Source organism: Photobacterium sp. GB-210, from assembly GCF_003026075.1.
In the GTDB taxonomy this organism is placed as follows: Bacteria; Pseudomonadota; Gammaproteobacteria; order Enterobacterales; family Vibrionaceae; genus Photobacterium.
This window is the reverse complement of sequence record NZ_PYNU01000002.1, coordinates 173,015-230,685: the sequence shown is the minus strand read 5'-3', so window position 1 is coordinate 230,685 and position 57,671 is coordinate 173,015. Positions and strand designations below refer to the sequence as shown.

Sequence of the window (57,671 nt, the reverse complement as noted above, 5' to 3'; positions counted from 1 at the left end):
TTACGTTTTAGCGTTTATCAGCACTAAAACCATTTCTTATCAGTATGGATTTTTATGAACAAACATTTAATTATGGCTGCACTGTGTTGCTATTCATCATTCAGTTTTGCTGGGTTTGATGTTATTACACTTGGCGCTAAAGGTGGGATCCAAGACGGCAACCTGACCGCATTTATGCTGAAATCAAACACTGACAACAATTACATAACCTTAGATGCTGGTAGCATTGTCAATGGGCTTATCGCTGCGACCAATAAAGATGCATTCAATGACATGATGGCACCGATATCCAGCCCTTACACCCAAGAAGGTTATATCCTAACCCAGAAAATTCAGGGCTACTTTATTAGTCATGCCCACCTTGATCATATTGCAGGACTTATTATTGCTTCGCCAGATGACAGCAATAAACCTATTTATGCCCTTCCGTCTGTTCATCAAACTATCAGCCAAGATTATTTTAATTGGAAGGCATGGCCTAATTTTACGAGCCAAGGTGAAGGCTTTAAACTCGGCAAATATGAGTTAGCACCACTGACTATCAACCAGTGGTTACCCGTTGCCAATACCGAATTAAAAGTAAAAGCCTTTCCATTAAGTCATTCAGGCGCAGAATCTACCGCATTCTTATTTAAAAATGTCGCCAACGAAGTGGTCATTTATTTAGGGGATACTGGTCCTGACGCGGTCGAAAAAAGCACGGCGTTAGATACTATTTGGCAACAGATTGCACCGTATATTCAGCAAAAGAAACTAAAAGGGATCTTCATTGAGACTTCTTTTAGCAATAGCACACCAGATAAATTACTATTTGGTCACTTAACACCAAAATGGTTACTCGCAGAATTAGATTCATTGGCAAGCTATGTTGGTGGTGAACAACCATTAAAAGATCTTAATGTGATCATCACACACATTAAACACAGCTTAAAGAAAGGCACGAATCCACAAACCGTTATCGAACAAGAACTCAATGCAGATAATAAACTAGGCGTTAATTTTATTTTCACTGAGCAAGGCGATAGAACACTGCTTTAAATGATTATAAAAATAAACAAAAAAGGCTCGTTATCTAACGAGCCTTTAATATATATCTTTAAAATCAACGACGTAAGGGGTGGTTTGTGATGTGATCTTCCCAATCAATCACATCAATTTCGTACACAATCTTGTCGCGTACCGATTCGTTGGCTTTATGCATCGCTTCTTTTGAACCAGTGAGCAGTGGATGCCACTCAGGTAATGGTTTTCCTTCTGCTAATAAACGGTATGCACACGTTTCAGGAAGCCAAACAAACTCATCAATACGATCACGAGTCAACTTTAGGCATTCTTCTCCGGATTCAAAACGATTAGGATAATCTTTACAAGAACATGTTTTATTATCTAATAAACTGCATGCCACATTGGTGTAATAGATATCATCTGTATCATCATCAATAAGCTTATGCAGACAGCACTTACCACAACCGTCACAAAGTGATTCCCACTCCTGATCGGTCATTGTTGCTAAGTCTTTTTCTTGCCAAAAATGCGTCATGATACCTACACCGAATTCACGTTACGCGCTTTATAACAGCGCTAAATTACCATTTACTATTTTATTATAGCGCGGTGTTTATAGCGATCCTGACGGTAAACTGCAAATTTAAATTACCTATTAATCAACAACAGCATCGAAATGAGAGCTATTATTATTTATAGAAATAAAGTAAATATATCGCTGAAATAGTTCTTTAATTTTGATCTTATGAATAAGGAGTGGTAATTTGCGCAGCCAATTTAAACAATGAAGAGAGTGATTGATGGAATGTCGTCTTGGCTGTGGTGCCTGCTGTATAGCTCCAAGTATCTCATCAAGCATACCAGGAATGCCCAACGGCAAGCCTGCAGGTGTCCCTTGCGTTCAACTCAATGAGCAAAATTTATGTAAACTTTTTGGCAAAGCTGAACGCCCTGCTGTATGCCACCACTTTAAAGCTTGCCCTGATATTTGTGGAAAAACCAATGAGCAAGCTTTAACGATAATTACAGAATTAGAGCAAATGACTTGATCAATGCTCACTATCTTGCGACGGCGTTATTCTGTCGTTTTCCCCGTCAGAATACGTAACGCAATTTTTGCGCTTTCCGCCACCTGATGACCAGTATGTGTTAAATAACCACCATCCAGTTGAGTAACCAATCCTTTCGCATATAAACGTTGAGCAGCTGAAACCAATGCTGGATTTGCATCACTATGAACTTTTACCCCTTCCATGTTGCTATGAATAGGGAATTTCACTAATAGATTCATTTCTTCAACAATATCTTGAGTGTATGGCATAACGACCTCTTATTAGTCTCTATTTAGATCTCAATGTCTAACGACTGACCTATTTAATATCATGAGTTAATACTAGCGGTTACTGGTGATAAAACTAGGTGCCAAGATCAACATCTTACGATCTTTATATCAGTGAAATGCGATCGCGCTCATAATTTTAGAACTCTTTTTTCGGATGTTTACAATTGTACAAAAAACGCCCTAACCTGTTGAGAGATATAAAAAAGCCGCTAATAAAAGCGGCTTTTAAATTAAGCTTGAATACCGACAATTAACCATGGTGCATTTGGCGTTTTTAAATCTCGCTCTAAATGCCATACATCATTAATATCTTCTTCAATCCCTTCTTGGGTATCTTTATAACGACCAGAGAACTTAATACTTAGCTGTGCTGAATTTGCGTCATAGTCTGCACGTACAAGTTCAGCATCAACGTACATCACTTCGGTGTGTTGCTCACCTGAAAGTTTAGCACGTTCAGCTTGTAAATCAGCAAATAACGCAGGTGATACGTACTCTTTGATTTTCGCTAATTCGTTATGATTCCATGCACCTTGAATAATGCGATAGTGATCGCGAGAACCACTTAAAAATGCATTCATATTAAAGTTAGGCGGCAAATTAAATGGCACATCACTATCGGTTGACTCAAAACCACCATTTTGTGGTTGAGATTGCGAACCTGTCGCTTGACGATATTGCTGTTGTGCTTGTTGTGGCTGCTGTCGAGGAGAGTTTCCTGCATAAGATTCACGATGCCCCATCGGAGTGCCTTTATTTGCACGCATTGCTTTAAATAATTTAAACAATACAAATGCAATCACACCGATAATGAGAATATCCATAAACTGGATACCATCAAATGAACCACCAAAGAAAGCAGCGAGTAAGCCACCTGCAAGTAAGCCACCTAATAGACCGCCCATTAAGCCTTTCTTGCTCGATGACGCAGGTGAGTTTTGTTTACGAATAGTATCTGTTTGTTGTGGCTGTTGTTTTTTCATTGGCGCAGTTTTAAAACTTTTACCAAACGACTTGCCACCACCGAATTTCTTTGCTTCAGCATGCGGTGCCGACAATGCGACCACAAACACTAAAGCAAATACGGTAAAAAAGCGTTTCATCATTGTTGAAGTACCTTATCCATGTCCTGTATGCATCGTAGCCATATAACGGAGAATGTCAATTCAAAGCCGTCGCGAAATTGTTACTATTTCTTAACATTTATCGGTGATAATCTCATCATTCTTAAATACAGCGCCTAAATATTTTTGTATACTGTTTTTTATTTAAACGACTTATAAAAATGTTCTTCTTTTTATGGCACTTTCCCCATCAAAAGTGGTCTTTTATAAGTAATCACACGTTAAGTCTTTGTTGTTTTTTATCTTACGATATTTTCAACACTAACATGGATATTTTTATGCAAGAGAATAACACTCACAGCAAAATCATTGGTTATCTACTCTGGATATTCGGCTTTACGGGCGCTCACCGCTTTTATTATGGCAAACCTGTAACAGGGACTATTTGGTTTTTAACCTTAGGTCTATGCGGTATTGGCTGGTTAATTGACTTGTTCTTAATTCCATCAATGAACAGAGAGTCTGACTTGCGTTTTGCTAGTGGTGAGATTGATTATAATATCGCTTGGCTACTGCTCACTTTTCTTGGCGTGTTTGGCGTCCACCGCATGTACATGGGTAAATGGATCACAGGGATACTTTATCTTTGTACCTTTGGGTTCTTCCTAATAGGTATTCTTATCGATTTTTGGACGTTAAACGATCAAGTATCTTTAGAAAATACCAAGAATAAAACTGTATAGCGTTTAGTATTGGTGATTTTTGTTGTGACAAGATATCATTTCCAATCTTTAGAAATAAATTGTCACAACTTGTTCTGGCATCGAATTCCTAACAACTATGGTTTCGATTAAATAACAATATTGAACACCGTTCTATAATTAATAACGTTAGTTTTTAAAATACGATAAGCAAACACATCAAAGAGTAATACCCATGGCAAGAAGAAATGACCATACTCGTGAAGAGTTGGTAAGCATGACACTGGAGCAGGTAAAAAACTTTCTCAATGAGCACCCTCACCATGAGCTAAGTTTACGTAAAGTCGCCGCTATGATTGGCTATGTTCCAAGTACATTAGTGAATGTATTCGGTAACTATAATTTACTGTTACTACACGCAGTTGCCCAAACACTTGATGAATTATCTCAAGAAGCACAGACGTGTTTAACAGGTGCAACCAATCCAGAGCAGGCACTTCGTAGTCTCGCATATTGTTATCTCGACTTTGCAATTGCTCATCCATACCGCTGGCAGTTAATCTTCCAACACACCATGAATGGTGAAGATTTACCAGAATGGCAATCAGATCGAATCAATAACATGACGGGCATGTTGGAATCATTGATTGGTCAAGTTAGCAGTAACATGTCTAAAGAAGAAGTACTGGAAACAAGCCGTGTTATTTGGGCTGGTGTTCACGGTATTACACTACTGACTGTTGATGATAAGCTATTTACCTCGACGCCTGTTGACGGCAAAGCACTTATTGATAACCTTTTAAATACTTATCTAAATAAGTGGAATTAGTAATAGAGATAGCGTAAATGACCACAAAGCCCCAATCGAGTCTTCTAACCAAACGGCGTTTCTTACCGTATTTTTTAACGCAGGCACTTGGGGCATTTAATGATAATGTTTACAAAAATATATTATTAATCCTGATCGCTTACGCTTCTGTTGATACCCTTCCACTGAGTGCTAATTTACTGATTAACATTGCCGCTGGGTTATTTATTTTACCTTTCTTTTTATTTTCAGCCTCTGCTGGTGTTATTGCCGATCAATACGATAAAGCAATGATCATGCGCCGAGTTAAACTCGCTGAAATTGTGATAATGAGCCTTGCTGCAATAGCCTTTTTCTATCACAGTTATTCCGCTCTTCTGGTGTTGCTCTTTTTGATGGGAACCCAATCGGCTTTCTTCGGGCCTGCAAAATATGCCTTACTTCCCCAGCACTTAAAATCAGAAGAGTTAATATCAGGTAACGCTTTGGTTGAAACAGGGACCTTTTTAGCTATTTTACTTGGCACATTGCTCGCAGGTTTTATTGCCGACAGCCATAACGCTCACTATATTGCTGCAGGAGCCGTGATCATTTTTGCGATATTAGGCTATCTCACATCTCTTGCTATTCCGAGCGCGCCACCTACGGTAAAGAAAACAACCTTTAAGTGGCAACCGATTAAACAAACTCGTTCAACCATGGCTATTGCACGACAAGATAAAACGATTTTCCAATGTATTATGGGGATTAGTTGGTTTTGGTTTTTAGGGGCTTGCTATCTCACCCAATTCCCTAATTATGCAAAAATCAGCCTCGGTGGTAATGCCGCTTCGGTCTCTTTCTTACTGATGCTATTTTCTATTGGTATTGCTATTGGCTCAATGTGTTGTGATCGCTTATCTCAACACCGTATAGACCCAGGAATAGTGCCTATTGGTAGTTTAGGGATCACGTTATTTGGTTCAGGTTTATATTTCCTCGCCCCAGCAACTACAGTGCAAACTCAGAGCCTAATGGCGTTTATGACGGCACCAAGCCTATGGCCAATCTTTGCGTCATTGCTTTTACTCGGTATTGCTGGCGGTATTTTTATTGTTCCGCTTTATGCCTTAATGCAGCAGCGCTCTAAAGAAGATGAACGTGCACAAATTATTGCAGCAAATAATATATGGAATGCTGTGTTTATGGTTGTCAGTGCTATTTCAGCCATTGTCTTCTTATCTGTTTTAAAGCTTTCCATTCCAGAGTTCTTCTTAATCTTAGCGGCGGTGAATTCATTAGTTGTTGTCTATATCTACTTCCAAGCCCCTGATTTTTTTTGGCGCTTTGTGGTTTGGATGATCACTCATACGATGTATCGTGTAAAAAAACAGAATTTGAATAATATTCCTGAACAAGGTGGTGTGTTACTTGTCTGTAATCATGTCAGCTACATGGATGCTTTATTGTTAGCAGGCAGCTGCCCACGCCCTATCCGCTTTTTGATGGACCGTGATATTTATAACCTGCCATTGGTCAAATCCTTCTGTAAAGCATGTAAGGCAATTCCTGTCGATGCGAATGACCGTACATCTATTCGTAATGCTTTTTCAAAAGTGTCAGAACATTTGGATAATGGCGATATTGTTTGTGTTTTTCCAGAAGGACAGCTCACCTTTGATGGCGAAATAGCCCCGTTTATGCGTGGCATTGATTTAATCATTAAACGTTCGAATGTCACGGTGATCCCTGTGGCACTGCAGGGGCTATGGGGAAGTTATTTTAGTCGAGAGGGTGGCGTTGCTTTATTAAAATGGCCAAAACGTTTCTGGTCACAAGTCACTATCGTCGCTGGGGAGTGTCTATCTTCCCAAGAGGCAAATAGCCAATTGTTATATCAACAAGTAACGCAATTACGGGGCGATAGAAAATAGTGCTCTTCTTTGTTAGGTTCTAACTAACAAATAGATTAAAAAGGCGAAGCTATATTAGCTTCGCCTTTTTATTATTGCTTAGATAACCAGTCGGCTAATTTCGTCCGAGAGAGTTTAATCCCTTGATAAATATCGCCATCAGGTAAAGCAAGATAACGAACTGGGCGCTTAAACGCAGCCACTTTATCTGTCATATAAGTCATCACATGATCAATAAATACCGCATCCATCGGGCAAGTTGTTTTCACAATAGCAACCGGTCGTTGACCAAAGTCATAATCATCAATGGGTAAAACAACAGCTTGCTCTATCTCTGAATACTGTAACAGTACCGCTTCAATATCTTCTGGTTGAACATTCTCTCCACCAGAAATAAACATGTTATCTGCGCGACCATGAATAAATAGCTCATCATCATGCCACTCACCCATGTCTTTAGTTGCAAACCATTCCCCGTCGTAACCATGGTTATCTAAAATAGAAAAAATAGTATGGTTGCGGTAATACCCCAAGCACAAGGTTTTGCCTCGAACTAAGATCTCACCATCACGTAAAAGTAATTCTCTATTCGGTAATACGTTACCGACACCACTACTCTCATTCGCTTGTTTAGCCGATATTGTTGATGCCATTTCCGTCATACCGTAACCACACCAACAGCTAATACCAGCACTGTGCGCTTTATTAGTGAGAGTAACTGGGATATGTGCACCACCTAATAACACCTGTTTTAGCATCATTGATGATGGTGCTGCCGTATTCTCAATACTCTCGAGCAGACGTTGTAATTGCGTTGGTACTAATGATGCGTGAGTCACCCAATGCAATGCTTGTTGCTGCTGTGCCTTATCGACAATAACTAAACATGCTCCGCGATATAACCAGCGCCATACAATCGCTAAACCCGAAATGTGGAATAACGGTAATGACAATAACCAACTATCCTCTGCTGTGAATGTCATTTGACTCAGCAAGCCAGAAGCACTGGCTAAATGTGACTCGGCATTATGAACCACTGCCTTGGGTACACCCGATGAACCTGATGTTAAAGTCAGTGTCATTGGACGATGCTCTTGCCATGTCACAGGTACCATCCGTGCAACAGTGGGGAATTGCAGAACAATATTTTGCCCAGTTAGCGCTGTTATATCGTGTTCACTATCCGACCAAATATAGTCATTATCGAGTACCACTAACTGTTGCTGCAATTCAGTAGAAGACAACTTCGGGTTAAGCCCTACATAGCGTGCCCCCACTCGAAAAATTGCAAGCATCAGCCATAATACTTGGATCGAATTATCAGCGATGACGGCCACAAGTTGATCACGCTTAACGCCCTGCTCGACTAACCCTTGTGCGTAATCATCAACGTTTGAAGAGACATCTGCCCAGGTGTACGTTTGTGCATCACGCGTTTTATCACCTAAAGAGATGGCTATATCTGATGGGCGTTCTGCAGCCCATCGCTGCCAAGGCCATGTTAGAAAATCGTGTTTTATTTCTGCCATACTAGGTCTAATTCTGCTAAAGAAATCATTGGAAGTTCACTATCCGGCCAAGGTGTCACCAATTGTGCTTTAAACAACTGCATGGTATCTAGACCAGGGATAACATTGGGTGTCTGCCACTGGGCGAAACGTGCTAACTGATTTAATCCTAGGCTTGATTCCAAACTTGAACTAATCACTGCCGTTAACCCTGCCGCTTGAGCTTGTTCCACCAGCTCGATACAACGGGCTAAGCTACCAGTTAGTGTGGGCTTGATAATAATTGCCGCAACACCTGGTTGTGCTTTTACTTCAAAATGAGGCTCGCGGACAGTTTCATCCCAGGCAATATTAATACCTGTTTGCTCTGCAAAAATCAGGCTATCTTGAGGATCAATACAAGGCTCTTCTAAAAACGCGATCCCTTGCCGATTTTCAGGCTTCACATATTTAGCAAACTGCTGTGCTTTAAGCGGTGTCCATCTACGGTTAGCATCTAAACGTAACTGAACCTCAGGGATCGCTTCAATAAACATATTAGCAACAATACCATCACGCACCGCTTCATACATACCGACTTTAATTTTAGCGACTTTATCACCATTTTCGGTATTTAAACGTTCAATCAACTCGTCAGGATCACCGGAGCATAATGGCGCTACCGCATAGTTTGCAGTAAGAGGTAATTCGCCCGCTAACTCTGCCATTGCACAACTAAAACCAAAGGCAACAGAGGGATAAGCATCGTTGATATGGATATCTTTCCCTTCAAGCCAATGTTCAACTAGTTGTTTTGTTTGATCTAACGCTTGCTCTAGCGTTTCATTGCTAAACTCAGGCAGTGGCGCAATTTCACCTACACCAACTTTGTCACCTTGAGTAAGTTCGACAACCAAACCTTCACGTGTTACTAAACGTTGATCACGTAAAATAACACCAGAATCCATCGGTAACTGATATCGATATAACTTAACGCTGCGCATTCTTGATAACCTTTAATTAATACCAGAGCATAAAACACGCTAAACCTTAGTCTAACGGCATATTAAATCACTTTAATTACAATGGCTCGTTACAACTTTTGAATAAAAGCAGATAAGGCAGATGTAAATGCATGTGGTTGTTCTACATGAATATTATGCCCAGCATCAGGGATCACTTCTACGCTTAGCTCTGATTGCATAGCGATCTGACGAAATTTCGCATCATATTCACCACAAACATAACGAACGGGTAATTTTAAGTTTTGTAGCGGTGTGAGTAATAATGGTTGTTTAGATAATGACGTTGCTAGCAACATATTCGCGACACCTTGGCCAAGGTTATCACTACGTTTAGCGACTAAGCTTTGTCTTTGGTCATGGTTCAGTGATGAAAAAACAGTTTGTTGATACCAATCATTCAGCACTGAAATTAGAGATTGTTGAGAAAAACGTGCAGCCCATGTTTTATCATTATCAAGACGCGCCGCACGGTCTAAAAGCGGTAATCCAAAGTGCCCACCCTCTAAAAAGATACCTTGCAACCTTGGCCCACGCTTCGTGGTATCCTCATTTGATAATTGCGTTGCCAGATACATAGCAAGTCGCGCACCTAACGAATACCCCACCAAAACGAAACGTTGAATACCACGGTGTTCCAACGTTTTGAGTATCGCCTGATAACTCTGTTTAAAGCCAATATCAGAATCATCTAGTGGCATAGATACTGACGCACTAAAGCCATGCCCAGGCAGATCGATAGTTACACAACAATAGGGATGCATTAGTGCTGAAGTAATTAATCGCCAGTCCCGCCCTGAGCCTAATAGCCCATGAAGAAAAACAATCACGGGTTGGCCTGCTTGCGGGCGTTTTCCAAATACTTCAGAGTAAAGACGCACGTTTTACCTCAGAAAAGATCTCTTTTAACATCTGCCCAGCTTCTCCAGCAGGCGTTTTAATTTCGATGATCGTTGTCTGGTTAACTTGTTGTGCATTCACTACCGCAGTTTGGGCTTCAGCAACTGTTGTTGGGCTTTGATAGTTAAATCCAAACATGGCAGCTGCATGGCTAAATTCAAAACCATGAGGCATACGATAAAAATCATCTTTTTGCTGCTCTGGTACTGGTAACATATCAAAAATACCGCCACCATCATTATTCGTAACCACCACGACCATAGGTAATGCAGTTTGTTTTAATAATGCGAGAGAATTAAGATCGTATAAAAATGACGTATCGCCTAATAGCATCACTAATGGTGCTTTTCTAGCGCGTTGCACACCAGCCGCTGTTGCTATTAATCCATCAATACCTGATGCACCACGGTTGGTAAATGTCGCTGTAGTTGGTAAATCACCAAACATATCTAGCAGTCGAACAATCATGCTATTACCGAGAAACAACTCAGAATCAGGTGCGAGCCAATCTCTCAATAATGTCGCTAATGACATTTCAGATAAATTGTCACAATGCTGCTTCGCTATTTCACGATAACGCTTAGACGCGCCCACTAACGGTAATGCCCATCCACTATGTGGTGATGTTTTTTCATCAAGAAGCGCTGCACAAGTCCACGCGCTCACATTCGCTTGAATACGAGAACCAGAATGATGATGAGGGTCTAAACGTCCTTGTTGTGGATCGATTAACCAATAATCATCCCACGGCTGATCGCCAATAAACTGTAATAAACGTTTAGAAACAATCCGTGCACTAAATTGCAGTAATACTTGTGCTTGAGACAAAACTTCGGCACAGGCTGGATTTTGTAACCAACCATCAAACCCCGCATATTCGCTCGAGCCTCCAGCTTGAGGATCGACCAATAATGGCCAGCCTAATCGGGCTGCTAACGCTTTCACATCAGCAAGTTCATTGGTCGCTAACTTACCCGCAACAATTATGCCTTTTTTGTCGCACAACCGCTGCCATTGCACTGAATCAATGACGATATCAGCGCTAGTCGCTTGTTGATGTTGGCAATACGGTAATACCGTTGCCTGCCACTTTTTAACTGGCGCTAGATAGGCCGAAAAATCTATCGCCTCACCATATAGCGGCTCAGGGTAATGACAATTTAAATGGATGGCTCCGCCACGTAACTGCTGTTGATGCATCAACTCATCAACCACGCCTAATAACCAATTAGGAGAGATATCAAGTGTAGGGGCGGGTAGATCAACAAACTCTGTTACATGTTGCGAAAAAATACCATGCTGGCGTATGGCTTGATTTGCGCCACATTGCAGTAATTCAACAGGACGATCTGAGGTTAACAGCACTAATTTTTCTTTTGTTAGCCCAGATTCAGCAACGGCAGGTAATAAATTAGCGACTGCTGTACCTGATGTCACAATCACCGCAATGGGGGTTTGTGATGCTTTGGCTAAACCTAATGCGAGAAAGCCTAAACCACGTTCATCAAAATGAGTGTGAATAGTCAGTTTTGACTGCTTTGCTGCCGCTAACGTCAATGGTGTGGAACGAGAACCTGGCGCAATACAAACATGTTGAACACCTTGTCGGACTAACTCTTCAAGTATCAGCTCAGCCCAACAACTATTTAATGCAGCCCTATAAGAAAGACTATTCGATAAGGTTAATTGCATGATGCGCTTTATACTCCATTTCAGCAGCTAACGAGCTATCCGTCTCTTGCTCAAATAAACTACAGAGTGTTGATGTTTTTCGATCAAGTTCTTTCCATTCACTTTCTGCTACTGAGCCCGGTACAATGCCTGCTCCTGCAAATAAATGAACTTCACCTTCAATGATTAATGCACTACGAATAGCCACACAAAACTCACTATGCTGCTGGCTAATATAACCCACCGCACCACTATACCAACCGCGAGAAAAAGGTTCGTTTTCAGCAATAAAATGAAGCGCAGGATCACGAGGTAATCCAGCAATCGCAGCGGTTGGTTGTAAATTTTCTAATAGATCTGCACTAAAGACGCCACTATTTAATTCAGCATCAATACTTCGCTTTAAATGCTGGACTTTACGTAGTTGAACCAACTCAGGAGTTTGAGACACATTCATCGATTGGCTACAGGGCACTAATCGATTAACAATATCATCAACCACTAAACGATTTTCGTAGCGATTTTTATTATCAGATAATAACCATTGTGCTAATTGCTGATCTTCTACATCATCTTTACCACGCCCAATCGTACCTGCCAACGCTTCAGTTTGTATCGCATGTTCATGGCGTTGAAATAAACGTTCTGGCGTTGAGCCCATAAAGCCATGCTTTTCATCCAGCGCCAGTAAAAAGTGAAAACTATTGCTGTTATTAGCGCAACTCGCTTTCAGTAATTGAGCGGGTGATACAGGTTTATCAAGCTGTAACTTTGTTCGTCGAGCAAGCACCACTTTTTCAAATTCTTTATGTTCAATCGCATCTAATGCTCGTGTCAGCATGTTTGACCAACCAGAAAAATCTGGCGTATAACTGCGATTTAAAATTTTACTGTGAATACCACTGATCAACGATGTATCAAACATCAACTGTTGTAATGCCGTCAAAATACGTGCGCGATCTTCACCGACATTAACAGCAATATGCCATTCATTATCCAGACGGCTTAATTCAAGCAGCGGTAAAAAGAAAAAGGAGGAGAGACAACGTTTATTTCGCTCTGTTCTTCCATCAAAAGATCGCCCGCCCCACACTCGCTGCTCATTAGAAATCACTTTCTCAGCGGCTTTAGGATCAGTAAATGTTTTTATTTGTCCTAGCGCGACAACCTCTTCTCGGCAATTACGCGATTGCCAATAGAATTTGGGATACAAAGCTTGTGTATCCATCCAATCAATCAGGTCGATATGTTTTGATAGATCTAATTTAACCAATATACGCTGGGTTGTTGCAGATGCTTGCTCTAATTTAGCAATTAATCGTTCAACGGCTTGTTGTAACGCAGTCAAGATAACCTCGCTCAGCTCTATTACACCAATACGGCTCATCCCTGGCTGAAAGATACATATGTCACTCTCTTAGACATATTTTCCTTACTAAGAATAGACACTTATTTCCTAAAGAGAGAGAATAACTGCTAATTCTCTTAGTAAAGAAGAATGATGTATTATTCTACCTCACAAGAAAGCATCTGACTAATGAAGTAACACATTTGTATTACTTATCTGACTAGCAGAAACCTCTGTTCAACTTTGCTGATTCTAGTTAAACACGCCATTTTCATTCTGCCAAAAGAAAACAAAACACTATTTTACATAATTATCTTCTAAAAGGTGTTCCTATATCCCTCTTTTATAGTGTAATTTGTGGTTATACCTAATAATCATCAGGAAAGCCTCATATGCAAAAATTCGGGATGTCATCCAAGCTTAATAATGTTTGCTATGACATACGTGGTCCCGTTCTGAAACACGCTAAGCGTATGGAAGAAGAAGGGCAAAAAATACTCAAACTAAACATCGGTAATCCAGCACCGTTTGGTTTTGATGCCCCTGATGAAATTCTCGTGGATGTGATCCGTAATCTACCAACATCCCAAGGTTACTGTGATTCAAAAGGCATTTATTCTGCGCGTAAAGCCGTTGTTCAACACTACCAAAAGCGCGGCTTACTTGATCTTGATGTCGAAGATGTTTATATCGGTAACGGTGTCTCTGAATTAATCGTTATGGCAATGCAAGCACTGCTAAACCATAAAGATGAAATATTGGTTCCATCACCTGATTACCCATTATGGACAGCAGCAGTCTCATTATCTGGTGGCACACCGGTTCACTACACATGTGATGAACAATCAGATTGGTATCCAGATCTTGATGATATAAAGAAAAAAATCACGCCAAATACTCGCGGTATTGTTTTAATCAATCCGAATAACCCGACGGGTGCGGTATATAGCCGAGATTTTCTGATCGAAGTGGTTGAAATTGCACGTCAGCACGATTTGATTATTTTCGCCGATGAGATTTACGACAAAATTCTATACGATGGTGCACAACATACCTCTATTGCCCCATTAGCAGAAGATGTAGTTTGTGTAACCTTCAATGGCCTTTCAAAGTCATACCGAGTGTGTGGTTTCCGTGCAGGTTGGATGGTTATTTCAGGGCCAAGACACCGCGCTAAAGGTTACATCGAAGGGTTAGAAATGCTGTCATCAATGCGTTTGTGTGCCAACGTACCTATGCAGCATGCCATTCAAACTGCATTAGGTGGTTACCAAAGCATTAATGAATTAATCTTGCCGGGTGGACGCCTGCTCGAACAGCGCAATAAAGCTTATGATTTATTAACTCAAATCCCTGGAATCTCTTGTGTTAAGCCAAAAGGCGCGTTGTATCTATTCCCGAAATTAGATCAGAAGAAATTTAATATTCAAGACGACCAAAAAATGGCAATGGACTTTTTACTACAAGAGAAAGTGCTTGTTGTACATGGAACCGGATTTAACTGGAAACAACCGGATCACTTCCGCATTGTAACCTTACCCCATGTCGATGATCTTGAACTGGCAATGGGACGCTTAGAGCGCTTCTTACATAGCTATCGTCAATAACCTTTACAAACAATTCTTAAGCCTCGGTAAACCGGGGCTTTTTATTAACTAAAAACTGTCAATATTTCCCTAACTTCTGTTACCTTTAGTGCATAACGTCTATAGATGCTGCTCATCAGCACATTTAGTTTAAGAGAATTGATCATCATGGAAAAAAGTCATTTCTTCGCTCACCTTGCTCGTATGCGTTTAATTCAACGCTGGCCATTAATGCGAAGTGTCGAAACTGAAAATATCTCCGAGCACAGCCTTCAAGTTGCTTTTGTCGCTCATGCACTTGCGTTAATTAAAAACCGTAAATTTGGTGGGAATCTAAACCCTGAACGTATCGCGCTGCAAGGTATGTTTCACGATGTTAGTGAAGTACTCACAGGTGATATGCCAACCCCAATAAAATACTATAACCCTGCAATTGCTGAAGAATATAAGAAAATCGAATTAGCAGCAGAACAACGACTTATTTCTATGCTTCCTGAAGAATTTCAGGATGATTATGCCTCTCTGCTTGATAGCCATAAAATTGATACTGAAAATGCAGCTATTGTTAAACAAGCCGATACATTATGCGCTTATATAAAATGCCTTGAAGAGCTCAGTGCAGGGAACCATGAATTTACTCGAGCGAAGAAAAGATTGGAACAAACCCTTGAGCAACGTAAAACACCTGAGATGACCTATTTTCTTGAGACATTTGCTGATAGCTTTAATCTTACTTTGGACGACATTAGTTAATGACTGAATTTACTATCTCACCTATATGGGAAGAACGCTTTTATAACGAACAAAAAATGCGCCGTGATGATCATCGCTCAGCTTTTCAGCGCGATCGAGCCCGTATTCTTCATTCTGCCGCCTTTCGTCGTTTACAAGCAAAAACTCAAGTCCATGGCGCTGGTAATCACGACTTCTATCGGACTCGACTCACCCACTCGCTAGAAGCATCCCAAATCGGTACAGGGATTGTTGCACAACTCAAATTAAAACAACCTGAGTTTAAATCATTACTCCCTTCAACCAGTTTAATGGAAAGTTTGTGCTTAGCACATGATATCGGTCACCCACCATTTGGTCATGGCGGTGAAGTCGCTTTAAATTACATGATGCGAAATCATGGCGGCTTTGAAGGAAACGCACAAACCTTTCGTATTGTAACCTTACTCGAACCTTATACCGAAGGATACGGTATGAACCTCGCCAGACGTACCTTGCTTGGTTTACTAAAATATCCAGCTCTACTCAGTGAAACTACCGCTCCAGAGCGCGCACCTGATGTCGTGAACTTTCGTCACCTTAAAGCAAAAGACTGGTATCCAGCGAAAGGCTTATATGTGGACGATAAAGAGGTCTTTGACTGGGTATTAAGCCCGTTATCAGACAAAGATAAAGCCCTCTTTGCACAAATGCGTTGTGAGCGTTTATCGCCAAAAGAGCCCTGTAAGACACGTTTTAAATCATTAGATTGTTCAATCATGGAATTAGCTGATGACATTGCATACGGTGTCCATGACTTAGAAGATGCCATCGTAATGGGGATTGTGACACGTGATGATTGGCAAGAAGCGGTTGCCTCAAAAATAGCAGAATGTGGTGACCCATGGCTAGAAGAACGGATAAGTGATATCAGCGAGCTGATGTTTGCTAGCCACCATCAGCGCAAAGATGCCATTGGCGCGCTGGTCAATGGTTTACTTACCTCTATAACCATTAGTCCTACGATTCAAAACGGTACTGATTTTTTTGATGAGCCATTATTACAATGGAATGCCTTTTTATCCGAACCGATGGAGCGAGCTTTAGAAGTACTTAAACAGTTCGTTAGTATCTATGTGGTAAAAAAACCGGAGATACAACTGTCGGAATATAAAGGGCAACAATTGATCATGGAACTCTTTGAAGCTTTTGCTTCTGATCCCGAAAGATTGTTACCAGATAATACTCGCTTGCGGTGGTTAGAAGCTAAAAAGCTGGGTGATAACGAGCTTAGGATCATTGCCGATTACATTTCAGGCATGACAGATGGATTCTCTCAACGTCTTTATAGCACGTTATTCTTACCTACCTCTGAAACAGGTATCAGCAATAATGGTTATGGTTTTTAATCATTAACCAGTGAATATAAAGGGAGCCCATGCTCCCTTTTGTGTGCCAACTAACCCTTATAGTTTTTATCAAATACGCCGGGCGGCATTTGTTGAATTTGAAAATTAATCATATTTTCGAATGTATCGAGCAATGGCTGAAGATTTAAAGATGTTGGCTCTAACACTGATAATGCTAAATACCCCGCCTCAACCGTTGATACTCCCTGCTCTTTTGGCGATTTTCTAATACGATAGTTTCCAGTCTCTACATTATCTAAATGGACTAAGGGTAAATGATGTAAATTGGTCGATAATTGCCACATTTTGTAGGCTTTCTTCCAAGTCCCATCAAGTAAGATAATCACGTTGTTTCGAGATGGCTGAGCCTGCTCTGCTATATCAGACAGTGCTGTCGCACGCTCTCCAGGATATACCACATAAATATCACGATCAGACTCAGCTAAAGCTGCATTTAATTCCTCATGCTGCGAAAAATCTTCACCTACCCAAAGTCGGCTATTGGGTAAAGAAAGTGATAGTATTCTTGCTGTACCAATTGCTCGTTTAACTTCTGATGGATGTTGTAAAATCCATAACTCTGTTTGAGTTACAATAGGTTTTATCCAGTGGCAAATGCAGGCTTTGTTTGCTTTACCACAGTTATCACAGTACCGACTCATTGAGGTTGCCTTGTCTATTCGAAATTATATTATTATTGCGATAATCATGATGGTTATAGCTCAATTACCACAATGTCAGCCATTATTAGTTTGGGATCGCCAAGACATTATCAATGGTGAATTATGGCGGATCCTATCAGGAAATTTCACGCATACCAATTGGGTGCATCTTGCAATGAATGCTAGCGCCTTTGCAATCATTAGCTATATTTTCCGTGCCCATTTTCATGCTAAGTCTTATAGCTTATTGATCTTAATTTTATCGTTCACTATAGGTATTGGGCTCTTTGCTACCAGTATTACTTGGTATGCTGGATTTTCAGGTGTACTACATGGCATCTTCGCTTGGGGTTGTATTCGTGATATCCAATCAAAAACTCGGGGGGGATGGCTCTTACTCCTCGGGCTAATCATTAAGATAGGTTGGGAACAATACTTTGGAGGATCTGTGAGTTCTGAAGAATTGATTGGCGTTCGTGTAGCAACTGAAGCCCATTTGATTGGCGCAATCACAGGCATACTGTATGCCTTGCTTATCAAGCAAAAAATCAACGCTCAAGTTGAATATAATCGCTTTAAATGACGATCAATATACGGGAGCACGCTCGCTCCCGTTAACGTTAATAATTACAATTCAATACGCTTTCTATTTTTATCGACAGTCGCCTCACCGATCCCTTTCACTTTAGTTAGATCATCAACGCTCGCAAATTTACCATGCACTTTTCGATAATTAATTATCGCTTGTGCTTTCTCAGCACCAATGCCGATTAGTAATGTATCCAATTGCTCAACATTAGCAGTGTTAATATTAATTTTGATATCAATACCTTCATGCGTATTGTCAGCAGCGTAACTTAAAGAGGCGAGTGCTAATCCACCAGCCAACGAAATAGCTTTAAACAAGCGAGATGGCAACATATTTTTATCCTTTATTGGTATGAGTGTTTAAAAAGGATAAAAAGAAAAGCGGGACGATGAGGGGATTATTTAAAAATAAAAGATAAAAAAACGACGGGCCGCACAATAGCGGCCCGTTAATAGAAATGTAAATTTCAATTAATTTGCTGGTTTGTCCAACATTGGGTAAGTGACTTTCGCCGACTCACGTAAAGTCTGAAGTGTTGTTGATAGATCTTGTTGAGCAAACATATTCTCAACTTGGGTTGCAAACTGAGTATCAACATCATCTTTCGATGGTGTAACATTCACAACTTTATCTAATGCAATAATTTCAACATTACCTTTGTTGTCACGTGTTACACCATAAGACACTTTACCGTCTTTTGGTTTAGGTAATGTAAACGCAACACGTGCAACATTAGCATCAGGACCTGAACGTGTTATGGTTTGATCGCCAGAGAAACTTAAGCCATCTTTTGCTACAACATCTGACTTACCGTCACGTAATGCTGCAATGATAGAATCCGCCTTCTCAGTTGCTTGCTTCTCACCTTTTTGTTGAGCCAATAGTGTTTTCACTTTTGCTTCAACATCAGTAAATGGCAGCACTGATTCAGGGCGTGCATCATCAACACGAACCACAACAACATGCTCTGGTGCAATCTCAATTACATCAGAGTTCATACCGTCATCATGAACCTCAGGGCTTTGTAATGCTTCTTGCACTTTCTTATCACTTAACACACCGGTCTCATCTTGTAATGAGATAAAGCCTGTTTTAATGATCTTAGCCTTTACAGCTTCTGCTGCTTCATCTAGTGAATCTGGTGATTCAAATGCTGTCTCAGCTAGCTTGCTTTGTAGCTTATAGAATTGCTCTGCTACTTGCTGCTCTTGAAGTTCAGCGACAATGCTCGCTTTAACATCAGCAAAAGGTTTAACTTTAGGCTCTTCGATACCATCCAGTAAAATAATGTGGTAACCATAAGGTGACTTCACAAGGCCAGACATATCACCTGGTTTTGCTAATGAAAATGCTGCTTTTTCAAACGCAGGATCCATCACACCTTTACCGAACCAATCAAGCTTACCGCCATCTTTTGCACTGAAAGTATCATCGGATGATTTTTTCGCAACATCAGCAAAGTTAGCACCAGCTTTCAACTCAGCCAGTAATGCTTCCGCTTTTGCTTTAGAAGCATCACTATCACCTTTTACTAAGATATGGCTAACTTGAATCTTCTCAGCAGTACTGTATTTGCTCTTATGTTCGTTGTAATACACTTCAGCTTCTTTATCAGTGATCTTAATATTGTTCACTAGATTTTTATCTGACAGTTCAATGTAAGACACTTTCACTTGAGCTGGGCGTGTAAACTGCGTTTTATTCTCATCATAATAAGCTTTAGCTTCTGCATCCGTTACCGTTACTTTATCGGTAAAGTCTGCAAGGTTTAGCTTCAAAGTACGAACAACGCGCTCTTGTGATTCAAGTTTACGAAGTTCATTCAATTCATTTTTAAGTGCGAAGTCACTGCCTTCTAATGCGCTTAAGAATTGTTGACGTAGCATGTCTTTACGGATTGACTCTGCAAACTGCTCAGGAGAAATTCCAGCACGACGTAACGTTAAATTATATTGTTCATTATTGAACACACCATTAACTTGGAAAGCAGGCATTGCTACAATCGCTTGCTTAACTTGAGCATCGCTCACACTCAGGCCTAGCTCTGTTGCGCGTTGCTCAATCAACTCATCATTAACCATACGCTCAAGCACGCTATTACGGAGTTGCTGTACGTAAGCAGGATCACCCATTAGTGTTGAGAAGTAATCACCTAAACGTTGCTGCATTTGGTTACGTTGATTTTGATAAGCCTGCTCGAATGCACGCTGACTAATTTCTTTACCATTAACTTTTGCTGCAACTTGCTCATTACCGCCCGCCAGATAACTGCCGACACCAGCAAATACAAAAGAAAAAATAATTAAGCTAAGAATAATCTTAACCCAGATGCTGTTAGCGCCTTCGCGCAATCGCTCCATCATAATTTGCCGTCTCTCCTACTTGTTCGATCTGGCACGGTTTCGAACTACAAATGTGTGCACAAAATATCGGTATCAACGCGATAGCCGAACCTTCAATATTATTAAGCCGTTACTGACTAAAACGTAAATAACCTGTTGTATTAGTTTTTAAACTAAAGATAGCACCAACACAATAAGCCACAAAGCGCATAGTATGATAACTTGATACCGATTTGACTAATGAAATGTTCTTTATCTTTATATTGGTTAAGAAACAAAACAATAAATCCCTAGTCAAATAGGCATCATTATAAAGTAAAAAAAGCGCATCAACCGATGCGCCTTTGTTGTACTGGATCAGTATACCCTTTCCAGTAGCAATATTTAAGCCATGATAACATGACAAAACAGTCAGAAAAAACCAACTATTTCTTAGTTAACAGAGTCTTTTAGCGCTTTACCCGGCTTAAAACCAGGTACTTTTGCAGCTGCAATTTGAATTTCTGCACCTGTCTGTGGGTTACGGCCTGTACGAGCTGCACGTTCACGTACAGAGAAAGTACCAAAACCAACCAATGCAACTTGCTCACCGTCTTTCAATGTATCTGATACCGCTTCGATGAATGCGTCTAAAGCACGACCCGCTGATGCTTTTGAAATATCTGCGCTTTCTGCGATTTTATCTACCAGTTGAGTTTTGTTCACGATTAAATCCCCTTAATGAACTTGCCTACCCGTAACTCGTCACTGAGACGCTGTGAATAGTAGACAATAAATTGTTTCTAGACCTGATTGTATTGATAGAAACTTAACAGGCCTTAATAATACATCGCTTAGCGCGGATTAGAGTTAACTTATAGCCAGACAAAAAAACGCTGACAAGGACTTTTGTCTTTGAAAGCGTTTTTTATTTAGTTAATTTTGCTACAGGTCACTATTTTGAGCATTTACCAGCTCAATACCTGTCGGATTATTCTGAAGTGCAACAGTTAACACTTCATCAATCCAACGTACTGGACGTACTTCCAAATCGGCGATCACGTTCTCTGGGATCTCTTCCAAATCACGCTCGTTCTCTTTGGGAATAAGCACTGTTTTAATGCCACCGCGGTGTGCCGCTAATAGTTTTTCTTTCAAACCACCGATAGGTAAAACTTCACCACGAAGTGTAATTTCACCCGTCATAGCCACATCAGCACGAACAGGATTCCCCGTTAGGCTAGATACAAGTGCTGTACACATTGCAATACCCGCACTTGGGCCATCTTTCGGTGTCGCACCTTCAGGTACGTGAACGTGAATATCACGTTTTTCGTAGAAATCAGCTGCAATACCTAAACGCTCAGCACGAGAACGTACCACCGTCATTGCCGCTTGAATCGACTCTTGCATCACATCGCCGAGTGAACCGGTATAAGTTAACTTACCTTTACCTGGCATAGACTCTGTTTCAATGGTTAATAAGTCACCACCTACTTCCGTCCACGCAAGTCCTGTTACTTGACCAATGCGATTACTTTCGTCAGCTTTACCGTAGTCGCAACGCTGAACACCTAAGTAATCTTTTAAATTATCTTGGCTGATTTCAACGTGTTTAATGTCTTTATTAAGTAAAATTTCTTTCACTGCTTTACGGCAAAGTTTCGATATTTCACGCTCAAGGCTACGAACACCCGCTTCACGTGTGTAGTAACGAATGATGCCAATAATCGCAGAATCATCAACAGTCAACTCACCCGCTTTTAAACCATTACGTTTAATTTGCTTATCAAGTAAATGGTTCTTAGCAATGTTTAGCTTTTCATCTTCGGTATAGCCCGATAGACGAATAACTTCCATACGGTCAAGCAATGGACCTGGGATATTCATCGAATTAGATGTAGCGACGAACATTACATCAGATAAATCGTAATCCACTTCTAAGTAGTGGTCATTAAATGCGCTGTTTTGCTCTGGATCTAACACCTCCAGCAATGCTGAAGCCGGATCACCACGCATATCAGATGACATTTTATCAATTTCATCTAATAGGAAAAGTGGGTTTTTCACCTCTACTTTTGCCATTTTCTGAATCAATTTACCCGGCATAGAACCAATATAAGTACGGCGGTGACCACGAATTTCCGCTTCATCACGTACACCACCTAATGCCATACGAACATACTTACGGCCCGTTGCCGCAGCGATCGATTGACCTAGAGAGGTTTTACCAACACCAGGAGGACCAACTAAACATAGAATTGGGCCTTTTAGCTTGTTTACACGGCTTTGTACTGCGAGATACTCAAGAATGCGTTCTTTCACACGCTCAAGACCATAATGATCGGCATTAAGCACTTCTTCGGCTTTTGCAAGGCTCTTCTTCACTTTAGAGCGCTTGTACCAAGGCACGCTTAGCATCCAATCAATGTAGCCACGAACAACGGTTGCTTCCGCTGACATTGGTGACATCATTTTTAACTTTTGCAGCTCTTGCTCGGTTTTTTCACGAGCTTCAGCTGGCATTTTAGATTCTTCAATCTTTTTCTTTAGCGCTTCAAACTCATCTGGCGCATCATCAAGCTCACCCAATTCTTTTTGGATAGCTTTCATTTGCTCATTTAAGTAATACTCACGCTGAGATTTTTCCATTTGCTTCTTAACGCGTCCGCGGATACGTTTTTCAACTTGAAGCAAATCAATTTCTGATTCCATCATTGCCATTAAGAACTCTAAACGTTCTGTAATATCAACGATTTCTAATACTTTTTGCTTATCAGCCAGTTTCAGCGGCATATGCGCAGCAATGGTATCTGCTAGGCGGGCCGCTTCATCGATACCGTTAAGTGAAGTTAATACTTCAGGTGGGATCTTTTTATTTAGCTTGATAAAGCCTTCAAACTGGCTGATAGCGGTGCGAACAAGTACTTCTTGTTCGCGTTCATCCATTTCAGGCGTAACCAGATATTCAGCATGAGCAGTAAAGAACTCATCATCAGCTAAATCTTCAACTTTGGCACGTTGTTGGCCTTCAACCAAGACTTTTACGGTACCGTCAGGTAGCTTCAATAGCTGTAAAATAGTTGCAACAGTACCGACATCATAAAGATCAGTGATTGACGGTTCATCTGTCGCTGCTTCTTTTTGGGCAACCAACAGAATCTGTTTATTGTTCTCCATTGCCGATTCTAGGCAACGAATAGATTTTTCCCGTCCCACAAACAATGGAATAACCATATGAGGGTACACCACCACGTCACGTAGTGGCAGAACCGGGATCTCAAGGCGCTCAGAACGCTCCAGGTTCATATTCATCTCTCTTCCTGTCAATACTAATCGTATTAAGTAACTGGTTGAGTCACTTACTTAATACGACTAGAAAGTTAGCTTATATTGAGTATATGGGGGTGAAACATGATTATTCAACGAAAGAAGTAACAGAAAATAAAAAAGGAGGCTTATGCCTCCTTTTTTTAGCCTTTATGTGCACTTATTAGACACTTACTCAGCTGCAGCTGCTGGTGCTTCCGTGTTTTCATAAATCAGTAGAGGCTCAGACTCACCTTTAATTACTGACTCATCGATAACAACTTTACTTACACCTTGCTGAGACGGGAGCTCATACATAGTATCAAGCAGTACCGCTTCCACAATAGAACGTAGGCCACGAGCACCTGTTTTACGCTCCATTGCTTTACGTGCAATAGCAACCAGTGCATCATCACGAAACTCAAGTTCAACATTCTCTAGCTCTAATAACGCAGCATACTGTTTAGTTAGTGCGTTCTTAGGCTCACGAAGGATCTGAACTAGTGCTTCTTCGTCAAGCTCACCTAATGTTGCTGTGACTGGTAGACGACCGATAAATTCCGGAATTAAGCCGTATTTAACAAGATCTTCAGGCTCAACTTTTTCAAACAGATCACTTAATGTGTCGGCTTGGTCTTTTGAACGCACTTCTGCGCCAAAGCCAATACCAGTACCTGTTGCTACACGCTGCTCAACAACTTTATCTAGGCCTGCAAATGCACCACCACAGATAAATAGGATCTTAGAAGTATCAACTTGTAAGAATTCTTGTTGAGGATGCTTACGACCACCTTGTGGTGGCACTGATGCAACAGTACCTTCGATCAACTTCAGTAATGCTTGCTGTACGCCTTCACCAGATACATCACGAGTAATCGATGGATTATCTGATTTGCGAGAAATCTTATCGATTTCATCAATGTAAACAATACCACGTTCAGCTTTCGCCACGTCGTAATCACATTTCTGTAGCAATTTCTGGATAATATTTTCTACGTCTTCACCCACATAACCCGCTTCAGTCAGCGTGGTTGCGTCAGCCATCGTAAATGGAACATCTAACATTCGTGCTAGTGTTTCAGCTAATAGTGTTTTACCACTACCAGTAGGGCCGATAAGTAAGATGTTACTCTTACCTAGTTCAACACCTTCACTAGTTGTATCGCCATTACGTAGACGTTTATAGTGATTATATACCGCAACAGCTAGCACTTTTTTCGCATGTGCTTGCCCAATTACGTAATCATCTAGGTTGTTACGAATTTCTTGCGGAGTCGGCAGTTCATCGCCATCGCGTTTAGGCATCACTTCTTTAATTTCTTCGCGAATAATATCGTTGCATAAATCAACGCATTCATCACAAATATAAACAGAAGGGCCTGCAATCAGCTTGCGAACTTCATGCTGACTTTTACCGCAGAAAGAGCAATACAATAGCTTACTGCTACCACTCTCTTTTCGCTTATCTGTCATTCGCTAACCTCTTATTGGGGTATTCCCATCATTGCCTTGTCTTGAGTGTATAACAAGTCGGCTTATTTTGCTGCGTTAACTATCTAGAGTTAATCAGCGAAATAAGTACTTAGTCACGTTGACTCAACACGGCATCCACTAAACCATATTCTACAGCTTGTTCTGCAGACATAAAGTTATCACGGTCAGTATCACGCTCAACAACCTCTAGTGGTTGGCCTGTATGTTCAGCCAATAAACCGTTTAGACGTTGTTTGATTGTTAGAATTTCTTGTGCATGGATTTGAATATCCGATGCTTGTCCTTGGAAACCACCTAATGGCTGGTGAATCATTACACGTGAGTTCGGTAGACAGTAACGCTTACCTTTCGCACCACCAGCAAGTAAGAATGCTCCCATTGAACATGCTTGACCCATACATACAGTACTCACATTTGGCTTAATGAACTGCATAGTGTCATAAATTGACATACCCGCAGTAACAGAACCACCTGGAGAGTTGATGTATAGGAAGATGTCTTTATCTGGGTTTTCTGACTCTAAAAATAGTAGCTGTGCTACTACTAAATTAGCCATGTGATCTTCAACCTGACCCGTTAAGAAAATCACACGCTCTTTTAAGAGACGAGAATAGATATCATAAGAACGCTCACCACGAGAAGTCTGCTCGACCACCATAGGTACCAGCGCATCCAAAATTGGTGACATGGCGTTTTTTTCTTGGTAGCTCATAACGTTATTTCCCTAAAATAAATGGCCCGAATGAAATGACTCACACGGACCATTGTTAGCAGAAGACTTGAGATAATGTCAAATCTCTACATCAATTTCAGCAAATTAAGCAGCAGGATTCATTAGCTCGTTGAAGCTAACGTCTTTATCAGAAACCTGTGCTTTAGCTAGAAGTGCGTCAATCGCTTGCTCTTCTAGAGCAACATTACGCATGTTGTTCATTAGCTGTTCGTTAGTTTCGTAGTATTTAACTACTTCTGATGGATCTTCGTATGCAGAAGCCATTTCAGCGATGATTGCTTTAACGCGCTCTTCGTCTGCTTTTAGCTCTTCTGACTTGATCACTTCACCAACTAGAAGACCTACAACTACACGACGTTTAGCTTGCTCTTCGAACAACTCACGTGGTAGTTCAGGCATGTTCTTAGCATCACCGCCAAAACGTTGTGCAGCTTGCTGACGTAGTGCTTCGATTTCTTGATCGATAAGTGCAGCAGGAACTGTGATGTCGTTTTGCTCAACAAGACCGTTAAGAACTTGATCTTTGATGCGACCTTTAACAGCTTGCTTAAGCTCACGCTCCATGTTCTTACGAACTTCAGCTTTAAGACCGTCAACAGAACCGTCTTCAACGCCGAACTTAGCAACGAACTCTTCAGTTAGTTCAGGAAGCTCTTGTGCTTCAACTTTGTGAAGTTTAATAGCGAATGCTGCAGCTTTACCTTTTAGGTTTTCAGCGTGGTATTCTTCAGGGAACGTTACTTCAACAGTAAACTCTTCACCCGCTTTTTTACCTACAACGCCTTCTTCGAAACCAGGGATCATACGACCTTGGCCCATAGCAAGTGCGAAACCTTCAGCTTTACCGCCCTCGAACTCTTCACCGTCGATAGTACCAACGAAGTCGATAGTTACACGGCTGTTTGCATCAGCGGCTGCGTCTACTTCAGTCCACGTAGCTTGTTGCTTACGTAGAGTATCAAGCATTGTATCAACGTCAGCTTCAGTTACTTCAACAACTGGCTTCTCAACAACAACTTTATCTAGACCTTGAAGTGCGATCTCAGGGAATACTTCGAAAGTCGCTTTGAATACTAGGTCTTTACCTTCAGCAACTTCTACTGGAGTAAATGTTGGCGCGCCTGCTGGATTGATTTTCTCTTTAACGATAGCTTCGATAAAGTGACGGTGCATTACTTCACCTAGGATGTCTTGACGTACTGATGCGCCAAACATTTTAGCAACCATCTTAATTGGTGCTTTACCAGGGCGGAAACCGTCGAAACGACGAGTTTTAGCAATTTTCTTTAGTTCAGCTGTTACTGCATCTTCGATGTTTGCAGCAGGAACAGTGATTGTTAGTTGGCGTTCTAGGCCTTCAGTGGTTTCAACGGTAACTTGCATTATATTTAACCTCAAAACTTACTCAGCTTTCTGAGTGATGTTGCCGAACAGCCATTTACTGACGGTGGCATCCTTTTCGTGTTACGGCTCGAAAACCATAACGCCTCAATTCTTTTACTTTATTTCTAAACTGTCAGATATGCTCATCCAACTTAGAAATTAAAGCGCGTTATTATAACGACACACTTAGGTGGCGTCGAGGTGAGATAGACTAAACTGCTATCTAGCTCTACAACTGAAACACAAGATAGGGTCTATAACGAACATTTCAAGGGGTAAGGAGAAAATAATCATAGATCTCTGCGTTTTTTGGGTTCAAATGTTGGAAAAACAGTCGAATTAACGCAAATATTACGTAACAGAGAAAGCATTTTTTAGCCGTTACAAGACTAACTACAGAGTGATTTTTGTATTAAAAAATCTTAGAAATGAATTAGATTTTGGATCTTATATATAAAGAAGAGAGAATGGCACGCCCTGCAGGATTCGAACCTGCGACCACATCCTTAGAAGGGACGTGCTCTATCCAGCTGAGCTAAGGGCGCATCATTGTGTAACATGGCGTTACGAGGCAGGATTATACGTTGCTAATCATTTAGGTCAATACGTTTACTTTAAATTTCATGATTTAAACCGCCAAGCGATTAAAGTTAAAGCAATCTGTTTTATTTTCAGTTTTTTCAGTGCAATTGTAGATACCTATTCCCTTCAACGATAAACACTTAAGATTGTTCGCCATTATTAAACAAACAAAAAGCAAACGTTTGCGTTATAGCTAAAGTAATCATTTTCTGACACAATAATAGCGTCCACATGCTTAGCCTATATAAAAAGGATTACCATGACCGCCCAAATTATTGATGGGAAATTAATATCCCAAACAGTTCGACAGGAAGTTGCCGCTAGAGTGAAAGCTCGTAAAGATGCTGGTCTTCGTGCACCCGGCTTAGCTGTTGTGCTCGTAGGTCAAGATCCTGCTTCTCAAATTTATGTTGGTAGTAAGCGAAAAGCCTGTGAAGAAGTCGGCTTTGTCTCTAAATCATTCGATCTACCACCAACAGCCTCAGAAGAAGAATTATTACTTCTTATTGACGAATTAAATCTCGATCCAACGATTGATGGCATTTTAGTCCAACTTCCATTACCAGCTGGTATGGATAGCACACGAATTTTAGAGCGTATTGATCCTGAAAAAGATGTTGATGGCTTCCATCCATACAATGTCGGACGCTTAAGTCAACGTATCCCAAAACTACGCTCTTGTACCCCTAAAGGTATTATGACCCTCTTAGAACGTTACAATATTCCGGTACGAGGGAAAGAAGCGATTATTGTTGGCGCTTCTAATATTGTAGGTCGCCCGATGACACTCGAATTATTATTAGCAGGGGCTACAACAACAACTTGTCACCGTTTTACTCAAGATCTTGAGAGCCATGTTCGTCGTGCAGATATCCTTGTCGTCGCTGTAGGTAAACCTAACTTTATTCCTGGCGCTTGGATTAAAGAAGGGGCTACCGTCATTGATGTGGGTATTAACCGATTAGATAATGGTAAATTATGTGGTGATGTTGAATTTGATATTGCCAACCAAAAAGCAAAACATATCACTCCAGTCCCTGGTGGTGTCGGCCCAATGACAGTCGCAACATTAATAGAAAATACTATGTTAGCTTGCGAGCAGTTTCACGGCGAATAATTGGTAATAAAAAGAGTGATACCTATTGCTCTTTTATTCTCCAAAACAATGCTATTTTAAATTAGCAGTCCTCTTCTTATTAACAAATAGAATAAATAAAAAAAGCGATGGAACACCATCGCTTTTTCTTTTGATTATACAATTTATGGCGTCGACTATAAGCTTTTAGCTAGTTGTTTGACATACGCTGTAAATTCTTCACCAAATTGATTATGGCGCAAACCGTACTCAACAAACGCTTTCATGTAACCAATTTTACTACCACAATCATGGCTTACGCCTGACATATGAAATGCATTCACTTGTTGAGATTGCATTAGCATATCGATAGCATCGGTCAATTGAATTTCATCACCCGCGCCAACAGGCGTACGGGCTAATAATGCCCAAATTTCAGCTGGAAGTATGTAACGACCGACAATAGCTAAATTAGAAGGCGCGTCTTCAACTGAAGGCTTCTCAACAACCTTTGTCATCGGTGCTGATTCGCCAGCATGTAATTCCACACCATTAATATCCGCAACACCATAGTTTGACACTTCAGACATAGGAACAGGTTCAACCATCACCTGACTCACTTTAGTCTCGTTAAACATTTTCACCATGGCAGCCATATTATCGCAACGTAAATCGCTCGCAACATCATCCAAAATTACGTCAGGTAAAACAACTGCAAAAGGCGCATCACCAACAAGGGGATGTGCACACAATACTGCATGACCCAAACCTTTAGCTTGACCTTGACGTACATGCATAATGGTCACATCAGGTGGACAAATCGCTTGTACTTCTTCAAGTAGCTGACGTTTTACTCGCGCTTCTAATGTCGCTTCTAATTCAAAAGAGGTATCAAAGTGGTTCTCAATCGAATTTTTTGAAGAATGCGTCACTAAAATAATTTCTTTAATTCCTGCTGCAACACACTCATTCACTACATGCTGAATAAGCGGCTTATCTACAATTGGAAGCATCTCTTTTGGAATAGCTTTGGTTGCAGGTAACATTCGAGTACCCAAACCAGCAACAGGAATAACAGCTTTACGCACTAATGAAGTATTCAATTTTTTTTCCAGTATATTATGTTTACAAACATCGTATTAGATAGCTTTCAAATATGCAAAAGAGAGTTCTGACCCACTGATAAAAATGATCACTTTTTAAGCAGATCAGTGTTATCTACGCTTACTTTTACAGGCTTACCTAACAAGTTAATCAGCATAAATGAGCGTTTCTCACCATCAGGTTCTTGGTAAATAGCTTCAAGACCTTGAAACTTACCTTGCTCTAACTTTAATTTTTCACCGGGCTGAGGAAGCATTGACAACAAACGTTGATGCTCTTCACTATCTTCATTCATCATTAAGTTATAAATAAGTTCTTCACGTACTTTTTGTGGCATTGCACCACAGCGAATAAAGTCAGCCACACCACGTGTTGATCGCACCGACGTATAACTTACCATTTCAGGATCAAATTGAACAAAAACATAACTTGGAAATAATGGTTCGATTGACTCTATTCGTTTGCCTCGGCTCACTTTTTTTACTGTTACCTGGGGGTAGTAGCAATCCACACCTTGACGATCCAGATTGATCACTGCACGCTCTTGTTCACTGCGCTTACAATAAAGCAAATACCAATCTTTCATCATCAATCCTAAACATTAAAATTCATCGCTATTATATACATAAATAGCTACTTTTTATATTGCGGCTAATTCGGGATATAAAGTATTTATTGAGTGCTTATTGTTGCTCAACTCATTTATGGAAACCAAGACAGTCACCACTTTTACAGTAATTCCACAGTCAAACTTTGTAACATTCATGAACAATCTAAATAGATAGACAAAAAAACCACAAAAAGATTAAAAAACAAAATATAAAACCAAATAATTAATAATTATAAAAACAACAACATAATTACCATACTAAAAATTAACTTTTCAATTTTGACTAAGAAATCTACAACCATTTGTTTTTCAATAGGTTGAAATGTTTATCATTTGTTCTTTAAATGTAAAAACTTGCAGTCGTATATATTGTGCTTTATAAAACCACCGGTATTAGCAAACACACCATCACAATAATATAGAGAATCCTATGAGTCATAATAGTAGTGGTACCTTATTGGGCCACCCAAAAGGCTTGTTCCTGTTATTTGGAACTGAGCTATGGGAGCGTTTCTCCTACTACGCCATGCGCGCTATTTTAGTTTTGTACTTAACAGATAAAACTATCGATGGCGGCTTAGGCTGGAGTACTCAAGAAGCATTAAGCCTATATGGTATTTACACCGGTCTTGTCTACTTTACTCCTTTAATTGGTGGATGGATTGCAGATAACTACTTAGGTCAACGTCGATCAATTATTATTGGCGGCGTATTAATGGCTATTGGTCAATTTACTCTCGCACTCCCGCACAGTGTCGTTGATCCTCATGCTGTAAACGCTTTCTATTTAGGCCTTACTTTCCTGATCATTGGTAATGGTTTATTTAAGCCAAACATCTCAACCATGGTGGGTGATCTCTACAAAGAAGGCGATAACCGTCGTGATGGTGCGTTTACTATTTTCTATATGGGTATCAACATAGGTTCATTACTTGCCGGTGTTATTGCAGGTACAGCTTCTGCCATTTATGGCTGGAAAGCAGGTTTCTTATGTGCCGGTATCGGTATGCTACTCAGCCTATTGATCCAACTGTTTTTCGCACAACGTTACCTAGGTGATATTGGTACTGTTCCAGCTGCAATTCGTGATGCAGCAAACAACGCAAGCGGTAAAAAAGAGCCACTAACCAAAATTGAACGTGATCGCCTGAAAGTAATTATGGTGATGTGTACTTTTGTTATCGTATTCTGGGCAGGCTTTGAACAAGCTGGCGGCTTAATGAATATCTATTCTCAAGAATACACAAACCGTATGATTGGTAGTTTCGAAGTGCCGGCAGCTTGGTTCCAATCACTTAATCCATTTTTCATTATTATTTGTGCTCCGATTCTTGCTGCTCTTTGGGTAAAATTGGGTAAGAAAGAGCCAAACTCACCTGTGAAATTTGCACTAGCAATGTTCTCGTTAGCAGTAGGCTTTGCTTGTATGATTGGTGCTGCGCTTGAGCAAGGTGGCGATATGACAGTGAAAACCTCTATGCTATGGCTGATTGGTGCATACTTCTTCCATACGATAGGTGAGTTATGTTTATCACCGATTGGTTTATCAATGGTGACAAAACTTGCACCTCTTCGCTTAGCATCATTAATGATGGGTGCATGGTTTGGTGCTAACGCCATTGCTAACTATATTGCAGGTGAGATTGGTTCACGTATTGGTGAAGCCGGTCCTCTAGCAATCTTCTCTGGTATTGCAATTACTGCAGTGATTGCCGGTGTATTACTGCTGTTACTATCCAATACCTTAATTAATTGGATGCATGGTGCAGAATCTTCATCTAATGACGAAACAACAGAGGTTAAAACAGTAGAAGCGTAATGCCGTACTGATAATAATCCATTTAAGGGTAGTGTTGCTAACACTGCCCTTTTTTACATCTTAATGTTTTTAAAGTTCACACTAAAACTAGCATGCCCCAATTGGCTTAGCGATAAACGCCCACCTGATGGAGACAATGCTAGCTTCGATAACATATTGTGCCTTGCTTCTCGTCCAAGCCATTCACCTGATGCGACTTCAAAAGAGGCATCACTTGTTCGAAGTTGTGCTTCAATACCTGCAGGAAGAATATGCAAACATCTATCAGACAAATCAAATACGCCAAACAAAGCCTTGATAGGTGACGCATAACCTGAGTGCTTCATCCCTTTTTCAATCAATGTGACTAAGTGGCTTAAGCTTTCTAAACAATTACCTTGATTACGTAAATAATCATTAAAAAAAGCACGAATTAATAACGCAGTTGCCGTCGCATTATGATCACCACTACTGGTATCAAGAAGGTAAAAGGCTAATTGACCATCTAATAGCCAAGTATAATCAAGAATAACTGGAAGGGAATCAATGGATTGTAAAACACAATAATTTAACTGCCATCGTCCATAAGTCGATTGTGTTTCAGGCATTAGTCCCACTAATAGCTCACGTGCCGCTTTAGGGTTATTTTGCAAATCTTTAATATGCCATTCCAATTCTTCTTCAACAGGCTCTGTATCTTCTGTAGTATCAAACCATCGATTAGAAAAATCTTGTCGATGATGTGTCGCACTGTCTTGCCCCTTCAATACCGATATCATAGAAGATTTCAGCATTAAAATATTTTCTAATGGCTTTATTAAGAAATCCTTAACACCAAGTCGCAACGCTAAAGCGACATCTGTCATTGCTCCCGTTCCTGAAATAACAATAATTGGTATCATTGGATATTGAATAGACACTTCTTCAACAAACTCCATACCTGTCATAACAGGCATAGCGAGATCGCAGAGTAACAGATCAGGAATATGCTCCTTTAATGCACGTAGCCCTTCTAAACCATTATCAGCCTCTTGCACCAAGCATCCTTGGCTCTCAAGAAAGCCAACAATCATATTTCTAAATACTGGGTCGTCTTCTACAACGAGAACATCTTTCCCTTCTAGCAAAACCACCTCCACCAATACCTACTTAGTTTAAGGCACATTACAAACTGAAATTAAAGGCCTTAAAGACTGTCTAATTTTTGCGACTCTATTAAGCATAGAAAAAACACCACAAAAAATATGTATTCATGAACATTTAATAAAAATAAATTCATTTATGTAATACACTTCAAATTATCGTACCCCTTTATTTTGGTAAATTGACCATAATAAATATGATAAAAATACTATTTCAGTAGGAAAAACAAAGAAAAAGAGATGCATTTGACTCATTTTGTTATACAATTGCTCATCATAAGCGTTCAATAATGACTTTTTTATGAAACTTGACGATCTAAACTTATTCCGCATGGTTGTGGAAAATGGCAGTTATACCGCTGCATCTAGAAAAACCCAGGTACCAGTTGCGACACTGACACGTCGAATTCAAGCACTTGAAGAAGGCCTTAATATTCGCCTGCTTAATCGTCATGCCCGTAAACTGTCACTTACTGAAGCCGGTCAAAAGTTCTATCATGACTGTGCGCCTTTACTACAACAGTTACTTGATACGACTGAACATATTAGTGAAGAGTGTAAAGGTGCAGCGGGCAAGCTACGTATTGCCGCACCAACCAATATTACCAAGGTAATGCTTCAACCTTTATTGAATGCCTTTATGTTGGAACATCCAGCAATTAGCATTCAGCTATATATGAGCAATGAGCCAGATCAACTTGATCCGACGGACTGGGATGTTATGTTCCGTATTGGTCCTCAACGAGATTCAACACTGATCGCTCGTCGTATCAATGAAGTAAAAGATATTCTTGTTGCTAGCCCTGAATATTTAAAGAAAAACCCAGAGCCTAAACATGCTCAAGATCTTCACGACCATGTTTTACTGAAGGGTAATCCTTTACTACGCTGGCGTCTAAACAACCACAACGGCGAAACGGTTACGATTAATGAACGAGGTCGCTTTGAAGCAAGCGAACTTAACGTCGTACGTAAAGCGTGTTGTGCAGGCTTAGGGATCACGTTAATGCCTGATGTTATGCTGGAAAAATACATTACAGCTGGTGAGGTGACTCAAGTACTTAAAAACTGGTCAGCAAACCCACGTGATGTATATTTGATTTATAATCACCGTGATTACCAACCAGAAAAATTACGTCTATTTATTGATTTTGCAAGTCACTACTTTGACTTAGAAAAACACTAAAAACATTTATTAATAACGTAATATTTTAGAAAAATGCCATATTAGCCATTAATATGGCATTTTGTTTTTATCCTGTTAAGAACAATCACCCACATAAAAAAAACATACAGTTACAAACCTTGCCCTCCCCCAAAAACCAAGAATGGCGTACTCTTTCCGCATCTCAGTTTTCTCATGATCTCAAGTCTTGTAGAACTGACTTATTCTGTATATTTACTTAATACTGCCGTCCCCATTAATGCGCATCCATAAAGAGCGTGGATTTATTTATGCATGCTCAATTGTTACTGCAGGACAGGCGATTATCACATCGCCAGTGATCTTATAGAGTCATGGTTTGGGGCCTGAGTTTATCCATAAAAAAGCCGGAGTTTTACACTCCGGCTTATAACTCTATTTGCTCACATATAAGACTTAAATGCCTTCGTTATGTAACTCTAAATTAGCTAAATCTTGCTGAATCTCACGCTGCTTTTTCGAGTCATCACTGCGTAGTGAATCTAAATACTCTAAGTACTTTTGGTTCACATCACCGGTTACGTAATTACCATTAAACACAGACGTTTCAAATAATTTAATTTCAGGGTTTCCTTCAGCGACGGCATCAACAAGATCTTGTAAATCTTGGAAAATAAGACCATCGGCACCGATAATATTTGAAATTTCATCCACTTCGCGACCATGAGCAATTAACTCATTAGCGCTTGGCATATCAATACCATAGACATTAGGGAAACGAATTTCAGGTGCTGCTGATGCTAAGTAAACTTTCTTCGCACCTGCCTCTCTTGCCATTTCGATTATCTGCTCTGATGTGGTACCACGAACAATAGAGTCATCGACTAACAGTACATTTTTATCTTTAAATTCAGAGCGAATGGCATTGAGTTTACGACGCACAGACTTACGACGCATTTGTTGCCCTGGCATGATAAACGTACGGCCCACATAACGGTTTTTAACAAAGCCTTGGCGATAAGGTTTATCTAACGTACGTGCAATTTCTAGCGCACTGTCGCAAGAAGTTTCTGGAATAGGAATAACAACATCGATATCAATATCTGCCCATTCTCGTTTAATCTTTTCACCCAGCTTGGTGCCCATCGCTAAACGCGCGCCATAAACAGAGACTTTATCAATAAATGAATCAGGACGAGCAAAATAAACAAACTCAAATACACATGGATTTAACTGTGGATTATCGGCACATTGCTGAGTAAATAATTGCCCATCAAAAGTGATGTAAACGGCTTCACCAGGCGCAATATCACGGACAAAATCAAAACCAACCGCATCAAGTGCCACTGATTCTGAAGCTACCATGTATTCGGCTTTACCTTGTTCTTCACGCTTACCAATACATAAAGGGCGAATACCATTTGGATCACGAAATGCAATTAAGCCATGACCGATAACCATAGCAACAACCGCATACGCACCTTTTACAATTCGGTGAACTTCACTGATTGCTTTAAAAATTTCCTCAGGGCTAATAGGATAACTTGGACAATGCTCAAGTTGATTTGCCAGAATATTCAGTAAAATCTCAGAATCTGAGGTTGTATTGACATGACGTTTAGCTTGCTCAAATAAGGTCTCACGAATATCTGCTGCGTTGGTTAAATTACCATTATGAGCCAGTGAAATACCGTAAGGAGAATTAACATAAAACGGTTGGGCTTCTGATGCACTAGAGCTACCCGCAGTTGGATAACGCACGTGTCCGATACCTACATTACCTTGTAAGCGTTGCATGTGTTTAGCTTCAAAGACATCACGCACTAAACCATTCGCTTTACGCAGACGGAAACGATTGCTTTCTAAGGTACAAATACCCGCAGCATCTTGGCCGCGATGTTGCAGCACAGTAAGTGCATCATAGATAGACTGGTTTACCGGGGTTGAGCCCACGATTCCAACAATACCACACATTTCCAAAATCCTCGTCGTGCATAAAAATACAGTTACCAAATCGAATAAATTTGGTAACTGCTATTAATTTGGCGCTATTTCATGTTAGGTAAGAAGCTTGAACTGTGTTTGATATAGGAAAAAAACCATTCAATGACAACGCCAAACTGTGGGATGAGTTTTGACTGTTTCCACCAATCAGCACTTGCAAACCCTGTAAAGGCATCGAGAAAGAACAATACTGCCGCAACAATTAACACGCCGCGAACCCCACCAAAAACTACGCCCAAAACTCTATCAGTACCAGATAACCCTGTTTTCTGTACTAACTGACCAATAACATAGTTAACTACCGCGCCAACAATCAGCGTTGCGATAAATAAAACGGCAATAGCGCTACCGTTGCGAAGCATTTCATCATGAAAGTTTGTAAAGTAAACCGCAAGCTGTGGGTAGAAATTACTCGCCACAAAAAACGCAGTAAACCAGATAACTAATGAAAGTGCTTCTTTAACAAAACCACGGATTAAACTTACCAAAGCGGAAAAGCCAATCACGGCTAAAATTACATAATCAATCCAGATCATCATGTGTATTTCGTCTTGTTGATGCGTATTCTAACAGAAAAAATGAAGACGCAAACGTTTACTTAAGGTTTTATTGGGCTAAATTGATACAATTTACCACTTAACCCGGTTAATTTTTTCAAGTCATCAATCTTAGCCAAAAGCTTATCTTTTGAAAGATCTGGTCCCACAACAACTTTTACATACTGACCCGGTTGCGCATCTTTAGGTAATAAATGTGCTTGGTAACCATTTAAACGCAACTTCGCCACCAGTGCGCTGGCATTCTTAAAATTACCAAACGTCCCTAATTGGATCATCCAGCCACTATTTTTTAAACCTTGCTCAGACACAACTGCAGGCTCTGGCTTTACAACAGGTTTCGGGGTTACGACAGTTTTTGGTTGCTCAACGGGCACAACAGGCTGTTCAGGTTGAGGTGCTTTGTCTTCTTCAACGGTATAGGTTTCATTATTATCACCTGATGATGTTGAAACCGTATCTTTACCATTATCCACTGTTACTGTGACAGGATCTTTAGGTAGCTCCGAATTTACCGTTTCAGGGTTAGGTATTTGAGTAAACTCCTTTTGATCACCCATTTTAGGCTGCAACGGAATGCTTTCGAACTGCTCTTTATAGTGCTGTTTTTGCCCATCAAAAAGATCAGGAAGAAAAATCACGCCAACGGTTACCAAAATAATGGTACCAATCAGTCGATTTTGAAATTGGCTAGCCACATGGACTCCTATACTATTTAACCACTTTATAATAAAAGTGTTTTTCACTCATTAACGTAAATGACTCGTTATTTGCCCGACAGTGTAAAACGAGCCAAAGACGATTACCATATCATCTCGGTTAGCTTGTGTTAGCGCTTGGTCAAATGCAGCCTCTGGCTTATCAAAACCCATACAATCTGGTGGTAAATACTGCAATATTTCATCGGCAGTCGCCGCTCTTGGGCCCGTTAAAGAAGCGGGATACCAGTGATCTACTACATCTTTCATCATTGCGATAGTCGACGCGATATCTTTATCGTGAAGCATCGCAACGACAGCATGAATATGCTTCTTACCTTCTTTTTGTTTAATTCGGTTTAATTGCTGAGCGAAATACTCGGCTGAATGGGGATTATGTGCGACATCCATAATGATCAATGGATCATCACTCACACGCTGCATACGTCCTGGTAATTGAGCTTTACTTAAACCTTGAATAATATTCTCTTCCGAGATATCAAGCTCTGCCGTTCCTAAAGCCATTAATGCTGTGGCTGCATTAGGGAGCGGTAAATTAGGTAGTGGCAAGTGAGATAAATCAAATGCACCACACTGCCAGTTCCAATGGTCATCGGCTACTTGATAATCAAATTGATAACCAACTTGATGTAATTCTGCGCCAATATCATCCGCGTGAGCAGGAACCGTAGCTGGCGGATGAGGTTGGCCGCAAATAGCCGGTTTACCTGAGCGGAAAATACCTGCTTTTTCATGACCAATTACGTCTATATTATCACCAAGCCAATCGACATGATCGATTGCAAGACTGGTGATCACGCTAACATCATGATCAACAATATTAGTGGCATCTAATCGCCCACCGAGGCCTACTTCCAGTACAACAACATCCACTTTATGTGTTTTAAATAGTGTTAACGCAGCAAGCGTACCAAATTCAAATAAGCTTAAACTTATATCACCACGCGCTGCTTCAACGCTTGCAAATGCTTTGCTATGTTCACTGTCATCGAGCTCTTTATTATTGATACGAACACGTTCGTTATAACGTACAAGGTGGGGAGAACTATAAACACCAACCTTATAACCCGCTTCAATTAAGATAGCTTCTAGCATGGCACAGGTTGAACCTTTACCATTAGTACCCGCAACAGTAATAACACAAGGCGCAGGTTTAAGAAGATTTGCTTTTTCACCCACAGCTTTAACGCGATCTAATCCAAGATCGATTGCACTGGTATGTAATTGCTCAAGATATTTCAGCCATGTTGAAAGCGAGGCTGTCGCTTGTGGTGCAGTCAATCCTGACATGAGAAATCATTCACTTGTTTATAAATTACTTGAGCCATAATTTACCATCGAATCTTAAATAACTTAAACCTATGACGATATAAATTCGATTAAACGCCACGTTAATGGCAATAGCGCTATTACATACTCAAAAAAAAAACCGCCTAGCGATTAGCTAAACGGCTTCTATATTCATCAATCAATATAATCAATTAGGTGTTTTCTGAATCTTCAGCTTGGACAGTAGCCTCAACAGACTCTGGCTTACTATCGACAGAAACAACTAACGGTGATGCTTGGTTGGTCATTTTGGCAACAAGACCTGCAACACGCTGACGCATTTCACGGCGATCAACAATCATATCAATCGCACCATGTTCAAGGAGGAACTCACTACGTTGGAAGCCTTCTGGTAGCTTCTCACGTACGGTTTGCTCAATAACACGTTGACCTGCAAAACCGATCAGTGCTTTGGGTTCACCAATATTGATGTCACCAAGCATTGCAAGGGATGCTGATACCCCACCCATAGTTGGATCGGTTAACACAGAGAAGAAAGGTAAGCCTTTCGCTGATAAACGCTCTAACGCCGCACTGGTTTTTGCCATTTGCATCAGTGACATCAACGCTTCTTGCATACGTGCACCGCCACTTGCAGAGAAGCAGATCAATGGGCAGTTATTTTCAATTGCCGCATCCACTGCTCGTACAAATTTAGCACCAACGACAGAGCCCATTGAACCGCCCATAAAAGAGAATTCAAAAGCACATGCAACAATAGGTAGACCTAAGACTTCCCCTTTCATTGCGATTAATGCATCTTTTTCACCCGTGGCTTTTTGCGCGCTATACAAACGATCTTTGTACTTTTTAGAATCGCGGAATTTAAGCTTATCTTGCGGCTCTAGCTCTGCGGCAATCTCAACTTGCGTATCAGCGTCTAAGAAAGTTTCAAGACGACGACGTGCTTTCATACGCATGTGATGATCACACTTAGGGCACACCTCTAGATTGCGCTCAAGATCTGCATGGTACAGTACTTGATCACAAGAGGTACATTTCGTCCAAACGCCCTCAGGAATCGACACTTTTCGTGAAGAGACAATGTTGCTTTTAGTTAGAATCTTTTCAAGCCAGCTCATGAATGACCTTTATTCTTTAATGCTTCCGCCGTCAATGGCCGAAGATACAAATTCATTGGATAACGATCAGAGATTAAAACACAATCTTACTAATCTGTAGATAAAAAACTGGTACTACCTTATCAAGCTAACCCTTGTAACTCAATCAGCTAAGAATAACGGACCTAATGGTACACGCGGTAAATTGTGCTCTTTCGGGTAATCAACATCAACCAAATACAAGCCTTCAGCTTTGGCTGTTGCTCCTGCTAATGTGCGATTTTTTTGCGCAAGTAGCCACTCAATCCACTCTGGTTTTTCTTCACCTTTGCCGACTTTAATTAAGCTACCTGTGATGTTACGTACCATATGGTGAACAAACGCATTCGCTTTGATATCAATGATCACAAAGTCGCCTTGGCGAGTGACATTCAGGTGCATTAAATTACGCCATGGGCTTCGAGATTGACAGTGAACCGCGCGGAAAGACGTAAAATCATTTTCACCCAGTAAGTACTGACCAGCCTCATGCATTTTTTTCTCATCAAGATGGCCGTGATAATGGCTAACACCATTACCTAAAATAGCGGGACGTAAGGCGTTATTAAAAATGATGTAACGATAACGGCGTGCTGTCGCAGTAAAACGAGCATGAAAATCCTCATTCACTTCTGTCGCCCAACGTACCGCAATATCTTTAGGAAGATGAGCATTAGCGCCCATCGTCCACGCCACCATTTTGCGATCAATATTAATATCGAAGTGAACAACCTGCCCCGTGCCATGAACGCCAGCATCAGTTCGTCCAGCACAGAAGACTTCTACTGGTTGATTGGCGACTTTAGAGAGAGCTTTTTCCAAACGCTCTTGTACGCTATCTACATCACGTTGGCGTTGCCAGCCATAATACTTAGCACCATCGTACTCTACACCTAAAGCTATTCGCATAATTTATTCAACTTCGATTAATCAAACCTATGTAAACCACTAACACGTAATTTACGAAACTGTTCCGAATTATAAGTAATTCACAAGATAAGGGAAAGAATAGCGCGATAGGGATAACATAATGCAGCAAGTAAAAATAAAAAAGCACGATAGAATTATCTCTACCGTGCTTGTTCTATCTTAAACAAGAGTGATGTTACAACTTCAAAAGCAATCTTTTGGCTTCTGCTTGAAGATCTTGTTCAGCATTTTTCGCAATATCCTCTAATAAACCAACAGCACCTTCGCTATCATTCATTTCTAAATAAGCTTTAGCCAAATCAAGTTTACTTGCATACTCACCATTAGTATCAACATCATAGTCACCAATACTGGCTAACATATCAGGGTACTCGTCAAGCCCTACCTCTAAATTTAAAGGATTGGTATCGGGATCAACTTGCTGATGCGATGGGTCATCTTTCATTAATTCATCAATACTAATATAAGATGGTTTTTCAGCTATAGATTGTTCAGCCAGTAACTCACTGGTTGCTACGCTTTCCAGATCATTGGTATGTAATGAGAAGTCAGACTCTAACGAAACAGACTTCACGTCGTCTTTTACCAAATGCGGTTGTTGTGTCCAATCTTCTTGAGCTAACTCAGGCTCAGATACCGAGGTTTGCCATACTTTAGCATCATCATCAGACATCTCATCGTCAAAAGTATAATCTGCTTCTAACTCATCTTCTGTTTGCGTTAATAATCCATCACGTTCACCGTCTTCTAAACCCAGCCCAGAGCGATCCACTTGCTGTTTGGGTAATTCATCCATTAATAATGGTTCAGTCTCAACATCAGTCGTGTTGTCACTAACCTCTTGTGGCTGTATTGACTGAGATGGGCCTTCATTATCTGCATTATCATTTAATGAATCATCAAACAGTAATGCATCCATATCAAGACCTGCAGAATCAACCATGGTTTGATCCAACTGATCTAATACAACTGGCTTCTCTGTTACCTCAATAGGCTCTTCATTGGGTAAACGTAAACCTTGTTCAATTTCATATTGCTCAAGCTCATGTTGTTCATCCAATGAAGCTTGCAGCGCTTCACCTTCATCAAACTCTGGAATGGTCGTTGGATCGAGTTTTTCAAAAGGATAAACATCCCTTTGAGCGGTATCAAATGGCGATACTTCATTTTCACTAGCAACCGTTGATGCTGGTAACGATGACTCATCAGGTAATTCAGGAGCGGTTTCAGCAACAAAATCTACTGTATTTTCAGGAGATAATTCAGATTTAGGTGAATACTTATCTGCAGCTTCCGCGGCTTGCTGCAATTGACGAATAACATTATCAAGTGCGATTTGCTCATCAATGTCGTTATTAAGTTCTGTTTCGTCAAAAGGCTCAGCATCAGGATCATCCAATGCCGCTTGTTCATCAAATTCAGGTAAATCATCGAGTGATAATACGTCTTGATGAACAGCATCTTCTTGTGGTGATTCATACACATCATCAGCAAATGCTTTTAATGCATCCTCTTCATCAAAAGAAGGAAGATCGTCTACATTTAGCGGTTCATGTTGCTCTGCTGCAACATGACTCGCTAATGCATCTTGCTCATCTAGTTCACGTTCAAGATCTGAAACGGTTAATGGCTTAACATCACTGTCTAGCGATTGACGATAAAAGTCTTCGTCTAAAACATCATCTAAGATCTCATCGAATTTCTGTTCACTACTTGGCGATAAGGTTTGCAGCTCTTCAGTATTTTGTGACTCAAGGACTTCTTTCGATGGCGTATCGCGAGTGTCACTCGCAAATTCAGACGTGAAAACATCATTCGGTGCTTCTTCACTAGGCAATTCAGTTACAACTTCAGACCCTAATATATCAGGCTCTAAAGTATCAGCATTGCTTTCATCAGTAAGAGATATGTCTTTTTCCTGTTGAGCATATTTTTCAACATCACTTTCAGGATTAATAACATCCTGTGATTTCTGCTCTAGATCAGAAGCGAATGATGGCAATTCGATAATTTCATCAAGATGTTGATTCTCATTATTAGGAGCATCTTGTTCATCGACTGCTGCTAACTGCTCAGATAAAATTTCATCTAATAATTCAGTACTGGATTCATCAATTGCAATGTGATCTTGTTTTGATGAGATATCAGCATCATTGTCTTTTAATAATTCATCAAGCAATTCAGTACTATCTTCAGCCACTTCTATCGTTGAATCAGATTGTTCCGGTTCATCTTCATCTAAGATCAACTCATCAAGCAATGCTGTACTGTCTTCAGCCACTTCTATCGTTGAATCAGACTGTTCCGGTTCATCTTCATCTAAGATCAACTCATCAAGTAATGCGGTACTGTCTTCTTCAAGTTCAATATCACTACTTAATTCATCATCTTCTACTAACTCATCAAGTAATGCAGTACTACCTTCTTCAAAAACACGTTCATCATCTTGTGTTTCATCCGTCAGTTCATCTGAAACAGTTTGATCTAATTCAGGTAAATCAGCACCAAAGCTACCAAATAATGCATCCAATTCATCTTGGTCAATATTCTCAGAGGCTTTAACTTCAACATCTTTTGACTCATCATTAATTTCAGACGTAGCGCGGTCTTGGCTTTGCTCTTCTGCTTGTTGCAAAATTTCATCTAATAACGATTGCTCTAACAAGCCATTATCTAACTCTTCATCTTCGTTATCTGCTGGCAATGGCTTAACATCGTCATTATCACTAAGATCAAAGTCATCCTGAGATAAATCAAAATCATCGAGACTATTTTCAGAATCTTCATTTTTCGCTGATTCATTGAGAGATTTCTCCCACATTAACGCTAAGGCTTCATCTGAACTTGGCTCGCTCTCATTATCCATTTCATCAAGAGCACGCTCCATGTCTTCTAAACCAATAGCATCATCACCTTTAACTGAAATACTACTACTTAAGTTATTTTCAAAAGCTTCATCAAATTCAATATCATTAACAACTGCTGATTCAGTCTTCGTATCAGCGTCATCGCTAAATTCAGTAACAGACTCTTTTACCTCTTCTTTCTCATTTTTAGTTGACGGATCATTTTTATCATCAATATCTAACGTAAAGTCAGGCTCATTGAATAGATCATCATCCGCAAACAGGTCATCTAGGTCATCTGAAGTATCAAGAGCTTGCTCATCACCATCAATAGGAGGGATGACAACAGGTGCCGTTTCAGCAGCTGAAGCCTCTGGAGCATTTAATGATTTCACCTCATCTTGCTCTTCTTCTTTACGACGCAATAAGAAGAATGCCAGCAATGCAGCAAGTAAACCGCCAGGAATAATACCAGCAGCAGCTAATGCCCAAGGGTTATTAGCCAGTGAATCAAACCAGGTTGAAGTAGGTGGTGTCACAGGTTGTGGCGCATTTTGAAGTTGTTTTTGTTGCTCTAAGAAAGTCAGCAGTTCTTGGCGTACATCATCGCTATCTTTAACTTGATCTTTTAATGCATCAACTTCTTGTTGCATTTCCGCTAAGCGTAAACGAAGCATGTGGTTGCTTTCCACCAGCTTTGTCATTTGCTCATCTGTCATCGCTTTTTGCTGTTCTGATAATTCAGGCTTGGCAGGAATAGCCGTATTTACTACATTATCAACATCAGCAACTTCAACGTTTTCAGTTTTAGGCGTTTCAGAAATATTCGCGGTTGATTCAGCTGGTGTCGCTGCACTAATCACAGCAGCAGTTGTTGCTACCGCTACCGCTTTCTCTATTGTTTTTGCTGGAACATTTGTTGTTGAGTTAGCCGTTTCATCAACTACCGCCACAGGCTTTACAACTGGCTCTGCGGGCTGTGTGCTTTTTACGTCTTTTTTCGCTGCTTGCTCTGCTTGTATTTTTTGTAGTTCTTCAGGCTTGGGCTTTAATTTTACAACACGTTTTTGACTAGCTGGCTTTGCTTTAATATAGGGTGCACGTCTTTTATCCGCTTCTAATTGACGACGGATCAAGCTCTCTTTCTCGTTCTTAACCTGGCTTAATGTTGGCATAACCAAGGTACTACCAGGGATCAATCCATGAATATTGCTGTTTTCAAATGCTTGTGGATTAACGTGATAAATAGCACCGATAACTTGGTATACAGATACTGAAGCATTAGGACGATTTCGAGATGCGATTGACCACAAGGTTTCTTTTTCACCTGTAGGGCCATAACGACGAGTAGAAAGTGGTGCGGTGTTTGACTGCGAAATTGAACGCAGATCAGGTGTATCAATACCTCGGCTCGCTTGCGAATAGGATCCATCCTCATTCGACGGGCCAATAATCCGAACAGTATTCGCATTCACCACAGGCAAATAAGAAGAAATGGTAACGAAAGCTACCGGTACAATAAAGCGCTTTACTATCTTAGGGATATCAGACACTGCCTGCGTTCCTCTCTGGCAGAGATAAATAAGCCGAAAACGTTAATTCAATGAACGCATTTCGAAACAATACGAGTTGCTTATATGTTCTACAAACTACACATATAACGACAACATAAAGAAAATCTTAAGGTTGTTATGGCTAATTTTTGCTAGCTGACGATGTATGTCAAGTGACTACTTAGGGTTTTACCAGCAAGATCATGGAAATGAGAAAGGAGCAATCTCTTGCTCCTTTTTTTATTTCTTTTACAAATATTCTTCAATTAGCTTTTCAGCAATCTGGATACTATTTGTTGCCGCACCTTTACGAACGTTATCAGCTACAACCCACATATTCAGACCACATGGGTGGCTTATATCTTCACGGATACGACCTACCATCACGTGATCTTTACCTACTGAATCTGTTACCTGTGTTGGGTAATCAGTACCATGGAAGACTTCAATACCATCAGTATTTTCAAGTAGATTAATCGCATCTTCGATAACAACAGGTTGATGCGTTTCTACATGCACCGCTTCTGCATGACCAAAGAAAGCAGAAACACGCACACAAGTTGGATTAACACGAATACTTGAATCACCAAGAATTTTTTGTGTTTCCCACACCATTTTCATTTCTTCTTTGGTGTAACCGTTATCCATAAACTCATCGATATGAGGTATGCAGTTAAATGCAATTTGCTTGTCATAAGTACTGTTTTCAGCTGGCAAACCATTTAGCAATTTTGCTGTTTGACCGGCAAGCTCATCAATTCCCTTACGACCAGAGCCAGATACCGATTGATAAGTCGCAACATTAATACGATCAATACCATAAGCATCTTGAATTGGCTTAAGAGCAACTAACATTTGAATCGTAGAGCAATTGGGATTTGCAATAATATTACGGTTGCGGTAATCAGCAATCGCTTCAGGGTTTACTTCAGGGATCACTAACGGAACATCATACTCATAACGGAATTCAGATGTGTTATCGATAACCACTACACCAAAATCTGTGGCAATAGGCGCCCAATGACGTGATGCTTCAGCGCCTGCTGAAAACAAAGCAATTTGAACTTGGCCCCAATCGAAATCTTCCACGTTCTTCACACGGATTGATTTACCTTTAAAACGTAACACTTTGCCAGAGCTACGATCACTTGCCAGCAAGTAAAGATTGCGAACAGGAAAATTACGCTCTTCTAGCACCTCGACCATAGCTTCGCCGACAGCACCTGTTGCGCCTAGTATTGCGATATCATATTCCTGACTCATTGAGTGACCTCTACTACTGTAAAACCTAATTTAGCCAGCGACTCTACCTCAAAATCGGCCTTGCCTGCTACTGTAATTGCACTATATTCACGGCGATCCCAGTAGTTTTTTCGCATCATATCAAAAGCAGTGGCCATTTTGCTGTTATCGTCACCAGCTAGCTGCATTTGACGACGGAACATACCGTCATCTTTACGTACATCATACACCAATTGGGTAAGGCTAAATAAACTTGCCTCGTCCCATTGACGACTTAATTCAACTTGAGGAATTGGCGCAACAGGCAATAGTTCACTCGCATCTACCTGCTTATCAACACCTAGAAACTCACAAAAGCGGTTGAAAACCATGGTTGTTCCACGCGCTTTACCTTCAAGCCCATATCCAGCCACATGCGGTGTCGCAAAAGCTAAATACGGTAGTAGCTCTAAATCCACCAAGGGCTCTTGCTCAAACACATCAAGTACTGCTGTAAGTGCCTTCCCTGTACCATTATGAGAAGCCACTAAGGCCGCTTTTAAAGCACTATTATCAACAATAGGACCACGTGCCGCATTAATTAAAATAGCATTGGGTTTTAATGCATTAAGAAAAGCGTCGTTGACTAAGTGATGAGTTGGAAACTCGACATCACGAGTTAACGGGGTATGGGTTGTGATGACATCACACTCAGCAAGTAGCGTTTCAACTGAATCAAATTGACGCTCATCGCCTTCCGCTTGCTTTAATGGATCGTTAAGCAGATAACGAATACCTAATGCATCTAAACATTTCGCCAAATATGAGCCAACATTACCAGCGCCAATGATCCCAACAGTGCGATCAAAAATAGAAAAGCCTTGTTGCTGGCCTAATACCATTAAGCTACTCAGTACGTACTCGGCAACACCCACTTTGTTACAGCCTGGTGCTGCTGTGAAAGTAATACCACGCTCAGCTAATAGCGGTTGATCAACATGATCTTGTCCTGCTGTTGCAGTTCCCACAAATTTTAACTTATCGGCTTTTTCTAACAGACTGTTATTAACTTTGGTCACCGAGCGGATCATCAGGGCATCAATCCCTACCAAATCATCAGCCGTTAAATTTCGACCTGGTTTGGCGATGACCTCACCAAGCTCACTAAACAACGCCAACGCATACGGCATATTTTCATCAATAAGGATTTTCATTTCGGCTTCCCTGCTTTACTTAATCAGCCCCGAACAAATCTCGGGTATACACTTTTTCTTGTACATCTTGAAGTTCAACCGCCATACGATTAGAAACAATCACATCAGACATCGCTTTAAATGCTTCAAGATCTTTGATGACTTTCGAATTAAAGAATTCATCTTCTTCCAGTACGGGTTCAAACACCACCACTTCAATACCTTTGGCTTTTATACGTTTCATGATGCCTTGAATACTGGATGCACGGAAATTATCTGACCCCGATTTCATTATTAAGCGATAAACCCCAACCACTTTAGGCTGTTTGGCAATAATTGAATCTGCAATAAAGTCTTTACGTGTGGTATTCGCATCCACAATCGCACCAATAATGTTATTCGGCACGTCACGGTAATTCGCGCGTAATTGCTTAGTATCTTTCGGCAAGCAGTAACCACCATAACCAAAGGATGGATTATTATAATGATTGCCAATGCGAGGGTCTAAACCTACGCCTTCGATAATCTGACGACTATCTAAGCCTAATGCTTCCGCATAGCTATCAAGTTCATTAAAATAAGCCACACGCATCGCAAGGTAAGTATTGGAAAATAATTTTACCGCTTCTGCTTCTGTAGAATCTGTAAATAAAACGGCAATGTCTTGCTTTTCAGCACCTTGTTTTAATAGTCCTGCAAAGATCTCAGCTCGCTCTGAACGTTCACCAACAATAATACGAGAAGGATGTAAATTATCGTACAGTGCACGACCTTCACGTAAAAACTCTGGCGAGAACATAATATTTGTAATGCCGAACTGTTTTTTAATACTTTCTGTATATCCAACAGGCACGGTTGATTTAATCACCATGGTCGCTGATGGATTTTTCTCTATCACATCTTTAATAACGGCTTCTACTGAGCTGGTATTAAAGTAATTTGTGATCGGATCATAATCAGTTGGGGTCGCTATAATGACAAATTCAGCGCCATCATAAGCATGTGATGCATCCGTTGTTGCTACAAGGTTCAATACTTTATGCTGTAAAAACGCTTCAATTTCCGTATCAACAATTGGAGAGAGACCTTGATTAATTAACGCAACTTTCTCTTCAATAATATCGAGTGCAACAACCTCATTATGCTGAGATAACAGCACCGCATTAGACAGACCGACATAGCCGGTTCCCACCACAGTAATTTTCATTACCTAACCTCAATGAATAAATGTGCAAGTAACTGTAATTCAACCCTTGCCTACTGACTTTAGTGTAACTGAAAACATGTTAAAAAAACAAAAGCAGCAATAACTAACAACTATCTCACTGTATTATTGAAAAAGAGTGAATAAAAAAAGAGCCATAATCACTTATGGCTCTTTCTTAATATAAACGGTGAGTAATTAAATACGATTACGCTTCGTATTTCTTAATCACTAGTGTTGCGTTAGTACCACCAAAACCAAAGCTGTTAGACATAACAGTCTTCAGTTCAACATCACGCTTCTCAGTCACAATATCAAGACCTTGTGCTGCTTCGTCTAGGTTATCAATATTGATGCTTGGTGCAACAAAACCGTGCTCTAACATCAATGTTGAATAAATCGCTTCGTGCACACCCGCCGCACCCAATGCGTGACCCGTCATGGCTTTTGTTGCAGAAATTGCAGGGCTGTTTTCGCCAAATAGCTCTTGGATTGCACCTAACTCTTTCACATCACCAACAGGCGTTGATGTACCGTGAGTATTGATGTAATCAACAGGCGCATCTAGATCTTGCATCGCCATCTTCATACAACGAACTGCGCCTTCACCTGAAGGTGCAACCATATCGTAACCATCAGATGTTGCGCCATAACCGACGATCTCACCGTAGATTTTTGCGCCACGTGCTAGTGCGTGTTCTAGCTCTTCAACCACAACCATACCGCCACCACCAGAAATCACGAAACCATCGCGATCAGCATCATAAGTACGTGATGCTTTTGATGGATCATCATTATATTTGGTTGATAGTGCGCCCATTGCGTCAAACATCATCGTTAATGACCAATCTAGCTCTTCACCACCACCTGCAAAAACAACGTCTTGTTTGCCCAGTTGGATTAGCTCTAATGCGTGACCAATACAGTGTGCAGATGTTGCACATGCAGAGCTCATGGTGTAGTTAACACCACGGATCTTAAACGGTGTTGCTAAACACGCAGAAACCGTTGAAGACATTGTACGGGGTACCATGTAAGGACCCACACGTTTCACGCCTTTTTCACGTAGCGTATCAACTGCAATGTATTGGTTATGCGAAGACGCGCCACCTGAACCTGCCACAAGACCAGTACGCTCATTAGAAACTTGATCTTCAGCTAAGCCTGAATCGGCAACCGCTTGTTCCATTGATAGGTAAGCAAAAGCTGCAGCGTCACCCATGAAACGCATTTTTTTACGATCAATATGTTCTGCTGGGTTAATTTTCAAATCACCCCAAACATTTGAACGTAGTTTCATTTCAGCAAACTGCTCAGAAAAATTAATGCCTGACTTGCCTGTTTTCAATGACTCTAGTACTTCTGCAACGTTGTTACCAATACTAGATACAATGCCCATGCCTGTAATTACGGCTCGTTTCATGATGACTTCCTACTAAAATTAATTGGATATAGCCTAACCGTGAACTTTCTCTACGGTGGATTTTCTCCCAAACGGCTTTAAGATGCGCGTTCATAACAGCAATTTTACCGTCTTAACGGAACATCATATCTTAAAGCGGTTTGGCGTTTGTTATACCGAGATAACAGAGCTATCGACTATAACGGCTTTAGTGGTAAAAAGTGGTCAGCTTTCCTGATATTCGGGTACAATCGGTTCAAAATTGCCATTTCTTTCTATATTACGCCTAAAAGTGGTGATATTTAAACCAAGTTTTTCATAATCGTTTGTCCGTTATAAAAGAGGTTTCCCTTTTGTCTTCTTCACAACAAGAAAAATCCCCCTTACAAATTGAAAATGCCGTTCTTGATTGGAATGATGTGGGAACCCCCGTCTCAAATAACTTTGATGATGTCTACTTCTCCAACGTTAATGGATTAGAAGAAACGCGCTATGTTTTCATTAAGCAAAATGGCTTACCTGAGCGCTGGATTGACGGTGACCGTCGTCGTTTTGTTATTGCAGAAACAGGATTTGGTACCGGATTAAACTTTTTAGCCGTATGGAAAGCATTTAAAGATTACCGCTCTCAACACCCTGATGCCACAACCACTGAGCTACATTTTATCAGCTTTGAAAAATTCCCGGTAACTCAGCAAGATTTGATTAAAGCCCATCAAGCATGGCCTGAACTTGCTGAGTTTGCAGAGCAACTTCATGCCCATTACCCACCCGCTATTGCAGACTGTCATCGTATCGTATTAGAAGATGGCATGATCACCTTAGACCTCTGGTTTGGTGATATTAAAGATTGTATCCCTCAAGTATGGGTTGGCGATGAGGGTATCGTCGATGCATGGTTCCTTGATGGTTTTGCCCCTAGCAAAAACCCTGAAATGTGGAATCAAAACTTATTTAACGGCATGGTTAAAATGGCACGTAAAGATTGTAGCGTAGCAACCTTTACCGCTGCGGGCTTTGTTCGTCGAGGGTTAATAGAAGCCGGTTTTGATATGCGCAAAACCAAGGGCTTTGGTACTAAACGTGACATGATCGTAGGTCACGTTGTTGAACGTCAGCATAAAACGAATATTATGCCTTGGTATAATCGTGAAGCACAGACAGAGCCAAACGCAAATATTGCGATTATTGGTGGTGGTATCGCATCAGCAACTACCGCACTGGCTTTGCTTCGTCGTGGTCAAAATGTCACATTATATTGCGCTGACAATGAACTTGCTGAAGGTGCATCAGGCAACCGACAAGGCGCAGTCTACCCGCTATTGAATGGCAATAATGATAAGTTATCCCGTTTTTTCTCTAGCGCTTTTATCTATGCACGACAACTTATAGAGCAAGCTGCAATTCACAGCGATTTTAGTCATAACTGGTGCGGTGTAACCCAATTAGCATGGGATGATAAATCAAGCCATAAACTCGCAAATATCATCAATGGTGGTTTTGCATCTGAACTTGTTCATAAGCTCGATAAAAAACAAACCACGCAAATTACCGGTGTTGAAACGGGGTTTGAAAGTGTTCATTACCCACTTGGCGGATGGCTATCACCTAAAGAGTTAACCACAGCGTTAATTGAACATGCCGTTAATGAAGGGAAACTGACGCTACAAACACAAAAAGAATTATGTCAGCTAGAACAAGTTAACAAAACTCAATGGCAACTGACTTTTACAGATGGTAGTGAAACGCGGCATAGCACGGTTATTTTGGCTAATGGTCACCGCTTTAATCAATATCCTCAAACCCAGCAGATCCCTGCTTCTTCTGTACGCGGGCAAGTCAGCCACGTGCCGACCAACCCATCACTGGGCGAGCTAAAAACGGTGCTTTGTTATGACGGCTATCTCACTCCAATAAATCCAGAAAACCAAAGTCACTGCATTGGAGCAAGTTACGATCGTCGTAATATTGATCTTAATTTTAATGAAAACGACCAACAAGATAACAAGCAACGGTTAGTAAACTGCTTACCTAATGTTGAGTGGCCTAAACAAATTGATATCGATGGCTTTGATGTTCACAACAGAGCACGTGTTGGTATTCGTTGTGCAGTACGAGATCACTTACCGTATGTGGGTAATGTTTGTCGTTATGATGATTTATTACAGCAATATGATGATCTTAGAGATAATCAAATATCAGCGAAAGCTGCCCCAATCTATAGCAATCTTTTTGCTATTGTTGGTTTAGGCTCTCGTGGATTAAGCTCAGCACCATTACTCGGTGAACTCTTAGCATCGCAAATTTGTGGTGACCCACTACCACTACCACTTGACGTACTTGAAGCGCTCCACCCAGGTCGCATGTGGGTTAGAAAGCTACTTAAAGGCAAAGCAATTCAGGCACTATAAATTAATAAAAAAGCGCAATGACTATCCTCTAATTACTAGCGGATAACTTATTGCGCTTTCTTTATTTTACCGTTACTTCAATTCTGCCGACATAACATTCATTAGTTCATTATTTTCATCGCCAGATAAATCCCATACAAAAAGACCTGCAAGCTTGTTTTTCTTCACCCAATCAGCTTTGGCTTTTACCGAGCGTGAATCATCATAACTAATAAAGACTTGTTTCTCTTCATTCCACAAGTAAGGTGCCTCAGCTTTCTCGTCATAACCTGAGATATAGCCTTGTGCTTTTGTATAGTTACGTTTTAAGTCCCAATACATAAAGTAACCAGGCTCTTGTGCTGAGGTACCAAAACTTGCACCTTGCGTAGAAGAAAGCTCTTTCGGAATGGCTTTGCCATCAAATCCTTTGGTTCCTTCCCAACCTCTACCATAAAATGCCGCACCAACAACTAATTTATCAGCAGGGATCCCCAGAGAAATCATTTTATTCACAAAGACATCGGTGCCCATTCCCCACCAACCATTATCCGTTGCATGAAGATTAGTTAAATGCCCTGTTTGTGTCCCCCATCCACCTAAATAATCATAAGTCATCGCAAACATATTAGTTAAGTGCGGAGCAACAGCAGCCCAATCAATTGACTCTGCTTTACTTCCTACACCAACAGCAGTAGAAAGCTCATATTCACGCCCTGTTTTCTTCTCTAAGTTATCTAACTCAGAACGCAGTGTTTTAACTAAATGGGTATACGCTTCTTTTTCTGATGCTTTCTGCTCATCCGATAATTTAGTATCAGGATTCCAAGGAGAGGTTGTTAAACCGCCACCACCTGGGTACTCCCAATCTAAATCAATACCATCGAAAAAATCATACTGGGCAATAAGTTCAACAGCTGATTTTGAAAAGTGCTCAATCGATGCTTTATCTTTTGCCATTGCATGGAAAGGTTCAGACATTGTCCAACCACCAAAAGAAGGCAATATTTTTAATTCCGGCTTTTCATTTTTTAAATCTTTAAGCTGAGCAAAATGTCCTTTATAAGCAACCTTAGCTTTCGTCGGCCCAAAATCTTTCTGTAATGCTGATACTTGATCAACTATCACCGCACTAAAAGGCTCTTTACCCTGACATGCAGCTTCAATTTGTTTCTGTACCGCATCACTCGCACCTTGATGTGGACCGCACATGCTTAAAAAAGCATAAATAACATGAGTAAGATTACCTGCAGGAATATCTTTAACAGTATAAGGATTAGCTTCATTATTGTATTGCCAGTCGGCAAAGTAACCCGCAACAACAGGAGAATCAGCGGCAACGGCTGAAGAGCTTAATAGAGCGGCTATCGTAAGAGGTAAAATCGCTTTCATAAATGTCCTTATTTATCATTATAACTAGCGGCTAATGCTTTTAGCTTCACAATAAAAACAGAACAACAGCTAAGATAACAATAAGCCAATATAGAGTAATGACTACCTTAGTTTGAATATTGATAAGAAGGGATAAATAAAAAGCGTAAAGACTAATTTTTAGATATTTTTCAGATTCAGCTCTTATTTATAATTGAAATGAAATTTAAACCATTAATTTTATTCAATACAAAGCATCTTATTATATTGAGAGCAAACAGCGTAATCACTCTCAAAATAAAGACATTAGAAATACTATTGAATCATATTGCTATTCATGAGCAGCAATAATGATATGGGCTTCGGGCTTACAGTCTTGTAAACATTTTGCCAGTTGTGTTTGCGCAACAACATCACCATGAACAACACGGATCACAGAGGGACCCTCATTGATCCCAGCAACAAACTTGACCAAATCATCTTGCGCAGCATGAGCCGAATAACCTGACATTTGATAAATATTGGCTTTAACATCTATTACTTTATTATGTATTTCAACCACTTCATCACCGTTACATAACGCTCGCCCCAGTGTGCCTTCTGCTTGATATCCAGCAAAAATGACATCCGTTCTGGAATCTGGCAATAACGCTTCTAAGTAATTAACAATCCGTCCGCCTGCACACATTCCACTTGCGGCAACGATAATCGCAGGCTCCCCTGAATGCTTTAAACGATTAACTAACTCGATATGATCTTGATGTGTTTCTATCGTAATACACTGTTCAAAAGAAAGAGGGTGACGCCCCATATAACGTCGATCTTTTGCTTCTTTTGACCATAACTCTTGAAAATGGCGATATTGCTCCGTCACCTTCAAGGCTAACGGTGAATCTAAGATCACGGGTAACGATTTCCAGCGTCGATAGGTATTATCATGACTAGAACCTGTTAACACATCGGCTAATATATTCTCAATATCAAATAATAGCTCTTGTGTACGACCTACACTAAAAGCAGGAATTAAAATTGCTCCGCCATCTTGTAATGAATGTTCTATAATTTTCCGCAAATGAGCTTCACGTTGCTGGGTATCATGTAGGGCTTTGTCACCATAAGTACTTTCAATCACAAGCACATCGGCTTTTTCAGGAGAAACAGGATCGGTTAATAGTGGTGTATTACAAGGACCGAGATCGCCACTAAATACTACAGTATTTTGTTCTGGAAGCTCGACTTCTATATAGGCAGAACCTAGAATATGACCGGCTTGACGAAAGCGAACAGAGACACTATCTCCATTTAATAAAACGACTTTCGCCCAACAATCATAAGGAACAGGACGTATTCTTTGCTGAATAAGTTGTGTAAACTGCTTACATTGCTGAGAGTTAAATCCTAATTGAATTTTTAAACCATCTTCAAGCATTAACGGCAATAATGCTGCCGTTGCTTCTGTCGCATAAATTGGACCGGTAAAACCTGCAGCAAGTAGCCATGGGATACGACCAATATGGTCAATATGGCTATGAGTGATCAAGAGCGCTTCAATACGTTTAACATCGAATTCAATATCAAACTTATTATTCTTATTTTCAGCACCCTGAAACAGACCACAATCAATTAATAGGCTGCTATTACCAATCACTAACTCATGGCACGATCCTGTTACGCCAGTTTTTGCTCCATGGTGAATAATATCCACGAACATTCCTTGTGTTTATATTTCGTCCAATTTTTGATAATGACAGAGCTATTACCATGATAGAAATATTAACAACTAGAATCAGAGCAGGCTCACGAAATCAACGAAAAACAACCATGTGACACACAAACAACATACTACTAAATCAATAAATAAACCATATTTATAAACTGAAAATTAAAGTTTAGCCGCCCACGCTTGTGACGCTTGATCCACTAAAGTTAATGAATGTTCAAATGCTTCACGACTCTGGCGATAAGGATCTGGAATGTCACGTTGACCAACCCATTGTCCAAACAACATAGTTTTACCTCGTGCTTCAGGAGCAATATTGGTTACAGCTTCAATATGCCCTTTTTCCATCACTAAAATCAGATCATATTCATGACATAACTCAGGCGTTAATTGCTGCGCTTTATGATCGGATAAATCCACACCATATTGCTCCATCACCTCACATGCCATCGGATCAGCACCTTTGCCCACTAATCCACTTTTTTGGGTTGCAATGCCCGCTGAAGCTATATGTTTAGATGGCAACTTTTTCTGCAATATACGTTCACCCGAAGGAGAGCGGCAAATATTGCCCACACAAACCACTAGGATTTTGTTGAACATGGTTAACTCCGTTTAAAATAAAAAAGGGCTCTTTGTATGATAACAAAGAGCCCTTATAAAATGACATATTAAATCTATTTGGCGCCAAAACCAGTCAGCATTGTGCGAATTGTTTTAAATACTATATTAACATCTAACCAGAAAGATAAATTCTTAATATAATATAAATCAAAAGCTAACTTCTCAGTAGTTGATTCCGTATCATCTGCATACCCCTGGACAACCTGAGCCCATCCAGTAATACCAGGTTTCACCATATGTCGATAACCATAAAATGGAATTTCTTGCTCAAACTGTTTAACAAAACTATCTTGTTCTGGTCGAGGTCCAATAAGAGACATATCGCCCTTCAACACATTAAAGAATTGAGGGAGTTCATCAATACGTACTTTACGGATAATCTTACCAACTTTTGTAACACGAGCTTGCTCTTGGGTTGCAAACTTATCTTCTGCACCAGCTTCCTTTACAGTCATGCTACGAAACTTGTAGATACGGAAAACCTTACCACCTTGACCTACTCGCTCCTGTATAAACATTGCAGGACCTGGATTTTCCAACTTAATTAAGATCGCAGTAATCGCCATAATAGGCAAAGTGATAGGAAAAGATGCAATAATTATTAACGACTCCCAAA

47 protein-coding genes and 1 tRNA gene (1 of these 48 cut by a window edge) are annotated in these 57,671 nt (G+C 40.4%); 13 read left to right on the top strand and 35 right to left on the bottom strand.

Going from position 1 to position 57,671, the window contains the following annotated elements:
- Positions 1 to 54: 54 nt before the first annotated feature.
- On the top strand, positions 55 to 1,038 hold the full coding sequence (locus C9J38_RS04715; protein WP_107206086.1) for an MBL fold metallo-hydrolase: 984 nt from the start codon (positions 55 to 57) through the stop codon (positions 1,036 to 1,038).
- Between the two features lie 64 nt (positions 1,039 to 1,102).
- On the opposite strand, the gene C9J38_RS04710 is transcribed toward C9J38_RS04715, so the two are convergent.
- Positions 1,103 to 1,540 (bottom strand): YcgN family cysteine cluster protein, encoded by a 438-nt coding sequence (locus C9J38_RS04710; protein WP_080896326.1) that lies wholly within the window; start codon positions 1,538 to 1,540, stop codon positions 1,103 to 1,105.
- 265 nt (positions 1,541 to 1,805) lie between these two features.
- On the opposite strand from C9J38_RS04710, the gene C9J38_RS04705 reads away from it, so the two are divergent.
- Positions 1,806 to 2,054, top strand: a complete 249-nt coding sequence (locus C9J38_RS04705) for a zinc/iron-chelating domain-containing protein (RefSeq protein ID WP_006646428.1) — start codon at positions 1,806 to 1,808, stop codon at positions 2,052 to 2,054.
- A 26-nt stretch (positions 2,055 to 2,080) separates the two neighbouring features.
- Here the strand turns inward: C9J38_RS04705 and C9J38_RS04700 are convergent, their stop codons facing one another.
- A complete protein-coding gene (locus C9J38_RS04700) occupies positions 2,081 to 2,326 on the bottom strand; it encodes a TIGR02647 family protein (RefSeq protein ID WP_107206085.1) in 246 nt (81 codons plus the stop codon).
- A gap of 251 nt (positions 2,327 to 2,577) precedes the next feature.
- A complete protein-coding gene (locus C9J38_RS04695; RefSeq protein WP_199187027.1) occupies positions 2,578 to 3,450 on the bottom strand; it encodes a Tim44 domain-containing protein in 873 nt (290 codons plus the stop codon).
- 299 nt (positions 3,451 to 3,749) lie between these two features.
- On the opposite strand from C9J38_RS04695, the gene C9J38_RS04690 reads away from it, so the two are divergent.
- The 3 genes from C9J38_RS04690 to C9J38_RS04680 all read left to right on the top strand — a co-directional run bounded on the left by C9J38_RS04690 (position 3,750) and on the right by C9J38_RS04680 (position 6,833).
- Positions 3,750 to 4,154 (top strand): NINE protein, encoded by a 405-nt coding sequence (locus C9J38_RS04690; protein WP_107206083.1) that lies wholly within the window; start codon positions 3,750 to 3,752, stop codon positions 4,152 to 4,154.
- A 193-nt stretch (positions 4,155 to 4,347) separates the two neighbouring features.
- Entirely contained in the window at positions 4,348 to 4,941 is a 594-nt protein-coding gene (locus tag C9J38_RS04685; RefSeq protein ID WP_107206082.1) for a TetR/AcrR family transcriptional regulator, read from the top strand.
- A gap of 17 nt (positions 4,942 to 4,958) precedes the next feature.
- Entirely contained in the window at positions 4,959 to 6,833 is a 1,875-nt protein-coding gene (locus tag C9J38_RS04680; protein ID WP_107206081.1) for an MFS transporter, read from the top strand.
- Positions 6,834 to 6,904: 71 nt separating this feature from the next.
- On the opposite strand, the gene menE is transcribed toward C9J38_RS04680, so the two are convergent.
- The 5 genes from menE to C9J38_RS04655 form a co-directional block, all read right to left on the bottom strand.
- Positions 6,905 to 8,341, bottom strand: coding sequence for an o-succinylbenzoate--CoA ligase (gene menE, locus C9J38_RS04675; protein ID WP_107206080.1), 1,437 nt, complete (start codon positions 8,339 to 8,341; stop codon positions 6,905 to 6,907).
- Positions 8,329 to 9,303, bottom strand: a complete 975-nt coding sequence (menC, locus tag C9J38_RS04670) for an o-succinylbenzoate synthase (protein ID WP_107206079.1) — start codon at positions 9,301 to 9,303, stop codon at positions 8,329 to 8,331. The genes menE and menC overlap by 13 nt, the downstream gene beginning before the upstream one ends.
- A gap of 89 nt (positions 9,304 to 9,392) precedes the next feature.
- Positions 9,393 to 10,202, bottom strand: coding sequence for a 2-succinyl-6-hydroxy-2,4-cyclohexadiene-1-carboxylate synthase (gene menH / locus C9J38_RS04665; RefSeq protein WP_107206078.1), 810 nt, complete (start codon positions 10,200 to 10,202; stop codon positions 9,393 to 9,395).
- Positions 10,186 to 11,913 carry a 2-succinyl-5-enolpyruvyl-6-hydroxy-3-cyclohexene-1-carboxylic-acid synthase gene (gene menD, locus C9J38_RS04660; RefSeq protein ID WP_107206077.1) on the bottom strand — a complete coding sequence of 576 codons (1,728 nt, stop codon included), beginning with the start codon at positions 11,911 to 11,913 and terminating at the stop codon, positions 10,186 to 10,188. The genes menH and menD overlap by 17 nt, the downstream gene beginning before the upstream one ends.
- Positions 11,891 to 13,240 (bottom strand): isochorismate synthase MenF, encoded by a 1,350-nt coding sequence (locus C9J38_RS04655; protein ID WP_370444638.1) that lies wholly within the window; start codon positions 13,238 to 13,240, stop codon positions 11,891 to 11,893. The genes menD and C9J38_RS04655 overlap by 23 nt, the downstream gene beginning before the upstream one ends.
- A gap of 392 nt (positions 13,241 to 13,632) precedes the next feature.
- On the opposite strand from C9J38_RS04655, the gene C9J38_RS04650 reads away from it, so the two are divergent.
- The 3 genes from C9J38_RS04650 (at position 13,633) to C9J38_RS04640 (ending at position 16,946) form a co-directional block, all read left to right on the top strand.
- On the top strand, positions 13,633 to 14,847 hold the full coding sequence (locus tag C9J38_RS04650) for a pyridoxal phosphate-dependent aminotransferase (RefSeq protein WP_107206075.1): 1,215 nt from the start codon (positions 13,633 to 13,635) through the stop codon (positions 14,845 to 14,847).
- 147 nt (positions 14,848 to 14,994) lie between these two features.
- Complete coding sequence (gene yfbR, locus C9J38_RS04645) at positions 14,995 to 15,579, top strand: 5'-deoxynucleotidase (RefSeq protein WP_107206074.1); 585 nt, start codon at positions 14,995 to 14,997, stop codon at positions 15,577 to 15,579.
- Positions 15,579 to 16,946, top strand: coding sequence for an anti-phage deoxyguanosine triphosphatase (locus tag C9J38_RS04640; RefSeq protein ID WP_107206073.1), 1,368 nt, complete (start codon positions 15,579 to 15,581; stop codon positions 16,944 to 16,946). Before yfbR ends, C9J38_RS04640 begins: the two co-directional genes overlap by 1 nt.
- A 50-nt stretch (positions 16,947 to 16,996) precedes the next feature.
- On the opposite strand, the gene C9J38_RS04635 is transcribed toward C9J38_RS04640, so the two are convergent.
- Positions 16,997 to 17,608, bottom strand: a complete 612-nt coding sequence (locus C9J38_RS04635) for a tRNA-uridine aminocarboxypropyltransferase (RefSeq protein ID WP_107206072.1) — start codon at positions 17,606 to 17,608, stop codon at positions 16,997 to 16,999.
- A gap of 46 nt (positions 17,609 to 17,654) precedes the next feature.
- Here C9J38_RS04635 and rrtA point away from each other — a divergent pair, with 46 nt between their 5' ends.
- Positions 17,655 to 18,191: a rhombosortase gene (gene rrtA / locus C9J38_RS04630; protein WP_107206071.1), complete on the top strand. Its 537-nt coding sequence runs from the start codon at positions 17,655 to 17,657 to the stop codon at positions 18,189 to 18,191.
- Positions 18,192 to 18,235: 44 nt separating this feature from the next.
- Here the strand turns inward: rrtA and C9J38_RS04625 are convergent, their stop codons facing one another.
- The 8 genes from C9J38_RS04625 to C9J38_RS04590 all read right to left on the bottom strand — a co-directional run bounded on the left by C9J38_RS04625 (position 18,236) and on the right by C9J38_RS04590 (position 27,982).
- Positions 18,236 to 18,529 carry a ComEA family DNA-binding protein gene (locus C9J38_RS04625; RefSeq protein WP_107206070.1) on the bottom strand — a complete coding sequence of 98 codons (294 nt, stop codon included), beginning with the start codon at positions 18,527 to 18,529 and terminating at the stop codon, positions 18,236 to 18,238.
- A gap of 138 nt (positions 18,530 to 18,667) precedes the next feature.
- Positions 18,668 to 20,560: a peptidylprolyl isomerase gene (ppiD, locus tag C9J38_RS04620; protein WP_107206069.1), complete on the bottom strand. Its 1,893-nt coding sequence runs from the start codon at positions 20,558 to 20,560 to the stop codon at positions 18,668 to 18,670.
- A 411-nt stretch (positions 20,561 to 20,971) separates the two neighbouring features.
- Complete coding sequence (locus C9J38_RS04615; protein WP_005369098.1) at positions 20,972 to 21,244, bottom strand: HU family DNA-binding protein; 273 nt, start codon at positions 21,242 to 21,244, stop codon at positions 20,972 to 20,974.
- 219 nt (positions 21,245 to 21,463) lie between these two features.
- Positions 21,464 to 23,827 carry an endopeptidase La gene (gene lon, locus C9J38_RS04610; protein ID WP_105061295.1) on the bottom strand — a complete coding sequence of 788 codons (2,364 nt, stop codon included), beginning with the start codon at positions 23,825 to 23,827 and terminating at the stop codon, positions 21,464 to 21,466.
- Positions 23,828 to 24,019: 192 nt separating this feature from the next.
- Positions 24,020 to 25,300: an ATP-dependent protease ATP-binding subunit ClpX gene (gene clpX, locus C9J38_RS04605; protein ID WP_107206068.1), complete on the bottom strand. Its 1,281-nt coding sequence runs from the start codon at positions 25,298 to 25,300 to the stop codon at positions 24,020 to 24,022.
- 109 nt (positions 25,301 to 25,409) lie between these two features.
- The gene (clpP, locus tag C9J38_RS04600; RefSeq protein WP_005369103.1) at positions 25,410 to 26,033 is read right to left on the bottom strand and encodes an ATP-dependent Clp endopeptidase proteolytic subunit ClpP; all 624 of its coding nucleotides are present in this window, start codon (positions 26,031 to 26,033) and stop codon (positions 25,410 to 25,412) included.
- Positions 26,034 to 26,138: 105 nt separating this feature from the next.
- Complete coding sequence (gene tig / locus C9J38_RS04595; protein ID WP_105059697.1) at positions 26,139 to 27,437, bottom strand: trigger factor; 1,299 nt, start codon at positions 27,435 to 27,437, stop codon at positions 26,139 to 26,141.
- Positions 27,438 to 27,905: 468 nt separating this feature from the next.
- Positions 27,906 to 27,982, bottom strand: a tRNA-Arg gene (locus tag C9J38_RS04590).
- 296 nt (positions 27,983 to 28,278) lie between these two features.
- Between C9J38_RS04590 and folD the strand changes: the two genes are divergently transcribed.
- On the top strand, positions 28,279 to 29,136 hold the full coding sequence (folD, locus tag C9J38_RS04585) for a bifunctional methylenetetrahydrofolate dehydrogenase/methenyltetrahydrofolate cyclohydrolase FolD (RefSeq protein ID WP_107206067.1): 858 nt from the start codon (positions 28,279 to 28,281) through the stop codon (positions 29,134 to 29,136).
- Positions 29,137 to 29,291: 155 nt separating this feature from the next.
- On the opposite strand, the gene galU is transcribed toward folD, so the two are convergent.
- Both galU and rfaH read right to left on the bottom strand, forming a co-directional pair.
- On the bottom strand, positions 29,292 to 30,197 hold the full coding sequence (gene galU / locus C9J38_RS04580) for a UTP--glucose-1-phosphate uridylyltransferase GalU (RefSeq protein ID WP_107206066.1): 906 nt from the start codon (positions 30,195 to 30,197) through the stop codon (positions 29,292 to 29,294).
- 89 nt (positions 30,198 to 30,286) lie between these two features.
- Positions 30,287 to 30,784: a transcription/translation regulatory transformer protein RfaH gene (rfaH, locus tag C9J38_RS04575; RefSeq protein ID WP_107206065.1), complete on the bottom strand. Its 498-nt coding sequence runs from the start codon at positions 30,782 to 30,784 to the stop codon at positions 30,287 to 30,289.
- Positions 30,785 to 31,238: 454 nt separating this feature from the next.
- Here rfaH and C9J38_RS04570 point away from each other — a divergent pair, with 454 nt between their 5' ends.
- Positions 31,239 to 32,627 carry a peptide MFS transporter gene (locus C9J38_RS04570; protein WP_107206064.1) on the top strand — a complete coding sequence of 463 codons (1,389 nt, stop codon included), beginning with the start codon at positions 31,239 to 31,241 and terminating at the stop codon, positions 32,625 to 32,627.
- 53 nt (positions 32,628 to 32,680) lie between these two features.
- Here the strand turns inward: C9J38_RS04570 and C9J38_RS04565 are convergent, their stop codons facing one another.
- Complete coding sequence (locus C9J38_RS04565; protein WP_107206464.1) at positions 32,681 to 33,733, bottom strand: response regulator; 1,053 nt, start codon at positions 33,731 to 33,733, stop codon at positions 32,681 to 32,683.
- Positions 33,734 to 34,049: 316 nt separating this feature from the next.
- Here C9J38_RS04565 and C9J38_RS04560 point away from each other — a divergent pair, with 316 nt between their 5' ends.
- The gene (locus tag C9J38_RS04560) at positions 34,050 to 34,934 is read left to right on the top strand and encodes a LysR family transcriptional regulator (RefSeq protein WP_107206063.1); all 885 of its coding nucleotides are present in this window, start codon (positions 34,050 to 34,052) and stop codon (positions 34,932 to 34,934) included.
- 414 nt (positions 34,935 to 35,348) lie between these two features.
- On the opposite strand, the gene purF is transcribed toward C9J38_RS04560, so the two are convergent.
- The 11 genes from purF to fabB form a co-directional block, all read right to left on the bottom strand.
- Positions 35,349 to 36,866, bottom strand: coding sequence for an amidophosphoribosyltransferase (purF, locus tag C9J38_RS04550; RefSeq protein WP_107206062.1), 1,518 nt, complete (start codon positions 36,864 to 36,866; stop codon positions 35,349 to 35,351).
- 74 nt (positions 36,867 to 36,940) lie between these two features.
- The gene (gene cvpA, locus C9J38_RS04545; protein WP_006646399.1) at positions 36,941 to 37,432 is read right to left on the bottom strand and encodes a colicin V production protein; all 492 of its coding nucleotides are present in this window, start codon (positions 37,430 to 37,432) and stop codon (positions 36,941 to 36,943) included.
- 62 nt (positions 37,433 to 37,494) lie between these two features.
- Positions 37,495 to 38,151 (bottom strand): cell division protein DedD, encoded by a 657-nt coding sequence (dedD, locus tag C9J38_RS04540; protein WP_107206061.1) that lies wholly within the window; start codon positions 38,149 to 38,151, stop codon positions 37,495 to 37,497.
- 51 nt (positions 38,152 to 38,202) lie between these two features.
- Positions 38,203 to 39,462, bottom strand: a complete 1,260-nt coding sequence (gene folC, locus C9J38_RS04535) for a bifunctional tetrahydrofolate synthase/dihydrofolate synthase (RefSeq protein WP_107206060.1) — start codon at positions 39,460 to 39,462, stop codon at positions 38,203 to 38,205.
- 191 nt (positions 39,463 to 39,653) lie between these two features.
- The gene (gene accD, locus C9J38_RS04530; protein WP_107206059.1) at positions 39,654 to 40,583 is read right to left on the bottom strand and encodes an acetyl-CoA carboxylase, carboxyltransferase subunit beta; all 930 of its coding nucleotides are present in this window, start codon (positions 40,581 to 40,583) and stop codon (positions 39,654 to 39,656) included.
- A 141-nt stretch (positions 40,584 to 40,724) separates the two neighbouring features.
- On the bottom strand, positions 40,725 to 41,510 hold the full coding sequence (gene truA, locus C9J38_RS04525; protein WP_107206058.1) for a tRNA pseudouridine(38-40) synthase TruA: 786 nt from the start codon (positions 41,508 to 41,510) through the stop codon (positions 40,725 to 40,727).
- Positions 41,511 to 41,706: 196 nt separating this feature from the next.
- A complete protein-coding gene (locus C9J38_RS04520; RefSeq protein ID WP_107206057.1) occupies positions 41,707 to 45,930 on the bottom strand; it encodes a FimV/HubP family polar landmark protein in 4,224 nt (1,407 codons plus the stop codon).
- A 249-nt stretch (positions 45,931 to 46,179) separates the two neighbouring features.
- Complete coding sequence (locus C9J38_RS04515) at positions 46,180 to 47,193, bottom strand: aspartate-semialdehyde dehydrogenase (protein WP_107206056.1); 1,014 nt, start codon at positions 47,191 to 47,193, stop codon at positions 46,180 to 46,182.
- Positions 47,190 to 48,365 carry a 4-phosphoerythronate dehydrogenase gene (locus C9J38_RS04510; RefSeq protein WP_107206055.1) on the bottom strand — a complete coding sequence of 392 codons (1,176 nt, stop codon included), beginning with the start codon at positions 48,363 to 48,365 and terminating at the stop codon, positions 47,190 to 47,192. The genes C9J38_RS04515 and C9J38_RS04510 overlap by 4 nt, the downstream gene beginning before the upstream one ends.
- Before the next feature lie 19 nt (positions 48,366 to 48,384).
- On the bottom strand, positions 48,385 to 49,551 hold the full coding sequence (locus C9J38_RS04505) for a nucleotide sugar dehydrogenase (RefSeq protein ID WP_107206054.1): 1,167 nt from the start codon (positions 49,549 to 49,551) through the stop codon (positions 48,385 to 48,387).
- A 205-nt stretch (positions 49,552 to 49,756) separates the two neighbouring features.
- Positions 49,757 to 50,971 carry a beta-ketoacyl-ACP synthase I gene (gene fabB / locus C9J38_RS04500; protein WP_107206053.1) on the bottom strand — a complete coding sequence of 405 codons (1,215 nt, stop codon included), beginning with the start codon at positions 50,969 to 50,971 and terminating at the stop codon, positions 49,757 to 49,759.
- A 332-nt stretch (positions 50,972 to 51,303) separates the two neighbouring features.
- On the opposite strand from fabB, the gene mnmC reads away from it, so the two are divergent.
- Positions 51,304 to 53,361, top strand: a complete 2,058-nt coding sequence (gene mnmC, locus C9J38_RS04495) for a bifunctional tRNA (5-methylaminomethyl-2-thiouridine)(34)-methyltransferase MnmD/FAD-dependent 5-carboxymethylaminomethyl-2-thiouridine(34) oxidoreductase MnmC (RefSeq protein WP_107206052.1) — start codon at positions 51,304 to 51,306, stop codon at positions 53,359 to 53,361.
- A 72-nt stretch (positions 53,362 to 53,433) separates the two neighbouring features.
- Here the strand turns inward: mnmC and C9J38_RS04490 are convergent, their stop codons facing one another.
- The 4 genes from C9J38_RS04490 to C9J38_RS04475 all read right to left on the bottom strand — a co-directional run.
- Positions 53,434 to 54,732 (bottom strand): glycoside hydrolase family 18 protein, encoded by a 1,299-nt coding sequence (locus tag C9J38_RS04490; RefSeq protein WP_107206051.1) that lies wholly within the window; start codon positions 54,730 to 54,732, stop codon positions 53,434 to 53,436.
- 310 nt (positions 54,733 to 55,042) lie between these two features.
- Positions 55,043 to 56,416, bottom strand: coding sequence for an MBL fold metallo-hydrolase (locus tag C9J38_RS04485; RefSeq protein WP_107206050.1), 1,374 nt, complete (start codon positions 56,414 to 56,416; stop codon positions 55,043 to 55,045).
- Between the two features lie 177 nt (positions 56,417 to 56,593).
- Positions 56,594 to 57,034: a phosphotyrosine protein phosphatase gene (locus tag C9J38_RS04480; protein WP_107206049.1), complete on the bottom strand. Its 441-nt coding sequence runs from the start codon at positions 57,032 to 57,034 to the stop codon at positions 56,594 to 56,596.
- Positions 57,035 to 57,108: 74 nt separating this feature from the next.
- Positions 57,109 to 57,671 carry the end of a sugar transferase gene (locus C9J38_RS04475; RefSeq protein WP_199195409.1) on the bottom strand. Its footprint extends 673 nt past the window's final position, so only the last 563 of its 1,236 coding nucleotides appear in the window; its start codon lies beyond the right edge, outside the window; the stop codon is at positions 57,109 to 57,111.

Bases quoted from the DNA above. Each gene is read 5' to 3' on its own strand.
- C9J38_RS04715 (WP_107206086.1), top strand. From the start codon at position 55: ATGAACAAACATTTAATTATGGCTGCACTGTGTTGCTATTCATCATTC.
- C9J38_RS04710 (WP_080896326.1), bottom strand. From the start codon at position 1,540: ATGACGCATTTTTGGCAAGAAAAAGACTTAGCAACAATGACCGATCAG.
- C9J38_RS04705 (WP_006646428.1), top strand. From the start codon at position 1,806: ATGGAATGTCGTCTTGGCTGTGGTGCCTGCTGTATAGCTCCAAGTATC.
- C9J38_RS04700 (WP_107206085.1), bottom strand. From the start codon at position 2,326: ATGCCATACACTCAAGATATTGTTGAAGAAATGAATCTATTAGTGAAA.
- C9J38_RS04695 (WP_199187027.1), bottom strand. From the start codon at position 3,450: ATGAAACGCTTTTTTACCGTATTTGCTTTAGTGTTTGTGGTCGCATTG.
- C9J38_RS04690 (WP_107206083.1), top strand. From the start codon at position 3,750: ATGCAAGAGAATAACACTCACAGCAAAATCATTGGTTATCTACTCTGG.
- C9J38_RS04685 (WP_107206082.1), top strand. From the start codon at position 4,348: ATGGCAAGAAGAAATGACCATACTCGTGAAGAGTTGGTAAGCATGACA.
- C9J38_RS04680 (WP_107206081.1), top strand. From the start codon at position 4,959: ATGACCACAAAGCCCCAATCGAGTCTTCTAACCAAACGGCGTTTCTTA.
- menE (WP_107206080.1), bottom strand. From the start codon at position 8,341: ATGGCAGAAATAAAACACGATTTTCTAACATGGCCTTGGCAGCGATGG.
- menC (WP_107206079.1), bottom strand. From the start codon at position 9,303: ATGCGCAGCGTTAAGTTATATCGATATCAGTTACCGATGGATTCTGGT.
- menD (WP_107206077.1), bottom strand. From the start codon at position 11,913: ATGCAATTAACCTTATCGAATAGTCTTTCTTATAGGGCTGCATTAAAT.
- C9J38_RS04650 (WP_107206075.1), top strand. From the start codon at position 13,633: ATGCAAAAATTCGGGATGTCATCCAAGCTTAATAATGTTTGCTATGAC.
- yfbR (WP_107206074.1), top strand. From the start codon at position 14,995: ATGGAAAAAAGTCATTTCTTCGCTCACCTTGCTCGTATGCGTTTAATT.
- C9J38_RS04640 (WP_107206073.1), top strand. From the start codon at position 15,579: ATGACTGAATTTACTATCTCACCTATATGGGAAGAACGCTTTTATAAC.
- C9J38_RS04635 (WP_107206072.1), bottom strand. From the start codon at position 17,608: ATGAGTCGGTACTGTGATAACTGTGGTAAAGCAAACAAAGCCTGCATT.
- rrtA (WP_107206071.1), top strand. From the start codon at position 17,655: ATGATGGTTATAGCTCAATTACCACAATGTCAGCCATTATTAGTTTGG.
- C9J38_RS04625 (WP_107206070.1), bottom strand. From the start codon at position 18,529: ATGTTGCCATCTCGCTTGTTTAAAGCTATTTCGTTGGCTGGTGGATTA.
- ppiD (WP_107206069.1), bottom strand. From the start codon at position 20,560: ATGATGGAGCGATTGCGCGAAGGCGCTAACAGCATCTGGGTTAAGATT.
- lon (WP_105061295.1), bottom strand. From the start codon at position 23,827: ATGAACCTGGAGCGTTCTGAGCGCCTTGAGATCCCGGTTCTGCCACTA.
- clpX (WP_107206068.1), bottom strand. From the start codon at position 25,300: ATGACAGATAAGCGAAAAGAGAGTGGTAGCAGTAAGCTATTGTATTGC.
- clpP (WP_005369103.1), bottom strand. From the start codon at position 26,033: ATGAGCTACCAAGAAAAAAACGCCATGTCACCAATTTTGGATGCGCTG.
- tig (WP_105059697.1), bottom strand. From the start codon at position 27,437: ATGCAAGTTACCGTTGAAACCACTGAAGGCCTAGAACGCCAACTAACA.
- folD (WP_107206067.1), top strand. From the start codon at position 28,279: ATGACCGCCCAAATTATTGATGGGAAATTAATATCCCAAACAGTTCGA.
- rfaH (WP_107206065.1), bottom strand. From the start codon at position 30,784: ATGAAAGATTGGTATTTGCTTTATTGTAAGCGCAGTGAACAAGAGCGT.
- C9J38_RS04570 (WP_107206064.1), top strand. From the start codon at position 31,239: ATGAGTCATAATAGTAGTGGTACCTTATTGGGCCACCCAAAAGGCTTG.
- C9J38_RS04560 (WP_107206063.1), top strand. From the start codon at position 34,050: ATGAAACTTGACGATCTAAACTTATTCCGCATGGTTGTGGAAAATGGC.
- purF (WP_107206062.1), bottom strand. From the start codon at position 36,866: ATGTGTGGTATTGTTGGAATCGTGGGCTCAACCCCGGTAAACCAGTCT.
- cvpA (WP_006646399.1), bottom strand. From the start codon at position 37,432: ATGATCTGGATTGATTATGTAATTTTAGCCGTGATTGGCTTTTCCGCT.
- folC (WP_107206060.1), bottom strand. From the start codon at position 39,462: ATGTCAGGATTGACTGCACCACAAGCGACAGCCTCGCTTTCAACATGG.
- accD (WP_107206059.1), bottom strand. From the start codon at position 40,583: ATGAGCTGGCTTGAAAAGATTCTAACTAAAAGCAACATTGTCTCTTCA.
- truA (WP_107206058.1), bottom strand. From the start codon at position 41,510: ATGCGAATAGCTTTAGGTGTAGAGTACGATGGTGCTAAGTATTATGGC.
- C9J38_RS04515 (WP_107206056.1), bottom strand. From the start codon at position 47,193: ATGAGTCAGGAATATGATATCGCAATACTAGGCGCAACAGGTGCTGTC.
- C9J38_RS04510 (WP_107206055.1), bottom strand. From the start codon at position 48,365: ATGAAAATCCTTATTGATGAAAATATGCCGTATGCGTTGGCGTTGTTT.
- C9J38_RS04505 (WP_107206054.1), bottom strand. From the start codon at position 49,551: ATGAAAATTACTGTGGTGGGAACCGGCTATGTCGGTCTGTCTAATGCG.
- fabB (WP_107206053.1), bottom strand. From the start codon at position 50,971: ATGAAACGAGCCGTAATTACAGGCATGGGCATTGTATCTAGTATTGGT.
- C9J38_RS04490 (WP_107206051.1), bottom strand. From the start codon at position 54,732: ATGAAAGCGATTTTACCTCTTACGATAGCCGCTCTATTAAGCTCTTCA.
- C9J38_RS04480 (WP_107206049.1), bottom strand. From the start codon at position 57,034: ATGTTCAACAAAATCCTAGTGGTTTGTGTGGGCAATATTTGCCGCTCT.